Origin of the sequence: Streptomyces sp. NPDC006384 (assembly GCF_042870695.1) — a bacterium.
Lineage (GTDB): Bacteria > Actinomycetota > Actinomycetes > Streptomycetales > Streptomycetaceae > Streptomyces.
This window is the reverse complement of record NZ_JBIAHR010000002.1, coordinates 1-56,343: the sequence shown is the minus strand read 5'-3', so window position 1 is coordinate 56,343 and position 56,343 is coordinate 1. Positions and strand designations below refer to the sequence as shown.

The 56,343-nt window shown below is 72.4% G+C and carries 48 protein-coding genes (1 of these 48 only partly in view); 22 read left to right on the top strand and 26 right to left on the bottom strand.

The features are described from left to right. Positions 1-1,073, bottom strand: partial view of a histidine kinase gene (locus tag ACFYOJ_RS02290; RefSeq protein WP_356550223.1) — the 5' portion only. The gene continues 115 nt to the left of window position 1, outside the view; the window shows 1,073 of its 1,188 coding nt (coding positions 1-1,073); the start codon lies at positions 1,071-1,073; its stop codon lies beyond the left edge, outside the window. Between the two features lie 152 nt (positions 1,074-1,225). Here ACFYOJ_RS02290 and ACFYOJ_RS02285 point away from each other — a divergent pair, with 152 nt between their 5' ends. Continuing rightward, a complete protein-coding gene (locus ACFYOJ_RS02285; protein WP_356550221.1) occupies positions 1,226-1,813 on the top strand; it encodes a hypothetical protein in 588 nt (195 codons plus the stop codon). Between the two features lie 91 nt (positions 1,814-1,904). Here the strand turns inward: ACFYOJ_RS02285 and ACFYOJ_RS02280 are convergent, their stop codons facing one another. Both ACFYOJ_RS02280 and ACFYOJ_RS02275 read right to left on the bottom strand, forming a co-directional pair. Continuing rightward, positions 1,905-2,477: a cob(I)yrinic acid a,c-diamide adenosyltransferase gene (locus ACFYOJ_RS02280; RefSeq protein ID WP_356550220.1), complete on the bottom strand. Its 573-nt coding sequence runs from the start codon at positions 2,475-2,477 to the stop codon at positions 1,905-1,907. Positions 2,478-2,564: 87 nt separating this feature from the next. Continuing rightward, positions 2,565-3,299, bottom strand: coding sequence for a D-Ala-D-Ala carboxypeptidase family metallohydrolase (locus ACFYOJ_RS02275; RefSeq protein WP_356550218.1), 735 nt, complete (start codon positions 3,297-3,299; stop codon positions 2,565-2,567). A gap of 335 nt (positions 3,300-3,634) precedes the next feature. On the opposite strand from ACFYOJ_RS02275, the gene ACFYOJ_RS02270 reads away from it, so the two are divergent. From ACFYOJ_RS02270 to ACFYOJ_RS02260, 3 genes are all read left to right on the top strand, one after another. Next, complete coding sequence (locus ACFYOJ_RS02270; protein WP_356550217.1) at positions 3,635-4,483, top strand: 3-hydroxyacyl-CoA dehydrogenase family protein; 849 nt, start codon at positions 3,635-3,637, stop codon at positions 4,481-4,483. Between the two features lie 202 nt (positions 4,484-4,685). Beyond that, on the top strand, positions 4,686-5,009 hold the full coding sequence (locus ACFYOJ_RS02265; RefSeq protein ID WP_356550216.1) for an STAS domain-containing protein: 324 nt from the start codon (positions 4,686-4,688) through the stop codon (positions 5,007-5,009). 275 nt (positions 5,010-5,284) lie between these two features. Further along, a complete protein-coding gene (locus ACFYOJ_RS02260) occupies positions 5,285-8,005 on the top strand; it encodes an ATP-binding protein (protein ID WP_356550214.1) in 2,721 nt (906 codons plus the stop codon). Between the two features lie 88 nt (positions 8,006-8,093). Here ACFYOJ_RS02260 and nucS read toward each other — a convergent pair whose 3' ends face one another. Then, the gene (gene nucS / locus ACFYOJ_RS02255; protein WP_356550212.1) at positions 8,094-8,765 is read right to left on the bottom strand and encodes an endonuclease NucS; all 672 of its coding nucleotides are present in this window, start codon (positions 8,763-8,765) and stop codon (positions 8,094-8,096) included. A 280-nt stretch (positions 8,766-9,045) separates the two neighbouring features. On the opposite strand from nucS, the gene ACFYOJ_RS02250 reads away from it, so the two are divergent. Further along, positions 9,046-9,438 carry an SCO5389 family protein gene (locus ACFYOJ_RS02250; protein ID WP_188185161.1) on the top strand — a complete coding sequence of 131 codons (393 nt, stop codon included), beginning with the start codon at positions 9,046-9,048 and terminating at the stop codon, positions 9,436-9,438. A gap of 116 nt (positions 9,439-9,554) precedes the next feature. On the opposite strand, the gene ACFYOJ_RS02245 is transcribed toward ACFYOJ_RS02250, so the two are convergent. After that, positions 9,555-10,583 carry an LLM class flavin-dependent oxidoreductase gene (locus ACFYOJ_RS02245; RefSeq protein ID WP_356550210.1) on the bottom strand — a complete coding sequence of 343 codons (1,029 nt, stop codon included), beginning with the start codon at positions 10,581-10,583 and terminating at the stop codon, positions 9,555-9,557. A gap of 208 nt (positions 10,584-10,791) precedes the next feature. Here ACFYOJ_RS02245 and ACFYOJ_RS02240 point away from each other — a divergent pair, with 208 nt between their 5' ends. Further along, complete coding sequence (locus ACFYOJ_RS02240) at positions 10,792-11,124, top strand: ATP/GTP-binding protein (protein ID WP_356550209.1); 333 nt, start codon at positions 10,792-10,794, stop codon at positions 11,122-11,124. Between the two features lie 7 nt (positions 11,125-11,131). Here the strand turns inward: ACFYOJ_RS02240 and ACFYOJ_RS02235 are convergent, their stop codons facing one another. The 7 genes from ACFYOJ_RS02235 to mce all read right to left on the bottom strand — a co-directional run bounded on the left by ACFYOJ_RS02235 (position 11,132) and on the right by mce (position 20,996). Beyond that, on the bottom strand, positions 11,132-12,001 hold the full coding sequence (locus ACFYOJ_RS02235) for an ABC transporter permease subunit (protein WP_356550207.1): 870 nt from the start codon (positions 11,999-12,001) through the stop codon (positions 11,132-11,134). Further along, positions 11,998-13,185 (bottom strand): ABC transporter ATP-binding protein, encoded by a 1,188-nt coding sequence (locus ACFYOJ_RS02230; RefSeq protein WP_356550206.1) that lies wholly within the window; start codon positions 13,183-13,185, stop codon positions 11,998-12,000. The genes ACFYOJ_RS02235 and ACFYOJ_RS02230 overlap by 4 nt, the downstream gene beginning before the upstream one ends. A 148-nt stretch (positions 13,186-13,333) precedes the next feature. Beyond that, on the bottom strand, positions 13,334-14,110 hold the full coding sequence (locus ACFYOJ_RS02225) for an ABC transporter permease (RefSeq protein ID WP_356550204.1): 777 nt from the start codon (positions 14,108-14,110) through the stop codon (positions 13,334-13,336). Further along, a complete protein-coding gene (locus ACFYOJ_RS02220; protein WP_356550203.1) occupies positions 14,107-15,102 on the bottom strand; it encodes an ABC transporter ATP-binding protein in 996 nt (331 codons plus the stop codon). The genes ACFYOJ_RS02225 and ACFYOJ_RS02220 overlap by 4 nt, the downstream gene beginning before the upstream one ends. Before the next feature lie 97 nt (positions 15,103-15,199). Continuing rightward, positions 15,200-16,135 carry a cellulose-binding protein gene (locus ACFYOJ_RS02215; protein ID WP_356550201.1) on the bottom strand — a complete coding sequence of 312 codons (936 nt, stop codon included), beginning with the start codon at positions 16,133-16,135 and terminating at the stop codon, positions 15,200-15,202. 206 nt (positions 16,136-16,341) lie between these two features. Beyond that, positions 16,342-20,322 carry a polarized growth protein Scy gene (scy, locus tag ACFYOJ_RS02210; protein ID WP_356550199.1) on the bottom strand — a complete coding sequence of 1,327 codons (3,981 nt, stop codon included), beginning with the start codon at positions 20,320-20,322 and terminating at the stop codon, positions 16,342-16,344. Positions 20,323-20,555: 233 nt separating this feature from the next. Beyond that, positions 20,556-20,996 carry a methylmalonyl-CoA epimerase gene (gene mce / locus ACFYOJ_RS02205; RefSeq protein WP_356550197.1) on the bottom strand — a complete coding sequence of 147 codons (441 nt, stop codon included), beginning with the start codon at positions 20,994-20,996 and terminating at the stop codon, positions 20,556-20,558. Positions 20,997-21,145: 149 nt separating this feature from the next. Here mce and ACFYOJ_RS02200 point away from each other — a divergent pair, with 149 nt between their 5' ends. Both ACFYOJ_RS02200 and meaB read left to right on the top strand, forming a co-directional pair. Next, positions 21,146-22,360, top strand: coding sequence for an acetyl-CoA C-acetyltransferase (locus ACFYOJ_RS02200; protein ID WP_356550196.1), 1,215 nt, complete (start codon positions 21,146-21,148; stop codon positions 22,358-22,360). 44 nt (positions 22,361-22,404) lie between these two features. Next, on the top strand, positions 22,405-23,361 hold the full coding sequence (gene meaB / locus ACFYOJ_RS02195; protein ID WP_356550194.1) for a methylmalonyl Co-A mutase-associated GTPase MeaB: 957 nt from the start codon (positions 22,405-22,407) through the stop codon (positions 23,359-23,361). A 33-nt stretch (positions 23,362-23,394) separates the two neighbouring features. On the opposite strand, the gene ACFYOJ_RS02190 is transcribed toward meaB, so the two are convergent. Further along, a complete protein-coding gene (locus ACFYOJ_RS02190) occupies positions 23,395-24,063 on the bottom strand; it encodes a PepSY domain-containing protein (RefSeq protein WP_356550192.1) in 669 nt (222 codons plus the stop codon). Between the two features lie 139 nt (positions 24,064-24,202). Here ACFYOJ_RS02190 and ACFYOJ_RS02185 point away from each other — a divergent pair, with 139 nt between their 5' ends. Both ACFYOJ_RS02185 and ACFYOJ_RS02180 read left to right on the top strand, forming a co-directional pair. Continuing rightward, positions 24,203-24,871, top strand: coding sequence for a response regulator transcription factor (locus ACFYOJ_RS02185; protein ID WP_356550191.1), 669 nt, complete (start codon positions 24,203-24,205; stop codon positions 24,869-24,871). After that, the gene (locus ACFYOJ_RS02180) at positions 24,868-26,271 is read left to right on the top strand and encodes a HAMP domain-containing sensor histidine kinase (protein ID WP_356550190.1); all 1,404 of its coding nucleotides are present in this window, start codon (positions 24,868-24,870) and stop codon (positions 26,269-26,271) included. The genes ACFYOJ_RS02185 and ACFYOJ_RS02180 overlap by 4 nt, the downstream gene beginning before the upstream one ends. A gap of 24 nt (positions 26,272-26,295) precedes the next feature. Here ACFYOJ_RS02180 and ACFYOJ_RS02175 read toward each other — a convergent pair whose 3' ends face one another. From ACFYOJ_RS02175 to ACFYOJ_RS02160, 4 genes are all read right to left on the bottom strand, one after another. Next, a complete protein-coding gene (locus ACFYOJ_RS02175; protein WP_356550189.1) occupies positions 26,296-26,772 on the bottom strand; it encodes a MarR family transcriptional regulator in 477 nt (158 codons plus the stop codon). 117 nt (positions 26,773-26,889) lie between these two features. Beyond that, the gene (locus ACFYOJ_RS02170) at positions 26,890-27,666 is read right to left on the bottom strand and encodes an AIM24 family protein (RefSeq protein WP_356550188.1); all 777 of its coding nucleotides are present in this window, start codon (positions 27,664-27,666) and stop codon (positions 26,890-26,892) included. Then, a complete protein-coding gene (locus ACFYOJ_RS02165) occupies positions 27,663-28,313 on the bottom strand; it encodes an AIM24 family protein (protein ID WP_356550187.1) in 651 nt (216 codons plus the stop codon). Before ACFYOJ_RS02165 ends, ACFYOJ_RS02170 begins: the two co-directional genes overlap by 4 nt. A gap of 1 nt (position 28,314) precedes the next feature. After that, on the bottom strand, positions 28,315-28,947 hold the full coding sequence (locus ACFYOJ_RS02160) for an AIM24 family protein (protein ID WP_356550805.1): 633 nt from the start codon (positions 28,945-28,947) through the stop codon (positions 28,315-28,317). A gap of 215 nt (positions 28,948-29,162) precedes the next feature. Between ACFYOJ_RS02160 and ACFYOJ_RS02155 the strand changes: the two genes are divergently transcribed. From ACFYOJ_RS02155 to ACFYOJ_RS02135, 5 genes are all read left to right on the top strand, one after another. Beyond that, positions 29,163-29,507: a DUF3817 domain-containing protein gene (locus ACFYOJ_RS02155; protein WP_356550186.1), complete on the top strand. Its 345-nt coding sequence runs from the start codon at positions 29,163-29,165 to the stop codon at positions 29,505-29,507. After that, entirely contained in the window at positions 29,504-29,797 is a 294-nt protein-coding gene (locus ACFYOJ_RS02150) for an MTH1187 family thiamine-binding protein (RefSeq protein ID WP_143626819.1), read from the top strand. The genes ACFYOJ_RS02155 and ACFYOJ_RS02150 overlap by 4 nt, the downstream gene beginning before the upstream one ends. 79 nt (positions 29,798-29,876) lie before the next feature. Further along, positions 29,877-30,386: a MarR family transcriptional regulator gene (locus tag ACFYOJ_RS02145; RefSeq protein WP_356550184.1), complete on the top strand. Its 510-nt coding sequence runs from the start codon at positions 29,877-29,879 to the stop codon at positions 30,384-30,386. Between the two features lie 56 nt (positions 30,387-30,442). Then, positions 30,443-30,781, top strand: a complete 339-nt coding sequence (locus ACFYOJ_RS02140) for a DUF3817 domain-containing protein (RefSeq protein WP_356550183.1) — start codon at positions 30,443-30,445, stop codon at positions 30,779-30,781. 74 nt (positions 30,782-30,855) lie between these two features. Next, a complete protein-coding gene (locus tag ACFYOJ_RS02135; protein ID WP_356550182.1) occupies positions 30,856-32,556 on the top strand; it encodes a methylmalonyl-CoA mutase family protein in 1,701 nt (566 codons plus the stop codon). On the opposite strand, the gene ACFYOJ_RS02130 is transcribed toward ACFYOJ_RS02135, so the two are convergent. Then, entirely contained in the window at positions 32,553-33,191 is a 639-nt protein-coding gene (locus ACFYOJ_RS02130; RefSeq protein WP_356550181.1) for a TetR/AcrR family transcriptional regulator, read from the bottom strand. The genes ACFYOJ_RS02135 and ACFYOJ_RS02130 overlap by 4 nt on opposite strands. A 250-nt stretch (positions 33,192-33,441) precedes the next feature. On the opposite strand from ACFYOJ_RS02130, the gene ACFYOJ_RS02125 reads away from it, so the two are divergent. From ACFYOJ_RS02125 to ACFYOJ_RS02110, 4 genes are all read left to right on the top strand, one after another. Then, complete coding sequence (locus tag ACFYOJ_RS02125; protein WP_356550179.1) at positions 33,442-34,419, top strand: tetratricopeptide repeat protein; 978 nt, start codon at positions 33,442-33,444, stop codon at positions 34,417-34,419. A gap of 654 nt (positions 34,420-35,073) precedes the next feature. After that, on the top strand, positions 35,074-35,718 hold the full coding sequence (locus ACFYOJ_RS02120; RefSeq protein WP_356550178.1) for a DUF6230 family protein: 645 nt from the start codon (positions 35,074-35,076) through the stop codon (positions 35,716-35,718). Between the two features lie 118 nt (positions 35,719-35,836). Further along, positions 35,837-36,448 carry a DUF6114 domain-containing protein gene (locus ACFYOJ_RS02115; RefSeq protein ID WP_356550176.1) on the top strand — a complete coding sequence of 204 codons (612 nt, stop codon included), beginning with the start codon at positions 35,837-35,839 and terminating at the stop codon, positions 36,446-36,448. Then, a complete protein-coding gene (locus ACFYOJ_RS02110; RefSeq protein ID WP_356550175.1) occupies positions 36,438-37,850 on the top strand; it encodes a hypothetical protein in 1,413 nt (470 codons plus the stop codon). Before ACFYOJ_RS02115 ends, ACFYOJ_RS02110 begins: the two co-directional genes overlap by 11 nt. Before the next feature lie 127 nt (positions 37,851-37,977). On the opposite strand, the gene pyk is transcribed toward ACFYOJ_RS02110, so the two are convergent. From pyk to pta, 3 genes are all read right to left on the bottom strand, one after another. After that, positions 37,978-39,408, bottom strand: coding sequence for a pyruvate kinase (pyk, locus tag ACFYOJ_RS02105; RefSeq protein ID WP_356550174.1), 1,431 nt, complete (start codon positions 39,406-39,408; stop codon positions 37,978-37,980). A gap of 108 nt (positions 39,409-39,516) precedes the next feature. Then, complete coding sequence (locus ACFYOJ_RS02100) at positions 39,517-40,731, bottom strand: acetate kinase (RefSeq protein WP_356550172.1); 1,215 nt, start codon at positions 40,729-40,731, stop codon at positions 39,517-39,519. Next, positions 40,728-42,818 (bottom strand): phosphate acetyltransferase, encoded by a 2,091-nt coding sequence (gene pta / locus ACFYOJ_RS02095; RefSeq protein ID WP_356550171.1) that lies wholly within the window; start codon positions 42,816-42,818, stop codon positions 40,728-40,730. Before pta ends, ACFYOJ_RS02100 begins: the two co-directional genes overlap by 4 nt. Before the next feature lie 307 nt (positions 42,819-43,125). Between pta and ACFYOJ_RS02090 the strand changes: the two genes are divergently transcribed. After that, positions 43,126-44,151: an ATP-dependent 6-phosphofructokinase gene (locus ACFYOJ_RS02090; protein ID WP_356550169.1), complete on the top strand. Its 1,026-nt coding sequence runs from the start codon at positions 43,126-43,128 to the stop codon at positions 44,149-44,151. A 182-nt stretch (positions 44,152-44,333) separates the two neighbouring features. Here ACFYOJ_RS02090 and ACFYOJ_RS02085 read toward each other — a convergent pair whose 3' ends face one another. Both ACFYOJ_RS02085 and ACFYOJ_RS02080 read right to left on the bottom strand, forming a co-directional pair. Continuing rightward, positions 44,334-45,032 (bottom strand): response regulator, encoded by a 699-nt coding sequence (locus ACFYOJ_RS02085; protein WP_356550167.1) that lies wholly within the window; start codon positions 45,030-45,032, stop codon positions 44,334-44,336. Further along, positions 45,029-46,696 (bottom strand): sensor histidine kinase, encoded by a 1,668-nt coding sequence (locus ACFYOJ_RS02080; RefSeq protein ID WP_356550166.1) that lies wholly within the window; start codon positions 46,694-46,696, stop codon positions 45,029-45,031. Before ACFYOJ_RS02080 ends, ACFYOJ_RS02085 begins: the two co-directional genes overlap by 4 nt. A gap of 153 nt (positions 46,697-46,849) precedes the next feature. Between ACFYOJ_RS02080 and ACFYOJ_RS02075 the strand changes: the two genes are divergently transcribed. Then, positions 46,850-48,253: a cation:dicarboxylate symporter family transporter gene (locus ACFYOJ_RS02075; protein ID WP_356550165.1), complete on the top strand. Its 1,404-nt coding sequence runs from the start codon at positions 46,850-46,852 to the stop codon at positions 48,251-48,253. A 207-nt stretch (positions 48,254-48,460) separates the two neighbouring features. Further along, entirely contained in the window at positions 48,461-50,728 is a 2,268-nt protein-coding gene (locus ACFYOJ_RS02070) for an ATP-dependent DNA helicase (protein WP_356550164.1), read from the top strand. 3 nt (positions 50,729-50,731) lie between these two features. Here the strand turns inward: ACFYOJ_RS02070 and glgB are convergent, their stop codons facing one another. The 3 genes from glgB to treS form a co-directional block, all read right to left on the bottom strand. Further along, positions 50,732-53,317, bottom strand: a complete 2,586-nt coding sequence (gene glgB, locus ACFYOJ_RS02065) for a 1,4-alpha-glucan branching enzyme (protein ID WP_356550163.1) — start codon at positions 53,315-53,317, stop codon at positions 50,732-50,734. 47 nt (positions 53,318-53,364) lie between these two features. Then, on the bottom strand, positions 53,365-54,771 hold the full coding sequence (locus ACFYOJ_RS02060) for a phosphotransferase (RefSeq protein WP_356550161.1): 1,407 nt from the start codon (positions 54,769-54,771) through the stop codon (positions 53,365-53,367). Between the two features lie 88 nt (positions 54,772-54,859). Beyond that, a partial coding sequence (treS, locus tag ACFYOJ_RS02055) for a maltose alpha-D-glucosyltransferase (RefSeq protein ID WP_388596088.1) occupies positions 54,860-56,343 on the bottom strand: 1,484 nt, incomplete at its 5' end.

The window sequence follows — 56,343 nt, the reverse complement described above, 5'->3', positions numbered from 1 at the left end:
CGCATGCCGACCAGCCCGGCCCCCGAGCCCGGGGCGCGCGGGGTGTCCCGGTCACCGTACGGGCTGGTCACCCGCACGTGCAGGGTGTCCTCCCGCCGGGTGAGCGCGACGCGCACCGGCCCCGGCGCCGCGTGCTTCAGAGCGTTGGTGAGCGACTCCTGGACGATGCGGTACGCGGCCAGTTCCACCGGCGCGGGCACCGCCTCGCCGGGTGCCGACTCCAGGGTGACGTCGAGACCGTTGGCGCGGGCGCCGTCGACCAGTGCGCCGAGACCGTCGAGGGTGGGGGCGGCGGCCGGCCCGGTCTCCTCGTCGGCGTCCCGCAGGATGCCGATCAGGCGTCGCATCTCGGCCAGTCCGTCGACGCTGTTCTCGCGGATGACGCCGAGCGCCTGCCGGGTGGTCGCCGGGTCGTCGAGGGAGAGCGCGGCCGTGGAGTGGATGGCGATCGCGGAGAGATGGCCCGCGACCACGTCGTGCAACTCCCGGGCCATCCGCGAGCGTTCCGCCGTCACCGCCTGCACCCGGTCCATCTCGGCCAGCAGCGCGGTCTGTTCGGCGCGCAGCAGGGCAGCGTCGGCGGTCTCGCGGTGGTTGCGCACGATCAGCCCCGTGGAGGCGGGCGCGAACGACACGACGCCGACGGCGACCCCGATCAGCAGCGCCTCGGGCACCCGCCACACCGCGAACGGCACGACGGTCCCGGCCACCGTGAGCAGCCCGGTGATCCACGGGATCCGGCGGGCCGAGGCGGGCGGGCCGTACAGCACGGCGGCGTACATCAGGTCGGTGAACATGATCACCGTGACCAGGCTGCCCTGCGTGAGCAGGTCCCCGAGCAGCGCGGCGGTGCCGATCAGCAGGCCCGTGCGGGGCGCGGCCCGGCGCAGCAGCTCGCAGCCCGCCATGACGGTGAGCGGCAGCAGCAGCGGCCAGCGGCCGTCGAACAGGACCATCGGATCGTCGGCGGGCCGGACGCCCAGGCCGATGCCCCACAGCAGCAGCCCGCCGAGCAGACCGGCCGCCGCGGCGTACACGTCGAAGCGGCGGGGGCGGGGGAGTCGTACGGCCATGCACTCATCCAACACGGCGCGCGCCCCGCCCGCCTGATCCCCGGGAACGGTCCCGTGCTGCATCTTTCGATGTACCGCGGGTTCGTCAGCGGCGACGACGAAAGAGGCGGCGTCCGGCGGGAGCCTGGGAGGGTGAACGAGAGGAGTGCGTCGTGGTCGTCGCGTTGATCATCGCCTGCGAGGTCGGTTTCTGGGTCCTGCTGGCCCTCGGACTGGCCGCCCGCTACCTGCTGAAGTGGCGCCGTACCAGCGTGTTCCTGCTGCTGTGCGAGCCGGTGCTGGAACTGGTGCTGTTCGCCGCGACGGCATGGGACCTGAAGAACGGCGCCGAGCCGGGCTGGGAGCACGGCCTGGCCGCGCTCTACATCGGCTACACCGTCGCCTACGGCCACTACACGATCCGCTGGCTCGACGGTCACGCCGCCCACCGCCTGGGCGGCGCCCCGCCGCCGGCCAAGCCCCCGCGCCACGGCATGGCCCGTGCCCGGCACGAGGGCGGGCTGTGGCTGCGCACCCTGCTGGGCGCGGCCGTGGCGTGCGCCCTGCTCCAGGGAGCGGTCTGGTACGTCGGTGACGGGGGCGACGTCTCGTCCCTGCACGCCTTCCAGGGGACGGCGCTCAGGGCCGTCGTCATCCACGGCCTGATCGCGCTGACGTACGCGCTCTGGCCGAAGAAGGCCCCGGCCGGTGCGCCGTCGACCGAGGCCGACGACAGCGCCCCCGAAAGGGTGCGGGACTGAGCCGACATGCGGCTCCGCCGCGTGGGCGCGATCAGCCACCACGAAGCGGTAGACGCGGCCGACGGCCGCCGCGCCCCTCCCCGCGGAGCGCTCAGCGCTCCCCGCCCGGCACCCACAGCACGTCCCCGACCTCCTTGTTGGCCACGCGGGCCAGGATGAAGAGGAGGTCGGAGAGGCGGTTGAGGTAGGTCGCGGTGAGCGGGTTCATCGTCTCGCCATGGGCCTCCATCGCCGCCCACGTCGAGCGCTCGGCCCGCCGGACCACCGTGCACGCCTGGTGCAGCAGGGCCGCGCCGGGGGTGCCGCCGGGGAGGATGAAGGAGCGCAGCTTCTCCAGCTCGTCGTTGAAGCGGTCGCAGTCCGCCTCCAGCCGGTCGACGTAGAACTGCTCGACCCGCAGCGGCGGGTACTGCGGGTTCTCCACCACCGGCGTCGACAGGTCCGCGCCCACGTCGAACAGGTCGTTCTGGACGCGGACGAGGACCTTGACGACCTCCTCGGGCAGGCCGCCCAGGGCGATCGCCGTGCCGATCACCGCGTTCGCCTCGTTGGCGTCGGCGTAGGCGGAGATCCTGAGGTCGGTCTTGGGGACCCGGCTCATGTCGCCGAGGGCGGTGGTGCCCTTGTCGCCGGTCCGGGTGTAGATGCGCGTCAGGTTGACCATGGGGTCAGCGTAGTTGTCCGGCCGGGGCGGCCGGGTTCCTCGAGGAGCCCGGCCGCCGTCCGGTACTTCCAGGGCGCCGTGCGCCGGTCAGATGCCGCAGGTGGGCGCAGACCAGTAGGGCGACGGGTCGAAGGCCACGTGGGTGTGGTCGTCGTGGCCGGTGTAGCCGGGGCCGAGGATCTCGGAGAAGCCGTGGGTGCGGGACTGCCGGGCGAGGGTGCACAGGCTCGGCGAGCCGACGAGGTCGGCGGCGTCGCCGTAGAGGTGGCGGCTGGTGGACGAGCCGCCGACGGCACGGTTGCAGGCGTAGGAGCGGAAGCCGCTGGAGATCGTGATCGGCTTGTCGCCGAGGGCGCGCCGCATCGCCTCCAGTTTCCACATGGTCTTGAGGGCGTTCGCCTTGGCGGTGGCGGCGGGGACCGCGCCGCCGGACCAGTCGGAGTTGCACTTGTTGAGTTCGGCGTAGGTGAAGTGGATGGGCGTGCAGTCGTTGTCCTGGAGGGCGTAGATCTTGTCGAACGTCGCCGGGCCGGCGACGCCGTCCGCGGTCAGCCCGTACGCCGCCTGGAACTTCTTGACGGCGGCGGCGGTCCGGGCGCCGTACTGGCCGTCGTAGGAGAGCCGTTCGCCCGAGGTCACCCAGCCGGCGACGCGGATCTGCAACTGCGTCACGTCGCTGCCGGAGGAACCCTGGGACAGGGTGCGGCTCCAGGTGTAGCAGCCGTCGGCGTGCGCGGTGCCCGCGGTGGCGCCCACCCCGAGAACCGTTCCTGTCAGGATCATGACAAGCGAGAGGAGGGTGCGTGACACACGTCTGAGCATTCCGGCCTCCTGGCCGTTCGTCGCGGACGGGGAGGGTGACGCCACCCGGGCGGTACCTGCCGACCAGCGTGCGCCACCCGCCTACGCGCGTCAACAACGCGTGGGTGAACGAAGGGAGTTGACGTCGGCGGGCGCCGGGCCGCCGTCGGGCCGGCGCTCCTCGCCCGGCCCGGCCCGCACCCCCGCCGCCCTCCCGCGGGGGCGGACGTGACCGGCATCTCACTGCGTGAGACGTGACACGCGTTACTAACCCGTCCCGTGCCCGGCCGCGGACGCTAATGTCCGCGAGTGACAGTCAGGAACAGTGCGTGAGTGTCTCGAAGGGGAGTCGCACAGTGGCACGGAAGCTCGCCGTCATCGGCGCCGGACTCATGGGGTCCGGCATCGCCCAGGTCTCCGCGCAGGCGGGCTGGGACGTCGTCCTGCGCGATGTGACCGACGAGGCGCTCCGGCGCGGCACCGACGGCATCAAGGCCTCGTACGACAAGTTCGTCGCCAAGGGGAAGCTGGCCGCGGACGACGCCGAGGCCGCCCTCGCCCGCATCACCGCGACCACCGACCTGGAGGCCGCCGCCGACGCGGACGTCGTCGTCGAGGCCGTCTTCGAGAAGCTCGAGGTCAAGCACGAGATCTTCCGTGCCCTCGACAAGCTGGTGAAGGACGGGGCGATCCTCGCCTCCAACACCTCCGCCATCCCGATCACCAAGATCGCGGCCGTCACCGGACGCCCCGAACGGGTCGTCGGCACCCACTTCTTCTCGCCGGTCCCGATGATGCAGCTGTGCGAGCTGGTGCGCGGCTACAAGACCAGCGACGAAACGCTCGCCACCGCACGCGAGTTCGCCGAGTCCACCGGCAAGACCTGCATCGTCGTCAACCGCGACGTCGCCGGCTTCGTGACGACCCGTCTCATCTCCGCCCTCGTCGTCGAGGCCGCGAAGCTGTACGAGTCGGGCGTCGCCACCGCCGAGGACATCGACCTCGCCTGCAGGCTGGGCTTCGGCCACGCCATGGGGCCGCTGGCCACCGCCGACCTCACGGGCGTCGACATCCTGCTGCACGCCACGAGCAACATCTACACCGAGTCGCAGGACGAGAAGTTCGCCCCGCCGGAGCTGATGCGCCGGATGGTGGACGCCGGTGACATCGGGCGCAAGAGCGGGCAGGGCTTCTACAAGCACTGAGTCCGCACCGAGTCCACCTCCGGCCCGGAAACATCACACGGCGGGGTGAATTCGGTATCGGTTCGCTTACGGGCGGCAACCTCCGGTCGTTCCGGCCAGTCAGAGGATGCATGACCTGAAATCGCCGAAAGGCCACCCGTGGGGCGGGACACCGGCCCACGGGACACATCGCCGAGCACGAGACCCACGCCGGGGAGCGCATATGCACATCAGGGGCGACCACGTCGAGCTGGTCGTCGGGGGCCGCCTCGACGTCCGCAGCGCGGCGGACGCCCGTACGGTCCTGCACTCGGCCGTCGACGACGGAGACGGTGACCTGATCCTGGACCTGTCCGAGCTGGACTCCTGGGACGCCACCGGACTCGGGGTCATCATGGGGGCGCACCGACGGGCCGGGCGCTGCGGCCGGCGCCTGGTCCTGCGCGGCGTACCGCCGCAGATGCAGCGCCTGCTGGTGGCGACCCGGCTCCACCGGATCCTGGCCATCGAGGGTGGCACCGGCGTGGAGAGCCTGCCCGGGGTGTGACGCCCCGGGAGCACGCGCCCCGGCGCACGCGAGGACCGGACACCGCCCGGCGAAACGCCCGACGCGCCCGATCCTCACGAGACTGTGACGTCCCGGACGGGCCGGTACCCCGGACTGTCCGACATACTGAGCGAAGGTTTAGGGTCTGGCTGCCCGCCGCATCACAACCCACCGGCGGGCCCGGACCAGAAGCGACAGCGCGGTGTGCGGCGAGGCCGGGAGGGGTGGTCCCGACCCGGGGGCCGGCACACGACGCTTTTGGGGGGCTTGAACCTATGGACCCGAACGACCGGGGACCCGAGGAGCACGGCCACGACGGCCACACGCCGCGCCCGCGCGCGCCCAGGGACCCCCTCACACCCGACTTCGGACAGCACACGCCCGCGCTCGCCCGCACCGTGCAGCTCGTCTCCGGCGACTTCCTGCTCACCGTCAACCCCGTCGACGGCAGCGAGATAGAGGTCTGCCCGCCCGGGGGCACCTTCCGCTCGAGCGAATTCGGGAGTGGGGGAGAGCGGCCCGGCCGGCCCGAGAAGCTGACCGCCGCCGAACGCGCCGAGGTGGACCGCGCCGCCCGCCCGCCCGTCCCGCCGGGACCGGCCCGCTCCCCGCTCGGACTCCTCGCCCGCGACGACGAACGCGAACGGCTGGCCCGGTTGCTCGCCCGCGGCCGCTCCGTCCGCCTCACCGGCCCCGCCGGCTCCGGCCGCACCAGCCTCCTCGACGTCGTCGCCGAGGACTGCGCCGGCCTCGCCCCCGACGGCGTCGTCCGCCTCAACGGCTTCCGCCGCACGGCCGACGACCTGCTGTACGACCTCTTCCACGCCGTCCACCGTGCCCCCCTGCACCGTCCGGAACGCGACGAACTGCTCGGCCTCGTCCGCGAGATCGGCGCGGTCGTCGTCCTGGACGACGTGGAGTTCGGCGGCGCCGCCCTCGACGAACTGCTCGACGCCACCCCCGAGTGCGCCTTCCTCCTCGCCGCCACCCCGGACGTGCCCGCCCCGTCGGCCGGCTCCGCCGTCGAGGAGGTCTTCCTCACCGGCCTGGACCGCTCGGACGGCGTGGAGCTGCTGGAGCGCTCCGTCGGACGGCCCCTCACCGACGAGGAGGCCAACTGGGCTGGCGACCTCTGGTTCGAGTCCGAGGGCCTGCCCCTGCGCTTCGTACAGGCCGGCGCCCTGCTGCGGCGGCGCGACCGGCTGCGGGCCGGCGCCGACGCCGTCGACGAGTTCGGCGTCTTCGCCGACACCCGCCCCGCCGACGACACGCCCTACGACGCCGTCGAGGGCGACGAGGTGCCCCTGCCGTCCGTCGGCGAGGCGGCGGCGCCCGCACCGCTGCTCGCCTCCCGGCTGAGCGCCTCGGCCCGCGCCACCCTGGAGTTCGCCGTCGCCCTCGGCGGCGAGGTGCCGCACCAGGCGCACCTGCCCGCGCTGGTCGGCGACACCCACGCGGACGCCGCCCTCGGCGAGCTGGCCGACTGCGGACTGCTCTCGCCGGTCGGCTCCCGCTACCGGCTGGCCGCCGGGGTGCTCGCCCAGCTGGAGGCCGCCGGATACGCCGACGACGTACGGGAACGGGCGACGGCCGCCGCGGCGCACTACGCCTGGTGGGCCGGGCACCCCTCGGTCACCCCCGAGCGCGTGTGCGCCGAGGCCGACGCCGTACTCGCCGCCCTCGCCGTGCTGGTGCCGACGGCCACCCCGTCCGCGGACGGTGAGGAGAGCCCCGCCGTCCGGCTGGCCCGCGCCGCCGCGCCCGCGTTCGCCGCCGGGCTGCACTGGAGCGCCTGGCAGCGGGCGCTGCGCTCCGGCGCCGAGGCGTCCCGGCTCGCCGGCGACGTCGCGGAACAGGCCTACTTCCACCACGAACTCGGCGTTCTCGCGCTGTGCGAGGGCCGGCTCGACCGGGCCCGCGCCGAGCTGGAGGCGTCCATCGGGCTGCGCGGCGCGCTCTCCGACAAGCGCGGCGCCGTCGCCGGCCGCCGTGCCCTCGCCCTGGTCGCCGACCGCGCCGGTGACACACCCGGACCGGGGGCCGGCGTACACGCGCCCGGTGCCGCCGGGACCGGCCCCGGCGCCGCGGGACCGGGTGCCGTCGCCGGACTCGGTGTCGTCGGCGCCGGATCCGGGGCGACCGCGGGCGACGAGGTGCCCGAGGCCCGGCACGAGGAGTCGGCGTCCCCGGCGGCCGGCGTGCCCGCGCCCTTCCCGCCGCTCAGGCCGGCCCCGCAGTCCCCGACCCTCGTCGTCCGCCGGGAACAGGACCCGGGCGCGTCCCGCAAGGCGGGCGGCGGCATCAAGGGCCTCGCCCGGCGCAACCTGGTGGCCGCTGGCGCGGGCGCCCTGCTCGTCGCCGTGCTCGGCACCGTGGTGACGCTGGGCGCCACCTCCGACAACGACGCCGGCACGCCCTCCGACCAGGTCGGCGTCAACCCGTCGGCCAGCCAGGGCGTCGACGACGGCACCCTGGGCGCCGACCGGCCGAAGGACGACGGCGACGGCTCCGCGGACACCGGCGAGGCGACCTTCCGGCCGGCCGATCCCGGCCCCGACGGCACCCCCGGCACCTCCGACGACCCCACCCCGACCGAGTCGGGCCGGCCGTCGGGCGGTTCCAGCGGCAGCCCCGGGCCGACGGACCCCTCCGGCACCGGCGGCCCGAGCGGTTCGGGCGGGCCGACGAAGACGCAGCCGCCCGCGTCCTCGAAGCCGCCCGTGTCCTCCAGGCCGCCGGCGTCGTCCGAGCCGCCCACCGGTTCGCCCTCGGGCACGCCCACGACCGAGCCGCCGTCGGAGACCCCGACTTCGGAGGCACCCCCGCCGTCGACCCCGGAGACCTCCGACAGCGCGTCCGGACCGAGCGCGACCCGCCCCGGCACGACCACGCCGACCACCGCGAGCGCACCGGCCGGCGGCACCGCGAGCGCGACGCGGAGCGGCACCGCCACCGGCGGCGCGCAGACCACCGCGGCCACCGGGCAGACCGTCTGAGACGGTCCGGACATGACGGGAGGGGCCGGGTCCGCACCACGGACCCGGCCCCTCCCGCACACGTACGCCGGACAGGCCGCGGCCCGTCTCAGAACAGCCGCAGCTTGTCGTCCTCGATGCCGCGCAGCGCGTCGTAGTCCAGCACCTGGCAGCCGATGCCGCGGTCGGTGGCCAGCACCCGGGCCTGCGGCTTGATCTCCTGGGCGGCGAAGACGCCGCGCACCGGGGCGAGGTGGGGGTCGCGGTTCAGCAGCTCCAGATAGCGCGTGAGCTGCTCCACACCGTCGATCTCGCCACGGCGCTTGATCTCGACGGCGACCGTCCTCCCCTCGGCGTCCCGGCACAGGATGTCGACCGGACCGATGGCGGTCGGGTACTCGCGGCGGATCAGGGTGTAGCCCTCGCCGAGGGTCTCGATGCGGTCGGCGAGCAGCTCCTGGAGGTGCGCTTCCACGCCGTCCTTGATCAGACCCGGATCGACGCCCAGCTCGTGCGAGGAGTCGTGGAGGATCTCCTCCATCGTGATGATGAGTTTCTCCCCCGCCTTGTTGACGACGGTCCACACGCCCGCCTCGTCACCGGTGCCCTCCTTGAGGGTGCACGGCGGCGACATCCAGTTGAGGGGCTTGTAGGCCCGGTCGTCGGCATGGATCGAGACGCTGCCGTCCGCCTTGACCAGGATCAGCCGCGGGGCCGAGGGAAGGTGGGCGGTGAGCCGTCCGGCGTAGTCGACGGAGCAGCGGGCAATGACGAGACGCATGGTCGGCAACGCTACTCGACGCGCCCGTTCCGGCGCGATTCGCCTCCGTCCCGCACCTCCCGCGGAACGTCCCACTTCTCCCATAGGTCCCGTGTTGCGCACTGGCCGATTGTGTGCGTACCGGATCAGGCCCATCTGGGCATTCTCCTGGTGCGCTCCCGATCGGTTGCTTACGGTATTGAACGGGAGGTCGCGAGATGTGTACACAGCGTGTCCGGCATCGCGTGCTCCCTTTACTGTCCGGCAACCCCTGCTGGTCGGGGGTGCGAGAGGAGAACCCATGTCGCTCGACGTCTCACCGGCCCTACTCGAGAAGGCCGAGCGAGGCGAGGTCGACGAAGCAGAATTCGTCGACTGCGTCCGGACCTCCCTGCCCTACGCATGGGAGATGATCAGCTCCCTGGTGGCACAGCTGAAGGTCGACGGCGGAGCCTTCGCCGACAACCAGACGCCCCCGCCGGACGAGCAGGCGCGCGGCCAGCTGCTGCGTGCGCTCGCGAGTGACGCCATACGCGGTGCGCTGCAGCGGCACTTCGGAGTGCGGCTGGCCTTCCAGAACTGCCACCGGGTGGCGGTGTTCCCGTTGGACTCCTCCGTCGACGAGACGCTGGCCCGTTTCACCTCGGTGCGCAGCCAACTGCTGAACCAGTCGCCGGAACTGCGCGACTGCTGACGCCTCGGCCGTCGGCTTGCCGCTCCGTACGCGGGAGGTGCGGTTTCGTACCGGAGCGGCAAGCTCTCCGCCAAGACCCCTGCCGAAGAACGGCCGTTCGTCCGTCGCCGGCCCGTTCAGCGGAGCCGGGGGAGCACCTCGGCGCCGAGCCGCCGTACGTTCTCCTCGGTCGCCGCCAGATCGCCGGACCCCTCGACGAGCAGCGCGAAACGCGAGATCCCGGTCCGCTCGCCGGTCGCCGCGAGCCGGTCCGCGCACAGCCGCGGCGTGCCCACCGGGTGCAGTGCGCACAGCAGCTCGGTGTACTCCAGCGGGTCGCGCATCCGCCGGACGCGGCCGTCCACCGTGACATGGGCGTCCAGCCCCTGACGCAGCCAGCCCGGCATCGCCTTGAGCAGCGTCTCCGCCGCGTCGGCGCGCCGGTCCGCGATCTGGCAGACGCCGGCCGAGACATGGGCCGCCCCGAGGATCTCCGGCTCAGGCCGTCCGGCGGCGCGGGCGTGCCGCCGCCACAGGGCGACCATCTCGGCCTTCTCCTCGTCCCCGACGTGCATCCCGAGCAGCATCGGCAGCCCCCTCTCGGCGGCCGTGCGCACGCCGGCCGGGGAGGTGCAGGCGACCACGACCTCCGGGCCCGGCGCCTCCGACAGCGACTCGGAGGGACGCGGGACGACGGGCACCTCGCGAAACCGGAAGCGGCCTTCCGAGGCGCCGACGGCCGGCTCGCGCAGCCAGCGCATCAGCAGGTCGAGCGAGTCCGGGAAACCCGTCTCGTAGGCCTCCAGGCCCGCGCCGAACACCTCCAGGTCCACCCAGGGCCCGCCGCGGCCCACCCCCAGCGAGAACCGGCCACCGCTGGTGACGTGCAGCAGCGCGGCCTGCTCGCCGAGCGCGACGGGGTGGACGGTGGGCAGCACGCTGACCGCCGTGCCGACCCGGATGCGGCGGGTGCGGCCCAGCAGCAGCGCGGCCAGCGTCACCGCCGACGGACAGGTGCCGTACGGCACGAAGTGGTGCTCGGCCAGCCAGACCGTGTCGAGCCCCGCCTCCTCGGCGACCTCGGCCGAGCGGACCGCGCGGTGCAGCGCTTCCCCCTGGCCCTGGCCCGGGAACTGGGCGCCCAGCACGAAACTTCCAACGCGCATTGCTCTTCCTGCTTCCTCGGCTCCGACCCGGCGCTCCCCACCGGGCATAACCGGCCGACACGTGCCGAGGACACGGCCGGGCCGATGGATTGGCGGATTGTCTGCAGAATCGGCCGTCGCGGGCGGTCCGGGAGGGCCGGAAGGGCTCCGCGGCGCCGCGTAGGCTGGATGCCGCCGTGTCCCCCCGTACAGCTTCGTGAGGTGTCCTGTGTCCCCGCGCCGCAACCGCCCCAAGGGAGCCGGCACGTCCGGCCGGAGCGCCGGGGACGACGCCCCCGGCCGTTACGGCGGCTGGCAGTCGTCGGAGAGCTGGCGGGGCGAGGAGTGGAGCGTGCGGCACGTGGCGGGCTCCAGCGCGCACGGGAAGTCGTACCGCTGTCCGGGCTGCGACCAGCTGATCCCGGACGGCGTCCCGCACGTGGTGGCCTGGCCCGGGCACACCGGCGTGGACGACCGCCGGCACTGGCACAAGTCCTGCTGGAACGCGAAGGACCGCCGCACCACGAGGGTGCAGCGGTCCCGTAACGCGCCGAGGTACTGAACGCCGGTCAGACGTCCCGCTTCTGCAGCAGGGCGTAGGCGCCGGCGAACGCGGCGGCCGCCAGGCCGAGCATGATCCACAGCGGGTCCCAGCCGGACGGGCCGGACTCCGACAGCGAGTCGGAGTAGAAGACGCCGAGCTGGTTCGGCACGGAGTACTCGAGCATGACCCGCTGCACGTCCTGCAGCGACTCCGCGAACATGAACATCGCGATCACCATCGGCGCCAGCACCAGGCCGATCATGAGGGTGATGGCACCCGCCGAGTGCCGGATGACCGAGCCGGCGGCGAGCGAGAGCAGGCCGAGCAGAGCCATGTAGAGCGAGACGCCGACGGTCGCCTTCAGCCACTCCTCACCGGTGGGGTTCCGGGCGCCGTCGCCCTCCAGCATCGTCACGTGCAGGAAGGCGACGAGCGTGGTGGAGACCAGCGTCACCACGAAGGCGACCAGGAAGAAGACCAGGCCCTTGGCGACCAGCACCCGGCCCCGGCTGGGGCAGGCGGTCATGGTGGTCCGGATCATCCCGGTGCCGTACTCGGAGGCCGTGGTCAGCACGCCGAGCGTGATGACACAGGCGGTGCCCAGCAGCAGGCCGATCATCCCGAGAGTCAGCACGTTCTCGCCCGACACGTCCGAGGAGGAGGCGGCCACCAGGGCACCGGCGGCCAGACCGACGCCCACGATCAGCAGCACGTACACGCCCAGCGTCCACATCGTGGAACGCACCGACTTGATCTTCGTCCACTCGGAGGCGATCGCGTGGCCGAGGTGCGTGGGCACCACCGGGATCGGCGAGGTGTAGACCGGGTACGGCGCGGCGGGCGCCGCCTGCCACTCGGGCGCGGCCTGCGGCATCGGGGGCTGGGGCGTGCTCATCGGGCGTCCTCGGACTCGGTCGGGTCGGTGACGGGCGCGGCGGGCGCGGGCGGGGTGGCCGGGGGAGCGGACGGAGCCGGGGCGGCGGGCTGCGCGTACGGGTTGTGCGGCGCCGCACCGGCAGCCGGGGCTCCGTACGGGCCCGCGGGGGCCCCGCCGCCCTGGGGCGGCGGCGGGGCGTACCAGCCCGGCTGGCCCTGGCCGGGCACCGGCGGCGGGGGCTGCGCACCGGGCGGCAGCTGCTGCTGCAGCCCGGCCTTCTGGTCGACGGTCGACCGGTAGTCGACGGCGCCCTGCGTCATCCGCATGTACGCCTCCTCCAGCGAGGCCTGGTGCGGCGACAGCTCCCACAGCCGTACGTCCGCCTCGTGGGCGATGTCGCTGATCCGGGGCAGCGCCAGCCCGGTCACGCGCAGCGCCCCGTCCTGCTCGGGCAGCACCTGCCCGCCCGCCTCGGTCAGCGCGGAGGTCAGTTTCTCGCGCAGCTGCGGGTCGCCGTCCGGGACGCGCACGCGCGCGAAGTCGGCCGAGTTCGCCGAGATGAACGCCGTCACGCTCATGTCGGCGAGCAGCCGGCCGCGGCCGATGACGATCAGGTGGTCGGCGGTCAGCGCCATCTCGCTCATCAGGTGCGAGGAGACGAAGACGGTACGGCCCTCCGCCGCGAGCGCCTTCATCAGGTTGCGCACCCACAGGATGCCCTCGGGGTCCAGGCCGTTGACCGGCTCGTCGAAGAGCAGCACCTGGGGGTCGCCGAGCAGCGCGGCGGCGATGCCGAGCCGCTGGCCCATGCCGAGGGAGAAGCCCTTGGACCGCCGCCTGGCCACGTCCTGCAGGCCGACCACGCCGAGCACCTCGTCCACGCGCCGGGCCGGGATGCCGGACAGCTGGGCGAGGCTCAGCAGGTGGTTGCGGGCGGACCGGCCGCCGTGCACGGCCTTGGCGTCGAGCAGCGCGCCGACCTGACGGGGGGCGTTGGGCAGCCTGCGGTACGGGTGGCCGCCGATCGTCACATGGCCCGCGGTGGGGTTGTCCAGGCCGAGGATCATGCGCATCGTCGTCGACTTGCCGGAGCCGTTGGGCCCCAGGAAGCCGGTGACGGCGCCCGGCCGTACCTGGAAGGACAGGTCGTCCACAGCGGTCTTGTCGCCGTAGCGTTTGGTCAGGCCGACAGCCTCGATCATGCTCCGCACCCATCGAAAGGTTCAGGACAGCAGGGCACACGCCCCCGTAAGGGTTAGGAGGATACCGAGGCGCTGACGGTTCCGTTCAACTCCGAGTGGAAAACGGCCATCTGTGAACGTTCAGGGGTCTGCCGGGCGTCCGTCCTGCCTAGGCGTCCCGCCGCTTCAGCACGACGTAGCCGCCGACGAGTGCCGCCACCACCCACAGCGCCATGATCCCGAGGCCGCCCCAGGGGCCGTACGGGGTGTCGTCGTCGACCGGCGTCACGACCTGCATGATCTTGCTGCCGGCCTGGTCGGGCAGGAACCGGCCGACCTTCTCGGTCACGTCGACGTTGCCGAGGATGTTGGAGATCAGGAAGAAGAACGGCATCAGGATGCCGAGCGACAGCATCGGCGAGCGCAGCATCGCGGCGACGCCCATCGAGAACACCGCGATGAGGGTCATGTAGAGCCCGCCGCCGATCACCGCCCGCAGCACGCCCGGATCACCGATCGACGCCTTCAGGTCGCCGAGCATCGCCTGCCCGAGGAAGAAGGTGAGGAAGCTGGTGGCCATGGACACCACCAGGGCGAGAGCCGTGGCCACGGCGACCTTGCTGAACAGGAAGGTGCCGCGCTGCGGCACGGCCGCCAGCGAGGTGCGGATCATGCCGGAGCTGTACTCGTTGCCGACGACCAGCACACCGAACACGATCATCGCCAGCTGGCCGAGGCTGGTGCCGGCGAAGCTGATGAAGGTCGGGTCGAAGGAGAGCCTGTCCTGCCGGCTCAGGTTGTCGAACTCGCTCTTCGACAGCGCCGCGATCAGCATGCCGAGGGCGACGGTGACGACCACGGCGAGGGACAGGGTCCACACCGTGGACGCCACCGACCGGATCTTGGTCCACTCGGACCGGACGACCTGTGTCGCGGGCGTACTCATCGCTGCCTCCACTCGCTGCCCCACTGCTGTGCCCGCCCGGGCCCGCCCCGCCCGTCCGGCTGTCCGGGGGCGGCCGCGAGCGGCTGTCCGTCGTGTGCGTGGTACTCCACCGACTCCGCCGTCAGCCGCATGAACGCCTCCTCCAGCGAGGCCCGCTGGGGGCTCAGCTCGTGCAGCACGATCTGGTTCCGCGCCGCCAGCTCGCCGATGACCGCCGCCGTGTCACCGTCCACCTCCAGCGCCTCGGCGCCCGCCTCGACGACCGTGATCCCGGCGCCGTGCAGCACGTCGAGCATCCGCTCCCGCTGCGGGGTGCGGATGCGGACGTAACTGCGCGAGTTCTCCTCGATGAACTCGGCCATCGAGGTGTCGGCCAGCAGCCTGCCCTGGCCGATGACGACCAGGTGGTCGGCGGTCAGCGCCATCTCGCTCATCAGGTGGGAGGAGACGAAGACGGTACGGCCCTGACCGGCCAGAGTCTTCATCAGATTGCGGATCCAGTGGATGCCCTCGGGGTCCAGGCCGTTGACCGGCTCGTCGAACATCAGGATCTGCGGGTCGCCGAGCAGCGCGCCGGCGATGCCGAGCCGCTGGCCCATGCCGAGGGAGAACCCCTTGGCCTTCTTCCTGGCGACCGCCGACAGGCCCACGGTGTCCAGCACCTCGTGCACCCGCCGGGACGGAATGCCGTTGGCCTGCGCCAGACAGAGGAGATGGTGGTAGGCGCTGCGCCCGCCGTGCACCGCCTTGGCGTCCAGCAGCGCGCCGATGTGGGTGAGCGGGTTCTTCAGCCGGTCGTAGTGCCGGCCGTCGATGCGGACGTCCCCGGCGGTGGGCCGGTCCAGGCCCAGCACCATCCGCATGGTGGTCGACTTGCCCGCGCCGTTCGGCCCGAGGAAGCCGGTGATGATGCCGGGTCTGACGGTGAACGTGAGGTTGTTGACCGCCACCTTCTCGCCGTAACGCTTGGTCAGCCCCTCGAGCTCGATCATGCGGTTCACGCTAGAACGGGACGAAGCCCTCTGCCACCCCAGTGGCAGAGGGCTTCCCTCATGTTCTGCCGTTGTCCGGCCGCAGGATGCCCGGGCGTCAGCGGGTCTGCTGGGCCGGCACCCCGCGGGAGACCGAATCGTCCTCGGACGGCGTGCCGGCGGCGGCCACCGCGGCGCCCGTGAGGGTCGCCAGCATCTCGCGCACGTTGGTCAGCTGCGCGTTGATGGAGTCGCGGCGGTTGGTGAGGGCGGCGAGCTCGCGCTCCGATTCCGAACGGATCCGGTCCGCCTTGGCGTTGGCGTCGGCCACGATGTCCTCGGCCTGACGCTGCGCCGTCTCCACGGTCTGACGGGCGCGGCGCTCGGCGTCGGTGCGCAGCTTCTCCGCCTCCAGGCGCAGCTGCTCCGCGCGGTGCTCGATCTCCGCGAGGCGCTTCTCCGCCTTGGCCTGACGGGAGGCCAGGTCCCGCTCGGACTGCTCCCGGCGCTTGGCCAGGTTCGTCTCGAAGTCGGCGGCGGCCTGCGCGGCCTTGGCGCGGGTCTCCTCGAAGAGGGCCTCCGCCTCCTCCCGCTTGGACTGCGCGTCCTTCTGCGCCTCCGAACGCAGCTGGGCCGCGTCGCCCTTGGCCTTCTCGACGATCCGGATGCCCTCGTCCTCGGCCTTGGCCTTGCGCTCCGCGGCGTACGCCTCGGCGTCGTTGCGCACCTGCTGGGCGGCCGACTCGGCCAGCTCGCGGTGCTGCTCGGCGGCGCGCCGGGCCTCCTCCCGCAGGTCCTTCGCCTCCTCCTCGGCGAGACGCAGGATCTTCTCGACCCGGGCACCGAGACCGGCGTACGACGGCTCGGCGTCGTTGATCTGGGCCTGGGCGTTCTGGGTCTCGAGGTGGAGCTCCTCGATGCGCTTCTCCAGAGCGGTGATCCGGGTGAGGGCGCTGTCACGGTCGGAGACGAGCTTGGAGATGCGTTCGTCCACCTGAGCGCGGTCGTACCCACGCCGAACAAGCTCGAAGCCGTAGGGGGAAGTGTCGCTCATGGGGTTCCTGTCGAAAGAGACCGGTGAGGTGATAGAGGGAATCCTAGGCGCCCATGCGGTGTGTCATCGAGCGGATGCGTGTTTGATCCGGAGAATGACACCTCTTTTGAGTGGCTGACCCGCGGATGGCTTGCCAAAGTCCGGGACAAGGCCAACCAGGAGCCGTGGCAGAGCCTTCCAGGACACACGGAAACACCCCTCCGGCGCTAGCCGTCCGACGACTTGCCACCCGAACGGGGCGCCCCGATGGTCGCCCCGGCCTTGACCCCGCTGTCCTTGCCGCCCGCCGGCGCCTCGAAGGACTCCAGCGCCTCCAGCACGTCCTGCACCCGGGAGATCTCGGCGTTGATGTCCTCGCGGCGCCGCACCAGGATCTCCAGCTCGCGCTTGCCCTCCTCGACCGTGCGCCGGGCCTCCCGGACCGCCTCGGCCTTGAGCTCCTCGGCCTCCTTGACCAGCCTGGCCTTCTTCTGCTCGGCCTCCTTCAGCAGGCCCTCGGCCTTCTTGACGGCCGCGATGCGCACCTTGCCGGCCTCGGAGTTGGCCTCCGACACCAGCTCCTTGGCCTTCGCCTCGGCCTTGGCGAGCTGCTCCTCGGCGGCCTTGACGAGCGCGTCGCAGCGGTCGCCGGCCGACTTCATCGTCTCGGCGGCCTCACGGCGGGCCCGCTCGTGCAGCTCCTCGATCTCCGAGGTGAGGCGCTCGCGCAGCTCCTCCGCGCGCTCCCTTATGGCCGTCGCGTCCCGGCGGGCGCCGACCAGCAGCTCGTCCGCGTCCGTACGGGCCTTCTCCACCCGGGTGTTGCCCTCGATCGTCGCCTCGGCGACGATCCGGTCGGCCTCCGCGCGGGCCGCGCCGACCATCGTGTCGGCCTGCGACTCGGCGTCCGCCGTGGCCTTCTGCGCCTGCTGCCGGGCCTCGGCGAGCAGCTTGTCGGCCTCGGCGGTGGTCTTCGCGAGGAGCGTGTCGACCTGCTCGGCCGCCTCCGAACGCCGCTTGTTGGCCTCCTTGCGGGCCTCGTCCAGGGTGCGCTCGGCCTCCTCGCGGGCGGCCGCGGTGACCCGCTCGGCCTCCGCCGCCGCCTCGGCGCGCACGCGCTCCGCCTCGGTGCGGATCCGCTCCGCGTGCTGCTGCGCCGAGCCGACCGTCTCGGCGGCCTCGGCCCGCAGCCGCTCCGCCTCCGCGGTGGCCTCCGACAGCAACAGCTCCGCCTGGGCGCCGACCTCGGTCCGTACCCGCTCGGCCTCGGCGGCCGACTCCGTGCGCAGCCGCTCGGCCTCCTCGAGGGCGGCCGTGGTGACCCGGTCGGCCTCCGCCGCCGCCTCGGTGCGCACGCGCTCCGCCTCCGCGGCCGTCTCCGTACGGATCCGGTCGGTCTCGGCCGCGGTCTCGGTGGTGAGCCGCTCCGCCTCGGCGCGCGCCTCGGTGATCAGGGTGTCCGCCTGCGTCGCCGCGTCGGACCGGATGCGGTTGGCGTCCTCGCGGGCGTCCGCACGGGTGCGCGCCGCGCTCTGCTCCGCCTCGGCGATCGTGTCCGAGGCCTCCGTACGCACCCGCTGGGCGTGCTCGGCGACGTCCGCGCGGATCCGCTCGGCCTCCGACATCGCCTCGGACATCGTCCGCTCGGCCAGCGCCTTGGCGGCCTCCGCCTCCTCCTGCGCCTCCCGGCGCAGCCGGCCCGCGTCCTCGCTCGCCCGCTCCCGCTCCGCGTAGGCGTCGGCGCGGACCCGGTCCGCCTCCTCCTCGGCCTCGCGCCGGGTGCGCTCCGCCGCGTGCTCGGCGGCGCTGCGCAGCCCGGTGATCTCCTCCTGGGCCTGCTCGTGCAGCCCGGCGACCGACTCCCGCACCTGCTGCGCGTGCTGCTCGGCGGCCGACACCGTCTCGGTGGCGCGCCGGTCGGCCTCCTCGACCAGCCGGACCGCCTCGGCCTGCGCCTCCTCCACGCGCTTGCGCGCCGAGGCCAGCAGTTCCTCGCTCTGCTCGCGGGCCCGCTCGCGCTCCTGGCCGGCCTCCTGCCGGGCGGCGCCCAGCAGCTCCTCGGCCTCGCGGCGGCGCCGGGCGGCCTCCTCCTGCGCGGCGGCCAGCGTCTCGGACGCCTCCGCGGCGATGCGCTCGGCGGCGGCCTGCGCCTCCGCCCGCATCCGGTCCGCGCTCTCCTGCGCCTCCGACTTCAGCCGCTCCGCCTCGCTCGCGGCCTCCGACCGCAGGCGTACGGCGACGGCCTCGCCCTCCGCACGGGACGCGGAGGCGTCGGCGGCGGCCTCGGTGCGCAGCCGCTCGGCCTCCGTCTCGGCCTGCTGCCGGAGCGTACGGATCCGCTCCGCGGCCTCGGCGCGCAGCCGCTCGCTCTCCTCGGCGGCCTCGCGGCGGATCCGCTCGCCCTCCGCGCGGGCCTCGGTCAGCGCCTGCTCGGCGGCGCTTTGGCGCTCCTCCGCCTCGGCGTGCAGCCGCGACAGCTCCTCGGCGGCCTCCGCCTGCCGGGCCTCGACGGCACGCTCGGCCTCCTCGCGCAGCTCACGGGCGGCGCGCTCGGCCTCCGCCTGGAGCTCCTCGACGCGTTCGGCGGCCTCCGCGCGGTGCCGTTCGGCCTCCGCGCGGGTGCGCTCCAGCGTCTCCTCGGCCTGCCGGCGCAGCGTCGTCGCCCGCTCGATCGCCTCGGTGCGGACCTTCTCGCTGTCGGCGGTGGCACTCTGCCGCAGCTCCTCGGCGTCCGCCTTGGCCTTGGCGAGCAGTTCCTCGGCGGTCTTCGCCGCCTCCTCGATCTGCGCCACGGCCTCCTTGCGGGCCTCGGCGCGGATCTTCTCGCCCTCGGCGACCGCGTCGGCGCGCAGCTGCTCGGCCTCGCCGCGCAGCCGGCGCGCCTCCTCCTGCAGCTCGACCGTCTTGGCGCGGTACTCCTCGGTGTCGTCCTTCGCCGCGCCCTTGAGCTGCTCGGCGATGTCGTGCGCCTCGGCCCGCAGCCGGTCGGCCTCCGCCTCGGCCTCGCCGCGGATCCGCTCGGCCTCCTCGACGGCGGCCCTCGTGGTCCGCTTGGCCTCCTCGGACGCCTTGTTCAGCACCTCCTCGGCGGTCCTGGCGGCCTTGGACAGCTGGGTGGCCGACTCCTCGGCGGTGACCGTACGGGCCCTCTCGGCGGCCTCGGCGACGATCTTCTCGGCCTCGGCGCGGGCGTCCGCGACCAGCTGCTCGGCCTCGGCCCTGGTGGCCTCCGCGTCCTTGGTGGCCTCGCTGACCAGCCGGGCGACCTGCTCCTTGGCGGTGCGGGTGCGCTGCTCGTTGGCCGACTCGGCGCCGGCGAGGGCCTTGGCCGCGGCCTCCCTGGCCTCGGCGACCAGCTTCTCCGCCTCGGCCTGCGCCTTGCGCAGCGCCTCCTCGGCCTCGTTCATGCGCTGTTCGGCGGTCCGGCTCAGCTCCTGGGCCTGCCGGCGCGCGGTCTCCGCCTCGCTCGCCGTGGAGCTGCGCAGCTGCTCGGCGTGGTCGGCGGCCTCCTGGGCCTGCGTGGAGGCGGCGTTCAGCAGCCGTTCGGCGTCGGCGCGGGCGCGGCGCAGGATCTGCTCGGCCTCGGCGCGCGCGGTCTCGGCGTCGTTCCGCAGCCGCTGCCGGGCCTCGGAGGTCAGCCGTTCGGCCTCCGCGCGGGCCGCGGCCAGGGCCTGCTCGGCCTCGGCGCGGGACTCGTCGAGCAGCCGGCGGGCCTGCTGCTCGGTGCGGGCGCGCAGCTGCTCCGCCCACGCCACGTTCTCGTTGACGTGCGACTCGACGGTCTGCCGGCGCTCGGCCAGCTCCTGGTCGAGCTGCTGACGCCGGGTCACCGCCTCCTGGTGGAGCTCGGCCTGGAGCCGGGCGGCCTGCTCGGCGTGCTCCTGGAGGATGCGCTGGGTCTGCGCGCGGGCCTGGCTCAGCTCGCGTTCGGCGTCCGCGCGCAGCTGGTCGGCCTGCATCTGCGCGTTGCGCAGCAACTGCTCGGCCTGGTACCCGATGTCGCCGCCGTCGAAGGCGGGCCGGGACATGATGGTGCGCCGCGCCTCGTGCAGCTTGGCGCGCAGCACCTCGACCTGGTAGCCGAGGTCCTCGGCGTGCTGGATCGCCTTTTCCCGCTCGGTCCTCAGCCGCTTCATCTCGGCCTCGAACCGAGAGAGGTGGTCGACGTCAGCCGCCGGCTCTCGCTCCTGGCTCTCGTAGCCCCGCACTGCGCGGTCCCATCCGTCCCCTGGTCGCAAATCCCTTAGAACGGGCTCCGTCCGTCCACCGGACGGGGCCCCCGGGGGAATGGTGTCAGATCGACGGCGGAGCACGGGCTGCCGCCCCGTCGCCCGCCCCCGGAACACGGACCCCGGCGGTCCCGGCACCGACGGCGACAGGACCGGGTCACCCTGGTTGAGCGGCGACCGCACCCAACCCTACCGGCCCCTTTGTACGAGGGTCAGTGCTCAGGTGCCTCGACGGGCGCGGAAGTGACCAGTTCCGTCAGTACGCCGTGGCAGTCCTTGGGGTGCAGGAAGGTGATCCGCGACCCCATGGAACCGCGCCGCGGCTCGTCGTACAGCACGCGTACGCCCTTGCCCCGGATGTCCGCGGCGTCCGCGTCGACGTCCGCCGTGCCGAACGCGATGTGGTGCACGCCCTCCCCGTTCTTCGCCAGCCACTTGCCGACCGCGGAGTCCTCCCGGGTCGGTTCCAGCAGCTGGAGGTACGAGGCACCGCCGTCCGACGTATCGTTGATCTTGAGCATGGCCTCGCGCACGCCCTGCTCCTCGTTGACCTCGGTGTGGAACACCTCGAAGCCGTAGGTGGCACGGTAGAACTCGACGGTCGCGTCGAGATCGTGGCAGGCGATTCCGATGTGGTCGATTCGCGTCAGCATGGATTCAGTGCAGCGCTCCCCGGAGGGTTGCGCAACGTGCGGGCGATCACACCGGCAGCACGGTGACGGGCGGGATACCGCTCAGTACATTCGGGTAAACCCTCGTTCACTCCTCGGCCTGTGCGGGCCGGAAAAGGGGATCGCAGCTCATGTCTTCCGCAACTTCTGGAACGAACGGCACGACCTCCGTCATCGTCGCGGGTGCCCGCACCCCGATGGGGCGGCTGCTCGGCTCGCTGAAGTCCTTCTCCGGGGCCGACCTCGGCGGCTTCGCGATCAAGGCCGCCCTGGACCGCGCGGGGATCGGCGGGGACCAGGTCCAGTACGTGATCATGGGGCAGGTGCTCCAGGCCGGCGCCGGCCAGATCCCGGCCCGCCAGGCCGCGGTCAAGGCCGGCATCCCCATGAACGTCCCCGCGCTCACCGTCAACAAGGTGTGCCTCTCCGGCCTCGACGCCATCGCCCTCGCAGACCAGCTGATTCGCGCCGGCGAATTCGACGTGGTCGTGGCCGGCGGTCAGGAGTCCATGACCAACGCCCCGCATCTGCTGCCGAAGTCCCGCGAGGGCTACAAGTACGGCGCGGTCCAGATGCTCGACGCCATGGCCCACGACGGCCTGACCGACGCCTTCGAGAACATCGCCATGGGCGAGTCGACGGAGAAGCACAACACCCGCCTCGGCATCGGCCGCGAGGCCCAGGACGAGATCGCCGCCCTGTCCCACCAGCGCGCCGCCGCCGCCCAGAAGAACGGCGTCTTCGAGGCCGAGATCACCCCGGTCGAGATTCCGCAGCGCAAGGGCGAACCGGCGCTGTTCAGCAAGGACGAGGGCATCCGCGGCGACACCACCGCCGAGTCGCTGGGCAGGCTGCGCCCGGCCTTCGCCAAGGACGGCACGATCACCGCGGGTTCCTCCTCGCAGATCTCCGACGGGGCGGCGGCCGTGGTCGTCATGAGCAGGGCCAAGGCCGAGGAGCTCGGCCTGGAGTGGATCGCCGAGATCGGCGCCCACGGCAACGTGGCGGGACCCGACAACTCTTTGCAGTCGCAGCCGTCCAACGCCATCCGGCACGCCCTGAAGAAGGAGGGCCTGGAGGTCGGTGATCTCGACCTGATCGAGATCAACGAAGCCTTCGCGGCGGTCGCCGTGCAGTCCATGAAGGACCTCGGCGTGTCCACCGAAAAGGTGAATGTCAACGGCGGCGCCATCGCCCTGGGCCACCCCATCGGCATGTCCGGTGCCCGGATCGTCCTGCACCTGGCGCTGGAGCTGAAGCGGCGCGGCGGCGGCATCGGCGCGGCGGCGCTGTGCGGCGGCGGCGGCCAGGGCGACGCGCTGATCCTCCGGGTGCCCAGGGCCTGACACCCTCTTCCCCACACGTACGCGCTACCCGGAACGGAGTTGTGATGCAGGACGTCTCCTCGCTGGTCGCCCAGGCCAGGGAAGGCCGGCCGCGGGCCGTGGCCCGGTTGATCTCCCTGGTGGAGGGGGCGTCCCCGCAGCTCAGGGAGGTCATGGCGGCCCTCGCGCCGCTCACCGGGGGCGCGTACGTGGTGGGCCTGACGGGCTCACCGGGCGTCGGCAAGTCGACGTCCACCTCGGCGCTGGTCACGGCGTACCGCAAGCAGGGCAGGCGGGTCGGTGTCCTGGCCGTCGACCCGTCCTCCCCGTTCTCCGGCGGTGCCCTGCTCGGCGACCGGGTCCGCATGTCGGAGCACGCCTCCGACCCCGGCGTCTACATCCGCTCCATGGCCACCCGCGGCCACCTCGGCGGCCTCGCCTGGGCCGCGCCGCAGGCCATCCGGGTGCTGGACGCGGCGGGCTGCGACGTGATCCTCGTGGAGACCGTCGGCGTCGGCCAGTCCGAGGTGGAGATCGCCTCGCAGGCCGACACCTCCGTCGTCCTCCTCGCCCCCGGCATGGGCGACGGCATCCAGGCCGCCAAGGCCGGGATCCTGGAGATCGGCGACGTCTACGTCGTCAACAAGGCCGACCGCGACGGCGCGGACGCCACCGCCCGCGAGCTGAACCACATGCTGGGCCTCGGCGAGGCCCGCGGCCCCGGCGACTGGCGCCCGCCCATCGTCAAGACGGTCGCCGCGCGCGGCGAGGGCGTCGACGAGGTCGTCGAGGCGCTGGAGAAGCACCGCGCCTGGATGGAGGAGCGGGACGTGCTGGCCGAGCGCCGCCGGGCCCGCGCCGCCCGCGAGGTGGAGACGATCGCCGTCACCACCCTGCGCGAACGCATCGGCGACCTCCACGGCGACCGGCGCCTGGGCGCCCTCGCGGAGCGCATCGTGGCGGGCGAACTGGACCCGTACCGCGCCGCGGACGAGCTGGTGACGGGGCTGACGAAGGGCTGACGCCCGGCCGGCGGGGGAGGAGGGCGCGGCCGCTCAGTCGTCGTCCGAGCCGGAGCCGTTCGAGTCGTCGGCGTCGTCCGAGCCGTCGGCGTCGGCCGGTCCGTCCGGGTGATGCGGGTCGGCCGTGACCTTGCCGGTCTTCGCGTCGATCCGCCAGTCCTGCCCGTCCTCGCCGGAGGAGGAACGGGTCTCGGCCTCCCAGGCGGGCTTCCCGTCGCCGTAGTGGCCGTCCTCGTCCAGTTCCACGGAGGTCACGGTGCCGTGGCCGGCCGCGGCCTTCGCGGCCTCGGCGGCGTCCACGGAGGTGCCCTTCAGCGCGGCCCGCACCTCGGCGGTGTCGTCCTCGTCGTCCGTCTCCGAGCCGAGGACCTTGCCGGTGCCCGGGTCGATCCGGACGCTGTGCCAGGTGCCGTCGCCGGCGAGGACGTCGACCTCCCAGGCCGTGCGCTCGTCCGGGTCGTCGCCGTCGTCACCGTCGTCGCCGTCCAGTTCGGCGGAGACGGCGGTGCCCGGCGCCTCCCGCAGGGCGGAGGCGATGGCGTCGGCCGCCGACACCTTCACCGGGACCGCGCGGGCGTCGTCCGCCTGCCGGGACGTGCCCGTGTCCGGGTCGTCGTCCCCCGTGGTGGCCAGGGCCGTCGCCGTGCCGCCTCCGAGCAGTGCGGCGGCGGTGACGGCGGCGATCACGATGTTGCGCTTCATGCGGGTTCCTCCCGGGAACGTTGGTCGTTGTCGTTCCGTGTCGTTCCGTTCCGACGGTCCCCACTGTCACCGGCCGACGCTGAGGGCAGCCTGAAGCCGCCTGAAGGGATCTTCAGGATGCTTTTGCGACCCTTGCCGCATGCGTCTGTTGATCGTGGAGGACGAGAAGCGCCTCGCCCTGTCGCTCGCCAGGGGACTGACCGCCGAGGGCTACGCCGTGGACGTCGTCCACGACGGACGGGAGGGCCTGCACCGGGCGTCCGAGGGCACGTACGACCTCGTCGTCCTCGACATCATGCTGCCCGGCCTCAACGGTTACCGGGTCTGCGCCGCCCTGCGCGCCGCCGGGCACGACATGCCGATCCTCATGCTCACCGCCAAGGACGGCGAGTACGACGAGGCGGAGGGCCTGGACACGGGCGCCGACGACTACCTCACCAAACCCTTCTCCTACGTCGTCCTGGTAGCCCGCGTGAGGGCCCTGCTGCGGCGGCGGGCGCGGGGCGCCGGCGCCTCGCCGGTGCACGTCCACGGGGACCTGAAGGTCGACACCGCCGCCCGCCGGGTGTTCCTCGGCGAGAGCGAGGTCGCCCTCACCGCCAAGGAGTTCGCCGTCCTGGAGGAACTCGTGGTGCGGGCCGGGCAGGTCGTGTCCAAGGCCGAGATCCTGGAGCACGTCTGGGACTTCGCCTACGACGGCGACCCCAACATCGTCGAGGTGTACGTCAGCGCCCTGCGCCGCAAGCTGCGCCCCGGCCTCATCGGCACCGTGCGCGGCGCCGGCTACCGCCTGGAGTCCGAGCGATGAGCCGCCTCCTCGGGTCGGTCCGTGCCCGCGCCACGCTCGGCGCCACCCTCGTGGTCGCCGTCGCCCTCTTCGCGGCCGGCACCGCCGTCCTGCTGTCCCTGCGCTCCAACCTGCTCGGCGAGGCGGGCACCCAGGCGGAGCGCTCCGCACGGGAGGTCGCCGCCGAACTCGCCGTCGGGACGCCGTACCGCGACCTGTCCCTGGACGTGGACGACCGGCCGGTGCAGGTCGTCGACGAGGACGGCAGGCTGGTCGCCGCCGGCGAGGACCTGGAGCGGATCAGCGGAACGGGCGTCGACGCGGTGGAACCGGTGCCGACAGCCCCCCGGAACGGCGACGACGAGGACGACGGCTCCGGCGATTCCCTCGAACCCGGCGAGATCGGCGAGCGGATCACCATCAGCGACGGCACGGCGACGATCGACGGGGACACGGAGGACTACCGGTTCGCCGCCGTACCCGTGGAGACCCGGGACGGGGACCAGCTCACCGTCTGGGCCGGTGCCCCGCTGTCCGCCGAGCACGGCGCCGTCGACACCGCGCTGACCGTCATGCTGATCGGCTTCCCGGCGCTGCTCGCGGTCGTCGGCTGGGTGACCTGGCTGGTCACCGGGCGCGCGCTGCGCCCGGTGGAGGGCATCCGCCGGGAGATGGCCGCGATCACCGCCAGCGAGGACCTCGCCCGTCGGGTGCCCGTGCCGGACACCCACGACGAGATCGCCCGGCTCGCCTCGACCACCAACGAGACGCTGGCCGCGCTGGAGGCCTCGGTGGAGCGGCAGCGGCGTTTCGTCGCCGACGCCTCGCACGAGCTGCGCAGCCCCATCGCCTCGCTGCGCACCCAGCTGGAGGTGGCCGCCGCCCACCCCGGACTGCTGGACCTGGACGGCGCGGTGGAGGACACCGTACGGCTGCAGCGGCTCGCCGCCGACCTGCTGCTGCTGGCCAGGCTGGACGCGGGGGAGCGGCCCGCGGACGCGAGGGTCGACCTCGCGGCGCTCGCGCGGGAGGAGGCCGGGGGCCGGGACGGGGTGAGCGTGCGGGCCGAGGACGGCGTGACGGTCGCCGGTTCGCGCGGACAGCTGGGGCGGGTGCTGGCCAACCTGCTGGACAACGCCCGCCGGCACGCCCGCTCGGCGGTGGAGGTGTCCGTGCGCCGGGACGGCGGTACGGCCGTGGTCGCGGTGGCCGACGACGGGGAGGGCGTGCCGGCGGCGGACCGGGAGCGGATCTTCGAACGGTTCGTACGGCTGGACGCCGCCCGCAGCCGCGACGACGGCGGGGCCGGTCTCGGGCTCGCCATCGCCCGCGACGTCGCCGTGCGGCACGGCGGCACGCTCACGGTCCGCGACGCGCCGACGGGCGGAGCCCTGTTCGAACTCCGTCTGCCGGCCGTCTAGGAGGCGTCGGGGGACCTGCCGGGATCAGGGGCGGCCCCGCTGGGCGCGCAGGTGGTCCGCGATGGGCCTGAGCGCCTTGTCGAGCTCCGCCAGGGCCTCGGGGGCCAGCAGGTCGATGAAGTGCCGGCGCACGGACGCCACGTGGTGCGGCGCGACCCTCCGCATCGTCTTCCGGCCGTGCTCGGTGAGGACGGCGTAGAGACCGCGGCGGTCGGACTCGCAGTTCTCCCGCCGGACCAGGTTCGCCTTCTCCATCCGGGTGATCTGGTGGGAGAGGCGGCTCTTGGACTGCATGGTGGCGGAGGCGAGATCGCTCATCCGCATCCGGTCGTCCTCGGACTCGGAGAGGTTCACCAGGATCTCGTAGTCGTTGATCGTCAGGCCGAACGGCTGCAGGTCCTTCTCGAGCTGGTAGGTCAGCAGTCTGTTGACCTCCAGGTGGGTGCGCCAGGCGCCCTGTTCCGTCTCGCTCAGCCAGCGGGTGGCCGTCTCGGTCTCCATGGAAGAAGTCTACCTAAAATGTTGAAAAATGAACTAGTGAAGGGTTTCCGGTGAGGGTGCGACGGTGGCGGCGCGACGGCGCGCACGCGTTCGACGTCACCCTCCGCAGGTTACCGCTCACAGTCCGAAGCGCCGCTGGAGATCCCCCAGCTGTCCGGGAAGCCCCGGTACGCCCGGGTGTCCTCCCCGCGCTCCCGGCGTGCCGCCGCCGGGCACTCCCGCCTGCGGCGGCGGGGTCCCCGTGGCCTGCTCCGCCATCAGCGTCTCGCTCGACTGCAGCAGCACCGTCCCCGCCCCCGTGAACTCGAACTGGTGCTCCTCCCCGGAGGCGCCGCCCAGACCCGTCATCGCACGGAGACCGCCCAGCAGACCGGTCATGTACCCGTGGTCGTAGTGATGGCAGGGCGAGGGGCAGTCGGCCCAGCCGACCAGGGCCTGCGGGTCCACCCTGATCGGGGGTTCCACGAACACCACCGGACCGTTCGACGCGGCCACGAACTTCCCGGTTCCGATCAGTGTCAGAAAGCCCGGCACGATCGACTGCTTCAGAGCGAGACTTGGCTGAAAAGCGAGCAGGTTGCCCGAGCGGATGGTCAGATTGCCGTTCTCGAGGTCGTACGAGTTCACGTCGAAGGCCCGGTCGGCGAGGAGCATCTTGCCCGAGCCCTCGGCGACCACCCAGTCGCTCGCGTGCAGCGGCGAATGGAAGGACGTGCGCACCAGCCGGTCCAGCCGCCCGTGCCCGATCCCGTTGAACCCGATCGTCCCGTAGTAGGCGATCATCTTCCCCTTCTGCAGGAACCACTGGCTCCCCTTCAGCTCCACGCAGAAGGTGTACGCGTTGACGTTGTCGTCGGCCGGCAGCGTCGCCGGGTCGTGGTGGACCGCGCTCAAAGCTTCTCCTCGGACGCCTGGACGTACACCGTGCCGCTGCCGCTGAGCTCCAGCTGGAACGCCTCGCCGGAGCCGCGGCCCACCATGTCCCGCCAGCCCAGCGCCGTGGACAGCCGGTTGCGCAGGTCGCCGTGGTGGGCGACGTAGGCCTGCGGGTCGACGTGCACCGGGCGCTGCGGGGTGACGGGGAGCTCGAAGACGCCCCCGTGGGCCATCACGGCCACCGAGCCGTGGCCCCTGAGTGTCGTGGTGAACAGCCCCTGGCCGCTGACCTGCCCGCGCACCATGCCCATGACCCCGCCCTGCGCGCCCAGGAACACCGTGCCCTGCTCCAGGGTGCCCTCGAAGGCGAGGAGGCGGTCCGCCTCGACGTACAGGGTGTCGCCGGAGAGGTGGATGACCTGCACGTGATGGCCGCCGTGCCCGAAGAACACCGTGCCGCTGCCCTCCACGGTCATCAGCGGGGTGTCCTCGTTCGCCACCCGGCGGCCGATCATCGACATCACGCCGCCCTGGCCGCCGCGCAGGTTCGGGGTGAAGGACACCTCGCCCTGGTACGCGAGCATCGCGCCGCGCTGACTGAACAGCCGCTGCCCGGGGGCGACGGCCGCCCGCACCATCTTGGAGTTGACTTCCTGGAAGGCCATGTCAGACGTCCCCCGCGATCGTGTTCCGCTCGCTCGGCTGCACGTACACCAGCCCGTCGCCCTCGAAGCGGATCTGGAAGGCCTCCCCGCCGCCCTCCCCGAACAGGGTGCGGAAGGTCACGCCCGACTGGAAGGACTGCCGCAGGTTCCCCTGGTGCGCGACGTACGCCCCCGGGTCGACGGTCAGCGGGTGCTGCGCGCTGACCCGCAGCACCACCGCCGGACCGTCCGACATGATCGCCGCCTGCCCGTGCCCCTCGATCGTCGTGGTGAACAGCCCGTTGCCCTGCGAGGCGCCCCGCGCCCCCGTGAAATCGGTCCCCGTGCGCAGCCCGGCGTCGGCCGCCAGGAAGTTGCCGGCCTCGACGAACAGCTTGTCGCCGTGCAGTGCCACCAGGGTGATCTCCGAGGCCCGGTCCGCGAACCAGCAGGTCCCCTGCCCTCTCACCTCCATCACCGTCATCTGCTCGCCGGTGAGCCGCCGGGTCACCATGCCCCGGATCCCCTCACCGCCGCCGCTCAGCTTCTTGAAGGCCATCTGTCCGTCGTACGCGACCATCGAGCCGTTCTTCGCCTTCACGGCGTCCCCGGTCAGGTCGACGGCGAGCACCTTGCTGCCCTGAAGTCGGAACATCGCCACGCAAGCGAAGGTAGCCGCCGGCCGGGTCCGCCGACAGGCCCCCTGGGGTCCCGGCCCCGGCGTCCCGGGGGACCGGGCCGCCTCCCCGACCCCCCGGCCCGGGCGTGGCGCGCGTTTGCCACAATGGACGAGCGCTTGTGAGTGTGTTCACAAACCGCCTGTTCAGCGACCGATCCCTCAGCCGATCCCTCTCCCACCGAAGGTGACCCGTGGACATCAAGACCGCCACCGCCCTCCGCCGCCTCCGCCTGGTCTCGGGCCCCGAGGCGATCTCGTTCCTCCTGCTGCTGGTCTGCTCCGTCCTGAAGCGGACCACCGACTTCAACGCGGTGCCGGTGATGGGCATGATCCACGGCGTCCTCTTCGTCCTCTACGTGATCTTCTGGGCGGACGCGTGGAACCGCACCAAGTGGCCGCTGAAGACCGCCGCCGTCTACTTCGTCCTCTCGGTCCTGCCGACCGGCGGCTTCTTCGCCGAGCGCAGGCTCAAGCGCGAGGCCGAGGACGCGGTCATCGCCTCCCGTGCCCGCCAGGAAGGGGTCGTGGGCGCATGATCGTCGCCTTCTCCGTGACGCCGCTGGGCGTCGGCGAGGACGTCGGGGAGTACGTGGCCGACGCGGTCCGGGTGGTCCGCGAGTCGGGGCTGCCGAACCGCACCGACGCGATGTTCACCTCCGTGGAGGGCGAGTGGGACGAGGTCATGGACGTCGTCCGGCGCGCCGTCGCCGCCGTCGAGGCACGGGCGCCGCGCGTGTCCCTGGTCCTCAAGGCGGACATCCGCCCCGGCGTGACGGACGGCCTCACCGCCAAGGTCGAGACGGTGGAGCGCCACCTCGCCGGATGACGTGCCCGGCGGGGACCGTGGGTATCGAAGGGTGGGACGGGGCTGACCGGCATATGACCGGCCGGTAAGGTCTGGTGCCGTGCCGAAGCCCCTCAGCCTCTCCTTCGATCCCATCGCCCGCGCCGACGAGCTCTGGAAGCAGCGCTGGGGAAGCGTGCCGTCCATGGCGGCGATCACCTCGATCATGCGCGCGCACCAGATCCTGCTGGCCGAGGTCGACGCGGTGGTCAAGCCCTACGGGCTGACGTTCGCGCGCTACGAGGCGCTGGTGCTGCTCACCTTCTCCAAGTCGGGCGAGCTGCCGATGTCCAAGATCGGCGAGCGGCTGATGGTGCACCCCACCTCCGTGACGAACACCGTCGACCGCCTGGTCCGCTCCGGCCTGGTCGACAAGCGCCCCAACCCGAACGACGGCCGCGGCACCCTCGCCACCATCACCGACAAGGGCCGCGAGGTCGTCGAGTCGGCCACCCGCGACCTCATGGCCATGGACTTCGGTCTCGGCGCGTACGACGCCGAGGAGTGCGCCGAGATCTTCGCGATGCTCAGGCCCCTGCGGGTGGCGGCGGGGGACTTCCGGGAGGACTGACCCCGTCGGCGGGGCCGCCGGAAGATCGCCCGAAACGGGTGGTTACGCTCGTAGGCATGAAAAAGAGCGTGCTGACCCGCTACCGCGCCATGGCCTACATCACCGGCGTGCTGCTGGTCCTGCTGTGCCTCGGCATGATCGCCAAGTACGTGCTGGACATGGACGGTGCCGCCGACTTCACCCGTGTCGTCAGCATCGCGCACGGCTGGCTGTACGTCGTCTACCTCGTCGTCGCCTTCGACCTGGGCGCCAAGGCGAAGTGGCCCGTCAAGAAGCAGCTGTGGGTGCTGCTCGCGGGGACCGTCCCGACGGCCGCCTTCTTCGTGGAGCGGAAGATCAGCCAGGAGCTGGACGCCAAGGTCGCCGGGGCCGAGCCGGCCGCCGCCAAGGCCTGACCCCACCGCCGTACGGAACCCGTACGGCGGTTTCCCATCGACATTTACTTGGACGTCCTAGTAAATTCGGGGGTATGGACGCTGACGCCGTAGAGGAAGGCCGCCGCCGGTGGCAGGCCCGGTACGACGCCGCGCGCAAGCGCGACGCGGACTTCACCACGCTCTCCGGGGATCCGGTGGAGCCGGTGTACGGGCCCCGGGACGGGGACAGGTACGAGGGCTTCGAGCGGATCGGCTGGCCGGGGGAGTTCCCCTTCACCCGCGGCCTGTACCCGACCGGCTACCGGGGGCGGACGTGGACCATCCGGCAGTTCGCCGGCTTCGGGAACGCGGAGCAGACCAACGAGCGGTACAAGATGATCCTCCGCAACGGCGGCGGGGGGCTCTCCGTCGCCTTCGACATGCCGACGCTGATGGGCCGCGACTCCGACGACCCGCGCTCGCTGGGCGAGGTCGGGCACTGCGGGGTGGCCGTCGACTCGGCCGCCGACATGGAGGTGCTGTTCAAGGACATCCCGCTCGGGGACGTGACGACCTCCATGACGATCAGCGGGCCCGCCGTGCCCGTGTTCTGCATGTACCTCGTCGCCGCCGAACGGCAGGGCGTCGACGCGTCCGTGCTCAACGGCACGCTCCAGACGGACATCTTCAAGGAGTACATCGCCCAGAAGGAGTGGCTCTTCCAGCCCGAGCCGCACCTGCGCCTGATCGGCGACCTCATGGAGTACTGCGCGGCCGGCATCCCCGCCTACAAGCCGCTCTCCGTCTCCGGCTACCACATCCGCGAGGCCGGGGCGACGGCCGCGCAGGAGCTGGCGTACACGCTGGCGGACGGCTTCGGGTACGTGGAGCTGGGGCTCAGCCGCGGGCTGGACGTGGACGTGTTCGCGCCGGGGCTGTCCTTCTTCTTCGACGCGCACGTCGACTTCTTCGAGGAGATCGCCAAGTTCCGCGCGGCGCGCCGGATCTGGGCCCGCTGGATGCGGGACGTGTACGGAGCGCGCAGCGAGAAGGCGCAGTGGCTGCGCTTCCACACGCAGACCGCCGGCGTCTCGCTGACCGCGCAGCAGCCGTACAACAACGTGGTGCGTACGGCGGTGGAGGCGCTGGCCGCCGTGCTCGGCGGGACCAACTCGCTGCACACCAACGCCCTGGACGAGACCCTCGCCCTGCCCAGCGAGCAGGCCGCCGAGATCGCGCTGCGGACCCAGCAGGTGCTGATGGAGGAGACCGGCGTCGCCAACGTGGCCGACCCGCTGGGCGGTTCCTGGTTCGTCGAGCAGCTGACCGACCGGATCGAGGCGGACGCGGAGAAGATCTTCGAGCAGATCAAGGAGCGCGGACTGCGGGCTCACCCGGACGGGCGGCACCCGATCGGGCCGATGACGTCCGGCATCCTGCGCGGGATCGAGGACGGGTGGTTCACCGGTGAGATCGCCGAGTCCGCCTTCCGGTACCAGCAGGCGCTGGAGAAGGGCGACAAGAAGGTCGTCGGCGTCAACGCGCACACCGGGTCCGTCACCGGCGACCTGGAGATCCTGCGGGTCAGCCACGAGGTCGAGCGGGAGCAGGTGCGAGTGCTGGGCGAGCGCAGGGCCGCCCGCGACGACGCGGCGGTGCGCGGCGCCCTGGACGCCATGCTCGACGCGGCCCGCTCCGGTGCCAACATGATCGAGCCGATGCTGGACGCCGTACGCGCCGAGGCGACGCTCGGGGAGATCTGCGGGGTGCTGCGGGAGGAGTGGGGGGTGTACACGGAGCCGGCGGGTTTCTAGGCGCCGCCGGCCGGGGCGGGGGGCCGGGCGGTCAGACCCTGGAGCAGGAGCCGGGTCAGGCTCCGCACCCACTCCCCGTCGGCCGGTTCCGCGCTGACCAGGGTGCGGTGGAGCACCGCGCCCGCCACCACGTCGAAGATGAGGTCCGCCGTGCGGGCGGCCTCCTGCGGGCCGGGCTCCGCGGGCAGTTCGCCGCGTGCCTGGGCGCGGGCGCGGCCCTCCAGGACCAGGCGCTTCTGGCGCTCGACGATCGACGTGCGGATGCGCTCGCGCAGTGCCTCGTCCCGGGTGGACTCGGCGACCACCGCCATCAGGCCGCTTTTGGCCTCCGGACGGGCCAGGAGCGCCGCGAACTGGAGGACCACGCCCTCGACGTCGTCGGCGAGCGAGCCGCGGTCGGGCAGCTCCAGTTCGTCGAAGAGCTCCGCCACCGCGTCCACGACCAGTTCGTTCTTGCCCGGCCAACGGCGGTAGAGGGTCGTCTTGGCGACCCCGGCCCGTGCCGCGACGTCCCCCAGGGTGAGCTTCGCCCAGCCCAGGTCCACCAGGGCCGCCCGGGTCGCGGCCAGGATCGCGGTGTCCGCGGCGGCGCTGCGCGGGCGCCCGGCACGGCCGGCGGGGGTCCTGCTCTGCATCCTCCGACCCTAACCGGCGGGTCACGGACGGGCGTGGGTGAGGCAGATCACCGAGGTGAACCGCCCCGACGGCCCGTCATGCCATTACGCTACGACCCGTAGCGAAAGCATGGGTGCGCCCGTGCCCGAGCGACGACCACAGGCGCGGGTGGGGACCCGGCGCCGGACAAAGCAGCACCAACGGCACATACAGGGGCGGGCTTTCCTGCCGCTTTTCACACACGCGCGCAGTACAGGGGAGGATAGACCCATGCAGCCACGGAACATGTCCATGAGCGGGGTCGTCGACCTCGCCGCGGTGAAGGCGGCCCAGGAGGCCAAGGCGAAGGCGGAGCAGGCGCGCGCCGAGTCGGCCCGCAACGGCGGGGCGGGTGCCGTCTCCCCGGCCGATCTCGTCATCGACGTCGACGAGGCCCGCTTCGAGAGCGACGTCCTGCAGCGGTCCACCGAGGTCCCGGTCGTCATCGACTTCTGGGCCGAGTGGTGCCAGCCCTGCAAGCAGCTGAGCCCCGTCCTGGAGCGGCTCGCCGTCGAGTACAACGGGCGCTTCCTCCTCGCCAAGATCGACGTCGACGCCAACCAGATGCTGATGCAGCAGTTCGGCGTCCAGGGCATCCCGGCCGTGTTCGCGGTCGTGGCCGGGCAGGCGCTGCCGCTCTTCCAGGGCGCCGCCGGCGAGGCGCAGATCCGTCAGACCCTGGACCAGCTGGTGCAGGTCGCCGAGCAGCGCTTCGGTCTGACCGGCCTCGTCGTCGACCCGGAGGCGGAGCCGGGCGCGGACCGCGCCGCCGCCCCCGAGCGTCCGGCCGGGCCGCACGACGCGGCGCTGGAGGCCGCCGTGCAGGCGCTGGACGCGGGCGACCTGGCCGGCGCCGTCCGCGCCTACAAGAACGTGCTCAGCGACGACCCGGGCAACACGGAGGCCAAACTCGGCCTGGCCCAGGCGGAGTTGCTCCAGCGCGTGCAGGGCGCCGACCCGCAGCGGGTCCGCCAGGAGGCGGCCGACAAGCCGGACGACGCGCAGGCGCAGATCGCCGCCGCCGACCTGGATCTGGTGGGCGGTCATGTGGAGGACGCCTTCGGGCGGCTCATCGACACGGTGCGCCGCACGGCGGGCGACGACCGGGACGCCGTGCGGCTGCGGCTGCTGGAGCTGTTCGAGGTCGTCGGTGCCGACGACCCGCGGGTGACCGCGGCGCGCCGGGCACTGGCCCGCGCCCTGTTCTAGAGGCGGCCCCGAACCGCCCTTCCACCGGGTGTCACCCGGCCGCCCGGCCGGGTGACACCCGTGTGGTGCGACTGTCGACAAGACGCCAGTGAGGCCGCGTTTTACCAAATCTTGGTAATCGCGGTCGCTGTTACTTCCAGTAAGTCATGGGCGTCGGTCTGTCGGGATCTGTCCGGCGATCAGGGTTTTTGTTCTGCCGTCAGGGCACACCCAGCGTCGCCGCCCGGGGGCGGTGCGCCGTCCTCCGGTTGTCCGGCCGTTACCAGTGAGTAACGAACCCCCTTGTGCCGACGCCGAGAATGCACCACGATCGGCGACGCTCGGTCCGTTCCCGTACCCCGGAAGCCAGTCGGGGAACGGGGTCCCTGGGTCCCCACCGAGCAGAGCCGGCGGCAGTGGCGCCGGCTCTTGGGCAGGGGGGTCTTCGCCCACCCGGCGAAGCCTGCCCAGCAGGGTTGTGCGTGATGTGTGTCAGGCGCGACCAGTGGTTGTCGCTCGGGAGTGATCGCCGGTGATTCGGGCGCGTGCTGCGCGCCGCCGAGCGCGGGCGCTCTCCTTCCCGAGGACGTAGCACTTCTCCCATCCCTGCCAGGCCGAGCCGCCGGTCCGGGGGCGGGCCGAGGCCAGGAGATGTACGTCCGAGAAGGAGGAAATATGGAGTCCCAGGTGCGTGGCGGGACCAGATGGAAGCGGTTCGCCGTGGTCATGGTGCCCAGCGTGGCCGCCACGGCGGCGATAGGCGTCGCACTGGCGCAGGGCGCGCTGGCCGCGTCGTTCAGTGTCTCCGGCCAGTCGTTCAAGGTGACGGCGGACCGGCTCGAGGGCAAGGGCTTCTCCCAGTACGGCGCCCTCAACGAGGGATACACGCTGAAGGGCGAGCAGACCCACCGCCCGGTCGCCGTCTCCGCGTTCAAGTCCGCGGACATCACGAACATGTGCCAGTCCGTGGTCACGCCCGGCCTGCCGTTCGTCGGCTCGGTCAGCCTCATGCTGAAGGCCGGCGGCGGCAAGACCCCGGTGCACGGGGAGAACCTGTACATCGACGTCGAGGAGCTCCAGGCCGACGCCGAGTTCAGCAACATCGACATCGGTGTGGCCGCCAAGGACGCCAACAAGGGCCCGGGCATGAAGCAGTCCGAGGTCGCGCAGAAGAAGGCGAACCCGTTCGGCTTCGCCCAGCAGGCCGAGACGGTGACGCTGACCGACGTGAAGCAGACGGCATGGGCGACCACCGCCGGAACCTTCAAGCTCAGCGGACTGAAGATGTCGCTGAGCAAGGGTGTCAAGGAGTGCTACTAGGCACCCCGTGACGGGCGGGGGAGCCGGTGGCGCCCCCGCCCGTCCACTCTCCGGCCGTGCCTTCTTCGCCCGGCCCATGTCTACACCACAGCAAAGCCGTACCAGGGAGCTGTTTTCCATGAGCGCCGAGACTCCTGCCGCCGTACCCGGCCAGTTCACCCGCCGGAGGCTGCAGTTCCGTGCCTGGCGAGGCACGCGGCCGTTCTGGGCCGGCCTGTTCGTCGCGCTCGGCGGCCTCCCCATCGCCTACTTCCCGTACGCGAATCTCCAGATCGGCCACCTGACGCTGGCGATGGCCACCACCGCGGGTGCCGGATCCCTGATCATCGGCGTGCTGCTGGTCGTCCTGGGCATCAGCCTGTGGTTCCAGCAGCACGTCCGGGTCTTCGCGGGCGTGGCGGCGATCCTGCTGGCACTGGTCTCCCTCCCCGTGGCCAATTTCGGCGGTTTCCTGATCGGCTTCCTGCTCGCGCTCGTCGGCGGGGCGCTGGCCGTGTCGTGGGCGCCGGGCGAGCCGCCGCAGGCCGAGCCGCCGGCGCGGGACGAGGGGACGGGCGGCGCGCCCGAGGACGTGGTCCCCGGCGCACCGGTGCCCGACGCGACGGTGCCGCAGCCGAGGGACGGCTCGGAGGAGGGGCGTACCTCCCCGGCCGACGAGGCGCCCGGGAAGAACGATCTGTCAGGAACGAGCCCGGCCAACGGGGCGAACGGGAGGCACAGTGCCGGCTGACGAGGTGACCCGCGGGACCGACGTGGAGGCGTCCCGCGCGAGAACCGGGCCGCGTCACGCGGCGCCCAAGAAGCCGTTGTTCACCAGGTTCCACATGCCGGCCGGGAAGGCCATCGCCCTCGCGGCGATGCCCACGGCGGTCCTCATGGGGATGGGGTTCACGCCGACGCTGGCCCTCGCCGACGGCAACGACACCGCACCGCCGTCGAACAGTCTGACGGCCGACGAGTACAAGGACTGCCTGGCGGCCGTCGAGGGCGCCGCGAAGGGCTCGCCGTCACCCACGTCGTCGCCCTCGGCGACCGAGGGGGCGGACGGTGACGAGGCCGGTGACGAGGCCGGCACGAAGGAGCCGAGCCCCTCCGCCTCCGGGGACGCGGGCGAGGGTGCCGGCAAGGACACGGCCGAGGACACGGCCGGGGAAGCGGATTCCGCCTCTTCGCCGGATTCAGGTTCCGGCGGCAAGGCGGCGGACGCCCCCGCCGCACCCCCGGCCCCGCAGAGCGAGGAGAAGCCGCCCGCCGCCGGGACCACGCCCTCACCGTCCGCGGGTGAGGACCGGAACGTACTCGGGGACGGGAACGTACTGAAGGACCTCGGCGACGCCGTCGAAGGCATCTTCACCGGCGGCGAGAAGGGCGAGGAGACCCCGAGCCCCACGCCCACCCCCTCGGCACCGGAGTCCGGCGGAACCGGCACCGTGAAGGACGCGGCCGACGAGACCCCCGGCACGGCGGAGGGCACCGCACGCGACACCGCCGACGCGGCGGAGGAGACGGCCGGGGGCACCGGCGGCACGGCGGACAAGGCGGCCGGCGCGGCGGAGGAGGCCGCCAAGGAGGCGAAGGAGGAGGCGGAGGAGAAGGAGGAGGCCACCGCCTCGCCCGGTCCCACCCCCAGCGCCTCCGAGAGCGCCGGCGTGGACCCGGAGGACTGCCCGGTCGCCACGGACGCGGAGGGCGGCGTCGACAACAAGGTGCTCCTGCCCGACGACCCCTGGCAGCTCAACGCCAGTTCGCTGCTGCTGAAGGGCGCCTCGTACAAGGGCGTCGTCCAGGTGCGGACCGCCGACGGCTCCACCAAGAAGGTGCTGAAGTACGTCGTCTCCGGCGGCACCGACATCGGCGACCTGCACCAGACGGTGAAGGACGAGCAGATCGGCAGGACCTACCACGTGCAGGCGGCCGAGGGCTCGACGTCCACCATCCGCGACGGCGAGACGATCATGTACACCGAGAGCATCTCGGGCAACCTGCTCGGGCTGATCCCGGTCACCTTCGACCCGGAGCACCCGCCGCCGCTGGACATCCCGCTCATCTACTTCACGAAGGTGACGGTCGTCCAGGCCGGCCAGTTCGGCGGCACCCTGCACATCCCCGGGCTGCACCAGTACACGACCTGAGCCCGCCCGCAGGACCTTTCCTCAGGTCCTTCCTCAGGCCCTTCCACGAGCCTTTCCGGGAGCCGCGAAGAAGAGAGGGCGCCCCCTGAACCACAGGGGGCGCCCTCTCCGCGTCGTGCGGACGGTGTCAGCCGCGGCGCGTCTCGCCCAGGTGGTGGACCCGGACCATGTTGGTGGTGCCGGGCACGCCGGGGGGCGAACCGGCGGTGATCACGACGACGTCGCCGTCGTTGAAGCGGCTCAGCTTCACCATCTCCTGGTCCACCAGCTCGACCATCTCGTCCGTGCTGTTGACGAACGGCACCACGTACGGCTCCACGCCCCAGCTGAGCGCCAGCTGGTTGCGGGTGGACTCGTCGGTGGTGAAGGCGAGGATCGGCTGGGCGGCGCGGTAGCGGGACAGACGGCGCGCGGTGTCGCCGGACTGGGTGAAGGCCACCAGGCCCTTGCCGCCGAGGAAGTCGGCGATCTCGGCGGCGGCACGGGCCACCGAACCGCCCTGGGTGCGCGGCTTCTTGCCCGGCACCAGCGGCTGCAGGCCCTTGGAGAGCAGCTCCTGCTCGGCCGCCGTGACGATCTTCGACATCGTCTTGACGGTCTCGATCGGGTACGCGCCCACGCTCGACTCCGCCGACAGCATGACCGCGTCCGCGCCGTCCAGGATCGCGTTGGCGACGTCGGAGGCCTCGGCGCGGGTCGGACGGGAGTTGGTGATCATCGACTCCATCATCTGGGTCGCCACGATCACCGGCTTGGCGTTGCGCCGGCACAGCTCGATCAGGCGCTTCTGCACCATGGGGACCTTCTCGAGCGGGTACTCGACGGCCAGGTCGCCACGGGCGACCATCACGCCGTCGAACGCCATCACGACGTCCTCCATGTTCTCGACCGCCTGCGGCTTCTCCACCTTGGCGATCACGGGGACCCGGCGGCCCTCCTCGTCCATGACGCGGTGCACGTCGGCGACGTCCTTGGCGTCCCGGACGAAGGAGAGGGCGACCAGGTCGCAGCCCATCCGCAGCGCGAACCGCAGGTCCTCGATGTCCTTCTCGGACAGCGCGGGCACGTTGACCGCCGCGCCGGGCAGGTTGATGCCCTTGTGGTCGGAGATGACGCCGCCCTCGATGACGATCGTCTTCACCCGGGGGCCCTCGACCTCGGTGACCTTCAGCTCGACGTTGCCGTCGTTGATGAGGATCTGGTCGCCCTTGGCCACGTCACCGGGCAGACCCTTGTAGGTGGTGCCGCAGATCGTCCGGTCACCCGGCACGTCCTCGGTGGTGATGGTGAACTCGTCACCGCGCACCAGCTCGACGGGACCCTCGGCGAAGGTCTCCAGACGGATCTTGGGGCCCTGCAGGTCGGCGAGGACACCGATGGCCCGGCCGGTCTCCTTGGCGGCGGCCCGGACGCGGTCGTACCGCCCCTGGTGCTCTGTGTGGGAGCCGTGGCTGAAGTTGAAGCGGGCCACGTTCATGCCGGCCTCGATCAGCGCGACGAGCTGCTCGTGGGAGTCGACCGCGGGGCCGAGAGTACAGACGATTTTCGAACGGCGCATGGGGCGATCCTATCGGTTTGTTTCGCTGCGGAATATTCCGTCTGGCGGAAAGTACAAATGGGCGCCTGGGTGCTCACAAGAGAATTCGTCAGCGTCCCTCCGATGCCCTCACCTTTCCCTTTTCCCGATCAGAGCGTAGGTCTGGGCGGCGATCTCCATTTCCTCGTCGGTCGGCACCACGGCCACCGCCACCCGGGCGGACGCGGGCGAGATCAGCCGCGCCCCGCCGCCGCGCGCCGCGTTCAGCTCCCCGTCGACCGCCAGGCCCAGCCCCTCCAGGCCCGCGACGGCGGCCGCCCGCACCTCGGCCGAGTTCTCCCCGACCCCGGCGGTGAAGGCCACCGCGTCCACCCGCCCGAGAACGGCGTAATAGGCACCGATGTACTTCTTCAACCGGTGAATGTAGATGTCGAAGGCGAGGCGCGCCTCTTCGTCCCCCGCGTCGACACGGCGCCGGATCTCCCGCATGTCGTTGTCGCCGCACAGCCCGAACAGGCCGCTCCTCTTGTTGAGGAGAGTGTCGATCTCGTCCGTGGACATTCCGCCGACGCGCTCCAAATGGAAGATGACCGCAGGGTCCAGGTCTCCCGACCGCGTACCCATCACCAGCCCCTCCAAGGGCGTCATCCCCATGGACGTGTCCACGCACCGCCCGCCCTCGACCGCCGAGGCCGAGGCCCCGTTGCCGAGGTGCAGCACGATGACGTTGACCTCCGACGGGTCCTTGCCCAGCAGTCGCGCCGTCTCCCGGGAGACGTAGGCGTGCGAGGTGCCGTGGAAGCCGTAGCGGCGCACGCGGTGCCGGTCGGCGATCCTCGGGTCGATGGCGTAGCGCGCCGCGGACTGAGGCATCGTGGTGTGGAACGCCGTGTCGAAGACCGCCACCTGCGGCAGGTCGGGACGGAGCGCCTGCGCGGTGCGGATACCGGTGAGGTTGGCCGGGTTGTGCAGCGGCGCCACCGGGACCAGCCGCTCGATCTCCGTGAGCACGGAGTCGTCGATGAGGGTGGGCTCGGTGAAGAACACACCGCCGTGCACCACCCGGTGCCCGATCGCGGCCAGCTCCGGCGAGTCCAGGCCCAGCCCGTCCCGGCCCAGTTCGGCGGCGACGGCCTTCAGGGCGGCCTCGTGGTCGGCGATCGGGCCGTTCTGCTCGCGGGTGCCGCCGTCGGCCAGGTGGGTGTGCTCGATCCGGGAGGTCCGCTCGCCGATCCGCTCGACCAGCCCCGCCGCCAGCCGGCTGCGGTCGCGCATGTCGATCAGCTGGTACTTCACCGACGAGGAGCCGGAGTTGAGGACGAGGACACGGGTGGGGGAACTCACTGTTCGGCAGCCTTCTCGCTCGGGGTCTGGGCCTGGATCGCGGTGATCGCGACCGTGTTGACGATGTCCTGGACGAGCGCGCCCCGGGACAGGTCGTTGACCGGCTTGCGCAGGCCCTGCAGCACCGGCCCGACGGCGACGGCGCCGGCCGAACGCTGCACGGCCTTGTACGTGTTGTTGCCGGTGTTCAGATCGGGGAAGATCAGCACGCTCGCCTGTCCGGCGACCTCGGAGCCGGGCAGCTTGGTCGCGGCGACCGACGGCTCGACGGCGGCGTCGTACTGGATCGGTCCCTCGATCCTGAGGTCGGGACGGCGCGAGCGGACCAGCTCGGTCGCCTCGCGCACCTTGTCGACGTCCGCGCCGGAACCGGACGTGCCGGTCGAGTACGACAGCATGGCGATCCGCGGCTCCACCCCGAACTGCGCCGCCGTGGAGGCCGACTGGACGGCGATGTCGGCGAGCTGCTCGGCGTCCGGGTCCGGGTTGACCGCGCAGTCGCCGTAGACGAGGACCTTGTCGGCCAGGCACATGAAGAAGACCGAGGAGACGATCGACGCCTCCGGCTTCGTCTTGATGATCTCGAAGGCCGGCCGGATGGTCGCCGCCGTGGAGTGCACCGACCCCGACACCATGCCGTCGGCCAGCCCCTCCTGCACCATCAGCGTGCCGAAGTAGTTCACGTCGGAGACGACGTCGTACGCCAGCTCCACCGTGACGCCCTTGTGGGCGCGCAGGGCCGCGTACTTCTCCGCGAAGGAGTCCCGCAGCTCGGAGACGGCCGGGTCGATCAGCTGGGCGGCGCCGAGGTCGATGCCGAGGTCGGCGGCCTTCTTGCGGATCTGCTCCACGTCGCCGAGCAGCGTCAGCTCGCACACGCCCCGGCGCAGCAGCACCTCCGCCGCGTGCAGCACCCGCTCCTCGGTGCCCTCGGGCAGCACGACCCGGCGCAGGTCGGAGCGGGCCTGCTCCAGCAGCGTGTGCTCGAACATCATCGGCGTGACCCGGTCGCCGCTGGGCGCGGAGACCCGCTTGCTGAGGTCGGCGGTGTCGACGTACCGCTCGAACAGGCCGAGGGCGGTCTCCGCCTTGCGCGGGGAGGCCGCGCTCAGTTTGCCCTCCAGGGAGAACAGCCGCTCGGCGGTGGGGAAGCTGTTGCCGGTCACCGACAGCACCGGCGTGCCCGGGGCGAGCCGGGCGGCGAGGGTGAGGATGCCCTCGCCGGGCACCTCGTCCAGGGTCAGCAGCAGGCCCGCTATCGGCGGGGTGCCGGCGCTGTGCGCGGCGAGCGTGCCGATCACCAGGTCGGCCCGGTCGCCGGGGGTGATGACCAGGCAGCCGGGGGTCAGCGCGTCCAGCAGGTTGGGCAGCATCGCCCCGCCGAAGACGAAGTCCAGCGCGTCGCGGGCGAGCCCCGAGTCGTCCCCGAGGACCACCTCGGCGCCGAGGGCGTGCGCGATCTGGGAGACGGTCGGCGCCGACAGCGCGGGCTCGTCGGGCAGCACCCAGCAGGGCACCGGCAGCCGGTTCGCGAGCAGCCCGGCGATCTCGTCCCGGTCCTCGCGGGCGACCCGGTTGGTCACCATGGCCAGCACGTCGCAGCCCAGTCCGTCGTAGGCGCGGAAGGCGTTGACGGTCTCGGCGAGCACCGACTCGGCGGCCTGCCCGCGGCCGCCCACGACCGGGATCACCGAGGCGCCGAACTCGTTGGCGAGCCGCGCGTTCAGCGACAGCTCGTCCGGGAGCGGGGTGCCGGCGAAGTCGGTGCCGAGGACGAGGACGACGTCGTAGTCCCGCGCGACCAGGTGGAACCGGTCGACCAGCGCGGCCACCAGCTCGTCCGTGCCCTGCTCGGCCTGGAGCGCGGACGCCTCCTGGTAGTCCATGCCGTAGACCGTCGCCGGGTCCTGCGAGAGCCGGTAGCGGGAACGCAGCAGCTCGAAGAGCCGGTCGGGCCCGTCGTGGACCAGGGGGCGGAAGACACCGACCCGGTCGACCTGCCGGGTCAGCAGCTCCATGACCCCCAGCTCGACGACCTGGCGGCCGTCGCCGCGGTCGATTCCGGTCACGTACACGCTGCGGGTCACGCGAGCTCTCCGTTTCGTCTGACGGCGGCCGGGTGGCGGCCGGGAGGTGGTCGGGCGAGGTGTTCGGGCGGCGGTCGCCGGGTCGTCGGGTGACGCCGGCCCGGGCGGAAGAATCACCCACCGAGGTGAGCGGAACCTTTTCGACGGTACCCCTCAGGGGCGACGAGCCGCCCGTCAGTGCGCCCCGCCCGGCGGGAGCGGGACGGGGCCGGACCGGGGACCGTACGGGATCGGCATCCGCCGGGAGGACGTGAAAGAATCGAACCTGGCTCACCGGTTGACCACAGCGAGCAGGAGACACAGCACGATGCGTATCGGAGTCCTCACCGCAGGCGGCGACTGCCCCGGCCTGAACGCAGTGATCCGGTCGGTCGTGCACCGAGCGGTCGACAACTACGACGACGAGGTCATCGGCTTCGAGGACGGCTACGCGGGCCTGCTCGACGGCCGCTACCGCACCCTCGACCTGAACGCGGTCAGCGGCATCCTGGCCCGCGGCGGCACCATCCTCGGCTCCTCCCGCCTCGAGCGCGACCGGCTCCGCGAGGCCTGCGAGAACGCCGGCGACATGATCCAGAGCTTCGGCATCGACGCGCTGATCCCCATCGGCGGCGAGGGCACCCTCACGGCCGCCCGGATGCTGTCCGACGCCGGCCTGCCCGTGGTCGGCGTGCCGAAGACCATCGACAACGACATCTCCTCCACCGACCGCACCTTCGGCTTCGACACCGCCGTCGGCGTGGCCACGGAGGCCATGGACCGCCTCAAGACCACCGCCGAGTCCCACCAGCGCGTGATGGTCGTCGAGGTCATGGGCCGGCACGCCGGCTGGATCGCCCTGGAGTCCGGCATGGCCGCCGGCGCCCACGGCATCTGCCTGCCCGAGCGCCCCTTCGACCCCGCCGATCTGGTCGAGATGGTCGAGGCGCGCTTCGCCCGCGGCAAGAAGTTCGCCGTCATCTGCGTCGCCGAGGGCGCCCACCCCGTCGAGGGCTCCATGGACTACGGCAAGGGCGAGATCGACAAGTTCGGCCACGAGCGCTTCCAGGGCATCGGCACAGCACTGGCGTACGAGCTGGAGCGCCGCCTCGGCAAGGAGGCCAAGCCGGTCATCCTCGGCCACGTCCAGCGCGGCGGCACGCCGACCGCGTACGACCGCGTGCTCGCCACCCGCTTCGGCTGGCACGCCGTCGAGGCCGCCCACCGCGGAGAGTTCGGCCGGATGACCGCGCTGCGCGGCACGGACGTCGTCATGGTCCCGCTGGCCGAGGCGGTCACCGAACTGAAGACGGTCCCGAAGGACCGCATGGACGAGGCCGAGTCGGTCTTCTGAGCCGGGTGCGCTGAACGCCCCCGACCGCGCGAACCTCTTCCGCGGTCGGGGGCCGCTCCTTTGTCCGCGGTGTGTGGCGACTCTTCAGCGCGGCTGCGTACATCCGGAGGTACGCGGGGCGGGGAGACGTTCGGTTGACCGGCCGCCCAGACCCGCGCCGTCACCCCGGACACCCCCTCCCCTCAACGCCCCCTCTCCCCCCGCACCCACCGGTACACCAGCTCCGGCCGCCCCACCTGCCCGTACAGCGGGCTGCGCCGGGCCCGGCCCGTGTCCACCAGGTGTTCCAGGTACCGGCGGGCCGTGATCCGTGAGATGCCCACCGCCTCGGCCACGCCGGCCGCCGTGAGGCCCTCCTCCGTGCCCCGCAGGGCGCCGGTGACCCGCTCCAGCGTGGGGGCGCTCAGGCCCTTGGGCAGTGCCGTCGGGCCGGGGGCCCGCAGGGTGGCGAGCGCCCGGTCGACCTCGTCCTGGCCGCTCGCCTCGCCGACCGTGCCGCGGAACTCGGCGTACCGCACCAGCCGGTCCCGCAGCGTCGCGAAGGTGAACGGCTTCAGCACGTACTGCACGACGCCCAGCGACACCCCCTCCCGTACGACCGCCAGGTCCCGGGCCGACGTCACCGCTATCACGTCGGCCTGGTGCCCGGCCGCCCGCAGCGAACGGGCCAGCTGCAGCCCGTGCACGTCCGGCAGGTGCAGGTCGAGCAGGAGCAGGTCGACCGGCGTGCGCTCCAGCACGCGCCGGGCCTCCGCGCCCGAGTGCGCCTTGCCGACGGCCGTGAACCCCGGCACCCGGCCGACGTACATCACGTGCGCGTCGGCGGCGACGGGGTCGTCCTCGACGACGAGCACCCGGATGGGCTGCTGCTCGGCGGTCATACGGCACCCCCGGTCCCGGAGCCGCCCGCCAGGGCGTCCGGCGCCGGGCGGCCCCCGTCACCGGCCAGCGGCAGCCGCGCCTCGAAGCGGGCGCCGCCGCCCTCGGCCCCGGTCACCGTGAGACAGCCCCCGTGCCGGTGCACCGCCTGCCGCACCAGGGCCAGTCCCAGGCCCCGCCCGCCCTCGCCGGACGGCTTGGTCGTGAAACCGCGCTGGAAGAGCAGGCCGGCGTGGGCGGGGTCGACGCCCGCGCCGGTGTCCGACACCCGCAGCACCAGCTCGGAGCCGCCCCCGCCCGTGTCCGTGTACGCCGCCACCGTCACCCGTGAAGGCACGGCGCCCTGGGCCGCGTCGACCGCGTTGTCGATCAGGTTGCCGAGGATCGTCACCAGGTCCCGCGCGGGCAGGGACGGCGGCAGCAGTCCGTCGTCCAGCCGGCTGTCCTGTGACACCACCAGCTCCACCCCCCGCTCGTTGGCCTGCGCCGTCTTGCCCAGCAGCAGCGCGGCCAGCACCGGTTCGCTCACCGCCGCCACCACCTGGTCGGTGAGCGCCTGCGCCAGCTCCAGCTCGGCCGTGGCGAACTCCACCGCCTCCTCCGCCCGCCCCAGCTCGATCAGCGAGACGACCGTGTGCAGCCGGTTGGCGGCCTCGTGCGCCTGCGAGCGCAGCGCCTGCGTGAAGCCGCGCTCGGTGTCCAGCTCGCCCATCAGCGACTGGAGTTCGGTGACGTCCCGCAGGGTCACCACCGTGCCCCGGCGCTCACCGCCGGAGACCGGCGAGGTGTTCACCACCAGCACCCGCTCCGCCGTCAGGTGCACCTCGTCCACCCGCGGCTCCGACGCCAGCAGCGCCCCCGTCAGCGGCGCCGGCAGGCCCAGGTCCGCGACCGAGGCGCCCACCGCGTCGCCGTCCACGCCGAGCAGCTCCCGTCCGCCGTCGTTGATCAACGCGATCCGGTGCCGCCAGTCCAGCATCAGCAGCCCCTCCCGTACCGCGTGCAGCGCCGCCTGATGGTAGTCGTGCATGCGGCTCAGCTCGGCCGCGTTCATGCCGTGGGTGTGCCGGCGCAGCCGCGCGTTGATCACGTACGTGCCGACCGCGCCGAGCAGCAGCGCGCCGGCCGCGACCGCGAGCAGGGCGGTCAGCTGCTCCTGGGCCCGCTTGCTGATCTCCTCCACCTTTATGCCGGCGCTGACCAGGCCCACGATCCGTCCGCCGTCGTCCCGCACGGGGGTGACGGCCCGGACCGAGGGGCCCAGCGTGCCCGTGTAGGTCTCGGTGAAGGTCTCACCGCGCCGCGCCCGCTCGATGTGGCCCTGGAAGGGGTGGCCGATCTGCTTCGGGTCGGGGTGGGTCCAGCGGATGCCCCGCGGATCCATGATCGTCACGAAGTCGACGTCGGTGTCCCGCATGACGCGCACCGCGTACGGCTGGAGCCGCGCCGTCGGGTCGGCGGTGCGGGCGGCCTCGAGCACGGACGGCGAGTCGGCGATCGACACCGCCACCGACCTGGCCTGACGGCCGGCGGCGTCTTCGGCCTGCCCCCGGTCGCCGAGGTAGGTGAACAGCGCGTACCCGGCGACGACGACCGCGATGAGCACGGCCTGCATCGCGAAGAGCTGGCCGGCCAGGCTGCGGGGTCTCGGGACGCTGAGGGGCATGCCGCCAGTCTCTCCCCTGTCCGAATGTGAACTAAATGAACGCAAGGGTGACCGCGCTCACAGGAAGGGGGATAGTCGCCGCATCCCCGAACCGAACCCCCGGACGTGAGCCGCACGCCGGTGATGCCGACGACGTCGTCAAGGAGGGCCGCCGTGACCAGCGCTGCCGATACGGCACCTGCCGCACCCAGAGCCAAGCGGGACCGCACGCACTATCTCTACATCGCGGTGATCGCCGCGGTCGCCCTCGGTGTCGCCGTCGGTCTGATCGCCCCCGACTTCGCGGTGGAGCTGAAGCCGATCGGCACGGGCTTCGTGAACCTGATCAAGATGATGATCTCGCCGATCATCTTCTGCACGATCGTGCTGGGCATCGGTTCGGTGCGCAAGGCCGCGAAGGTCGGCGCGGTGGGCGGCATCGCGCTCGCCTACTTCATGGTCATGTCGTTGGTGGCCCTCGCCATCGGCCTGCTGGTCGGCAACATCCTCGACCCGGGCACGGGCCTGGCGGTCACCGACGCCGTCAAGGAGACCGGTCACGCGCAGGTCGACGCGGAGGCCAAGGACACCACCGAGTTCCTGCTCGGCATCATCCCGACCACGATCGTCTCCGCGTTCACCGAGGGCGAGGTCCTGCAGACCCTGCTGATCGCCCTGCTGTGCGGCTTCGCCCTGCAGGCCATGGGAGACTCCGGCCGGCCGGTGCTGCGCGGCATCGAGCACATCCAGCGCCTGGTCTTCCGCGTCCTCGCCATGATCATGTGGGCCGCTCCGGTCGGTGCCTTCGGCGCCATGGCCGCGGTCACCGGCTCGGCCGGCGTCGACGCGCTCAAGAGCCTGGCCGTGCTGATGCTGGGCTTCTACGTCACCTGTGTGCTGTTCGTGTTCCTGGTGCTGGGCGCGCTGCTGCGCGTGGTCTCCGGCGTCAACGTCTTCTCGCTCTTCAAGTACCTGGGCCGCGAGTTCCTGCTGATCCTGTCCACGTCCTCCTCCGAGTCCGCGCTGCCGCGGCTCATCGCGAAGATGGAGCACCTGGGCGTCAGCAAGCCGGTGGTCGGCATCACCGTCCCGACCGGCTACTCCTTCAACCTCGACGGCACCATGATCTACATGACCATGGCCTCGCTGTTCATCGCCGACGCCATGGGCACGCCGATGTCGATCGGTGAGCAGATCCCGCTGCTGCTCTTCCTGTTCGTCGCCTCCAAGGGCGCCGCCGGCGTCACCGGCGCGGGACTCGCGACCCTGGCCGGCGGCCTGCAGTCGCACAAGCCCGCCCTGGTGGACGGCATCGGCCTGATCGTCGGCATCGACCGCTTCATGAGCGAGGCCCGCGCCCTGACCAACTTCGCGGGCAACGCCGTCGCCACGGTGCTGGTCGGCACCTGGACGAAGGAGATCGACCGGGCCCGCGTGGACGAGGTGCTCGCCGGCCGGGTGCCGTTCGACGAGGCGACTCTCCTGGACGACGGCCACGGCGGCCACGGCGACGACGACGGCTCCGCCGGGCTGCCGGAGCGGGGCCAGGGCGGCGAGAAGGAGCTGGCGAAGGCCTGACCCGCGCGCCCGCGCACAGACCCCGGGCGGCTGAGGTGCTCCCCCCGTCGCTCAGCCGCCCGGACCCTCCACGGCCGACGCCCCCCGAGTGTGGCCGGCACAAAGAAATCCCCCGGGCAATTGCGCCCGGGGGATTTCTTTGCGTATATTCGATGATTCGTGACTTCAGAAAAAAGGCGTCACGAAGAAGTTCAGTGAGCACAGTATATGCGGGCGGGAGTGGCATTGTCAAACACCGAATTTCCGGACGATGAATTGCGGCACGAACAGGAATTCGTCGACGGGCTGTACGCACGCGTGGACGCGCTGCGCGGCGACACCGAGGTCTCGGTCACCCACGCGCTCGCGCAGGGCAACACCCCCATGCAGGCCAGGCTGGAGCGGGACATCCTCGTCGCCGAGCGCTCCGGGCTGCTCGCCGCGCTCAACGCGGTGGACGGTTCCCTGTGCTTCGGCCGCATCGACCTCGCCTCCGGCCGGTCGCACCACATCGGCCGCATCGGCCTGCGCGCCGACGACGCGGAGCGCACGCCGGTCCTGATCGACTGGCGGGCCGACGTCGCCCGCCCCTTCTACCTGGCCACCGGCCACACCCCGATGGGCCTGCGCCGCCGCCGGCACATCGCGAGCGAGGGCCGGAAGGTCACCGCCCTGCACGACGAGATCCTCGACCTCGGCGACGAGACGCGCACCGGCCACGAGGACCCGTCCGGCGACGCCGTGCTGCTGGCCGCGCTGAACTCCGCGCGCACCGGCCGCATGGGCGACATCGTGCAGACCATCCAGGCCGACCAGGACCGCATCATCCGCGCCCCGCACCGCGGCGTGCTGGTCGTCGAGGGCGGCCCCGGCACCGGCAAGACCGCCGTCGCCCTGCACCGCGCCGCCTACCTCCTCTACGAGCACCGCGAACTGCTCGCCAAGCGCGCCGTCCTGATCGTCGGCCCCAACCCGGCCTTCCTCGGCTACATCGGCGAGGTCCTGCCCTCCCTGGGCGAGACCGGCGTGCTCCTCGCCACCGTCGGCGAGCTGTTCCCCGGCGTGAAGGCCACCGCGACCGACACCCCGGAGGCCGCGGCGGTCAAGGGCCGGGCCGACATGGCCGACGTCCTCGCCGCGGTGGTCCGCGACCGGCAGGCGCTGCCCGACCCGGTCATCGCCATCGAGCACGACCGCGAGGTCCTCATGCTCGACGACGGCCTGGTCGGCGTCGCCCGCGAACGCACCCGCGCCGCGAAGCTGCCGCACAACGTGGCCCGCGAGCACTTCGAGGGCCACATCCTCAACGCCCTCACCGACATGGTCGCCGAACGCATCGGCACCGACCCCTACGACGGCACCAACCTCCTCGACCCCAGCGACATCACCCAGATCCGCGACGAACTCGCCGAGAACCCCGAGGTCTGGGCGGCTGTCGACCGGCTCTGGCCCCGGCTCACCCCGCAGCGCCTGGTCGCCGACTTCCTCGCCGACCCGGAGCCCTTCCTGGACGCCGAGGACGCCGCCGCCGTACGCCGCCCGGTCACCCGGCACTGGACCGTCGCCGACGTGCCCCTGCTGGACGAGGCGGCCGAACTCCTGGGCGTGGACGACCGGATCGCCCGCACCCGCGCCGAACGCGAGCGGGCGGAGCAGATCGCCTACGCGCAGGGCGTCCTCGACGTGTCCTACGCCTCCCGGACGTACGAGTTCGAGGACAAGGACGAGGAGGAGGCCGAGGTCCTGCTCGCGCACGACATCATCGACGCCGAGCGCTTCGCCGAACGCCAGGAGGAGGAGGACCACCGCAGCGCCGCCGAGCGCGCCGCCGCCGACCGCACCTGGGCCTTCGGGCACATCATCGTCGACGAGGCGCAGGAGCTGTCCCCGATGGCGTGGCGGCTGCTGATGCGCCGCTGCCCGACCCGCTCCATGACCCTGGTCGGCGACCCGGCGCAGACCGCGGAGGCGGCCGGCGTCGGCTCCTGGTCGAAGATCCTCGCCCCCTACGTCGAGGACCGCTTCGAGCACACCCGCCTCGGTGTCAACTACCGCACCCCGGCCGAGATCATGGACCTGGCGGCGGCCGTCGTCCGCGCCGAGGACCCCGCCTTCGAGCCGCCCGGCTCGGTGCGCTCCACGGGCGTACGGCCCTGGATCCGCGCCACCGGCGACCTCCCGGCCGCCGTCGCCGAGGCCGTCCGGGAGCTGACCCCGGAGGAGGGCCGCCTCGCCGTCATCGCCCCGCGCGACCTGCACGAGCGGATCGCCGCCCGGCTGGACGGCGTCACGGCGGGCGCCGCCCCCGACCTGACGCAGACGGTCGTCCTCCTCGACCCGCGCCAGTCCAAGGGCCTGGAGTTCGACTCCGTCCTGGTCGTCGAACCCGGCCGCTACGGCACCAGCGACCTCTACGTCGCCCTCACCCGCGCCACCCAGCGGCTCGGCGTCCTGCACACCGAGCCGCTGCCGAAGGGCCTGGCGGACGCGGCCTGACCGTCAGGCCGGGCGCAGCCACACCGTGGCCAGGGGTGGCAGGGTCAGCCGGATGCTCGCCGGCCGGCCGTGCCATCCCTGGGGCTCGGGCTTGACCGGACCGGGGTTGGCCACGTCGCTGCCGCCGTAGCGGGCGGCGTCGGTGTTGAGGACCTCGTGCCAGGCGGGGACGTCGTCGGGGACGCCGAGGCGGTAGTCGGCGCGGACGACCGGCGCGAAGTTCGACACCGCCAGCAGCGGGGAGCCGTCCGCGTCGTAACGCAGGAACGCGAGGACGTTGTCCTCGGCGGCGTCCCCGGTCACCCACGAGAAACCCTCGGGACGGGTGTCGTACCGCCACAGCGCCGGTGTGTCCCGGTACACGGTGTTCAGGTCGCGGACCAGGTCCAGCACGCCCCGGTGGTCGGCCGCCGCCCCGTACCGCGGGTCGAGCAGCCACCAGTCGGGCCCGTGCTCCTCGGACCACTCCGCGCCCTGCGCGAACTCCTGCCCCATGAAGAGGAGCTGCTTGCCGGGGTGGGCCCACATGAAGCCCAGGTAGGCCCGCTCGTTCGCGCGCTGCTGCCACCAGTCGCCCGGCATCTTCGACACCAGCGACCTCTTGCCGTGCACCACCTCGTCGTGGGAGATCGGCAGCACGTAGTTCTCGCTGTAGGCGTACACCATCGAGAAGGTCATCTCGTGGTGGTGGTACTTGCGGTGCACCGGGTCGTGGCTCATGTACTGGAGCGAGTCGTGCATCCAGCCCATGTTCCACTTCAGCCCGAAGCCGAGACCGCCGAAGCCGCTCGGCCCCTTGTGGTGCGTGGCCCGCGTGACCCCGTCCCAGGCCGTGGACTCCTCGGCGATCGTCACCACGCCCGGCACCCGCCGGTACACCGTCGCGTTCATCTCCTGCAGGAACGCCACCGCGTCCAGGTTCTCCCGGCCGCCGTGCTCGTTGGGCGACCACTGGCCCGGCTCGCGCGAGTAGTCCAGGTAGAGCATCGAGGCGACCGCGTCCACGCGCAGCCCGTCGATGTGGAACTCCTCGCACCAGTACACGGCGTTGGCGACCAGGAAGTTGCGCACCTCGCGCCGCCCGAAGTCGAACTCCAGCGTCCCCCAGTCCGGGTGCGCCGCCCGCAGCGGGTCGGAGTGCTCGTACAGCGGCCGCCCGTCGAACTCGGCCAGCGCCCAGTCGTCGCGCGGGAAGTGCGCAGGCACCCAGTCCATCAGGACGCCGATCCCGGCCCGGTGCAGCCGGTCCACCAGGTACTTGAAGTCGTCGGGATCGCCGAGCCGGGCGGTGGGCGCGTAGAAACCGGTGACCTGGTAGCCCCAGGAGCCGCCGAAGGGGTGCTCGGCGACCGGCATCAGCTCGACGTGCGTGAAGCCGAGGTCCTTGACGTACGCGGGGAGCTGCTCGGCCAGTTCACGGTAGGTCAGCCCCGGCCGCCAGGACGGCAGGTGCACCTCGTACACCGACATCGGCGCCTCGTGCGCGGGCGCCTCGGCGCGCCGGGCCAGCCACGCGTCGTCGCCCCACGTGTAGTCGGAGGCGTGCACGACGGAGGAGGTGGCCGGCGGGACCTCCGTACGGCGGGCCAGCGGATCGGCGCGGAGGGTGCGCGAACCGTCCGGCCGGGTGATCTCGAACTTGTACAGCTCGCCCGCGCCGACGCCGGGCAGGAACACCTCCCACACCCCGGTCCCGCCGAGCGACCGCATGGGGTGGCCGGTGCCGTCCCAGAAGTTGAAGCCGCCGGCCACCCGCACGCCGCGCGCGTTCGGCGCCCACACCGCGAAGCGGGTGCCGGTCACCCCCTGGTGGACCGTCGGGTGCGCGCCGAGCGCCTGCCACAGCTGCTCGTGCCGGCCCTCGCCGATCAGGTGCAGGTCCAGGTCGCCCAGCGTGGGCAGGAAGCGGTAGGGGTCCTCGACCTCGTGGACCGACTCCCCGTAGGCCACCAGGAGCCGGTACTCCGGGACCTCGTCGAGCGGCAGCAGGCCCGAGAAGAAACCGTCCCCGTCGTCGTGCAGCTCGGCGCGCAGCTCGCCGGCCCGCACGGTCACCGCCAGCGCGTACGGCCGCAGCACCCGGACGGCGATCCCGCCGGGCACCGGGTGGGCGCCGAGCACGGAGTGCGGATCGTGGTGCGTGCCGGCCAGCAGCCGCTCCCGGTCACCGGGGCCGAGCGCGACGGAGGCGGGGGCGGGGGCCGGGGCGGCGGGTGCTTTCCGGGCGGGAGCCCGACGGGCCGCGGGAACCTTCTTGGCGGGGGCCTTCCCCGCGACGGCCTTCCCGGCGACGGCCTTCCCGGCCGCCGGGGACGCCTTCGCCGCCGCCGCTGTCTTCTTCCCCGTGGCCTTCTTCGCGGCCGTCTTCTTCGCGGTCGCCTTCGCCGCCGTCCGCGTGGCCTTCTTCGCCGTGGTCTTCGCGGCCCTCTTCGTCGTCTTCTTCGCCGGTGCGCCCTGGGACGCGGTTCCTTCCGCGTCCGCCGCCTTCCCGGTCACCGCCTTCCGCGGCGGCGCCGCCTTCTGCGCGGCGCTCTTCTCCTCGGCCGTGTTCTTCGGGTCCGGACCGCTGGACGGGGAACGGGGGGTCACGGGTGGAGCCTCCTAGGCGATGGCGAGAGAAGGGAGCGGGACGGGGATCAGAAGGTGACGCCGGTCCGGGCCGGTGCCGCCAGGCGGCGTACGGCCGACAGCGGGACCGGGAGCCAGTCGGGGCGGTGCCGGGCCTCGTACACGACCTCGTAGACGGCCTTGTCCGTCTCGTAGGCGCGCAGCAGCACCGGGTCGGTGCGCGGGTCGGTGCCGCCGGCCTCCGCGTACCCGGTGCAGTACGCGGCCCGGCAGGTCTCGGCCCAGCCGGGCACCGGGGGGTCGGCGGAGTGGGCGGCGTAGTCGAAGGAGCGCAGCATCCCCGCGACGTCCCGCGCCACCGGCTGCGGCAGGCGCCGCTCGGCCAGCGGTTTCGACGGCTCGCCCTCGAAGTCGATCAGCGACCACTGACCGGACGCCGAGCGCAGGCACTGTCCGAGGTGCAGGTCGCCGTGGATGCGCTGCGCGGTCCAGGTACGGCCCTCACCGGCCAGGTCGGCCAGGGCCGTGAATGCCGTCCGCAGCCCGGGGGCGTACGGCAGCAGGGCCGGCACGGCGTGGACGGCCTCCTCCAGGCGCGCGGTCATGCCGTCGATCAGCGGCCGCAGGTGTCCGTGACCCAGCGTGACGGTCGGCAGGGCGCGGGCCAGGGCGGTGTGGACCTCGGCCGTGGCCCGTCCGAGCGCCCGCGCCTCGGCGGCGAAGTCCTCGCCCTTGGCCAGTTCCCGCAGGGCCAGCTCCCAGCCGTCGGTGGCGCCCTGCACATACGGCTGGAGCACGCCCAGCACCCAGGTCTGCCCGCTCAGGTCGGCCGTCATCCAGCCCGCGGGCGCCGGCACCCGCGGGCAGCCGGCGCGGGCCAGCGCCAGCGGCAGCTCCAGGTCGGGGTTGATCCCGGGCACGATCCGGCGCAGCAGCTTGAGAATGAACGTATCTCCGTACACGAGGGACGAGTTCGACTGCTCGGCGGTCAGCAGGCGCGGCACGAGCCCGGCGCGGATCTCCTGGTCCTCGGCGTGGTCGAAGCGGAGGCCGCCGACACGGGCCCGGGAGCGCAGCGCCTCCAGGAGCACCTCGGCGGGCCGGGGGTCGTACAGGGCGTCGTAGACGGTGCGTCCGGCGAGCGGGCCCTCGGTGACGCGGCCGATCAGGGCGGGCGCCAGCCGGGGCGGCAGCGCCTCGCGCACGCCGATCAGGAGCTGGTAGCAGTCGCCCGGCCGCTCGGGGGAGCCGCCGCCCGGACCGAGCGGCTGGCGGGCGCGCACCAGTACGTGGAGCAGGCCGAGGCGGGCGTCGGCGGGCAGCAGCTCGGTGGCCGCGACCAGCGAGAACCCGGTGACCGGGCGCCCCTTGCCGGCGAACCAGCGCTGGCGCGGCAGCCACTCCCGCAGCAGCGGGTCCAGGGACGCAAGGAGTCCGGGCGGGCTCGTGACGGTGCGTATGACGGCTTCCGACATGACGTCGCGTCCTTTCCCCGGGTCGACGGGGTGTGAGTGATGCGTGCCCAGGGCGGGACGGTGGAAACCGCCCCGCCCCGGGTGCGGGCTAGGCGGCGTCCTTGCGGAGCCGGAACCAGTAGAAGCCGTGCCCGCCGAGGGTCAGCAGGTACGGCAGCTCGCCGACCGCCGGGAAACGGACCCCGCCGAACAGCTCGACGGGATGGCGTCCCTCGAAGGCGCTCAGATCGAGCTCGGTGGGCTGCGCGAACCGGGAGAAGTTGTGCACGCACAGCACCAGGTCGTCCTCGTACTCGCGCAGGAAGGCCAGCACGGCGGGGTTGGACGAGGGCAGCTCGGTGTACGAGCCCAGACCGAAGGCCACGTTCTGCTTGCGGATCTCGATCATGCGGCGGGTCCAGTGCAGCAGGGACGAGGGCGAGGCCATGGACGCCTCGACGTTCGTCACCTGGTAGCCGTAGACCGGGTCCATGATCGTCGGCAGGAACAGCCGGCCCGGGTCCGAGGACGAGAAGCCCGCGTTGCGGTCCGGGGTCCACTGCATCGGCGTGCGCACCGCGTCGCGGTCGCCGAGCCAGATGTTGTCGCCCATGCCGATCTCGTCGCCGTAGTAGAGGATCGGCGAGCCGGGCAGGGAGAGCAGCAGGGCCGTGAACAGCTCGATCTGGTTGCGGTCGTTGTCGAGGAGCGGGGCCAGGCGCCGCCGGATGCCGATGTTGGCGCGCATGCGGGGGTCCTTGGCGTACTCGGCCCACATGTAGTCGCGCTCCTCGTCGGTGACCATCTCCAGGGTCAGCTCGTCGTGGTTGCGCAGGAAGATGCCCCACTGGCAGCCCGACGGGATCGCCGGGGTCTTGGCCAGGATCTCCGAGACCGGGTAGCGGGACTCGCGGCGCACGGCCATGAAGATCCGCGGCATCACCGGGAAGTGGAACGCCATGTGGCACTCGTCGCCGCCGCTCGGATAGTCGCCGAAGTAGTCGACGACGTCCTCCGGCCACTGGTTGGCCTCCGCCAGCAGCACCGTGTCCGGGTACTGCGCGTCGATCTCCTTGCGCACCCGCTTCAGGAAGGCGTGCGTCGCCGGAAGGTTCTCGCAGTTGGTGCCCTCCTGCTGGTACAGGTACGGCACGGCGTCCAGCCGGAACCCGTCGATGCCGAGGTCCAGCCAGAACTTCAGGGCGGAGATCATCTCCTCCTGCACGGCCGGGTTCTCGTAGTTCAGGTCCGGCTGGTGGGAGAAGAAGCGGTGCCAGAAGTACTGCTTGCGGACCGGGTCGTACGTCCAGTTGGACGCCTCCGTGTCCACGAAGATGATCCGCGCGTCCTGGAACTGCTTGTCGTCGTCGGCCCAGACGTAGTAGTCGCCGTAGGGGCCGTCGGGGTTCCTGCGCGACTCCTGGAACCACGGGTGCTGGTCGCTGGTGTGGTTCATGACGAAGTCGATGATCACGCGCATGCCGCGCTGGTGCGCGGCGTCCACGAACTCGACGAAGTCCGCCAGGTCACCGAACTCGGGCAGTACGGCGGTGTAGTCGGAGACGTCGTAACCGCCGTCCCTGAGCGGGGACT

Bases quoted from the DNA above. Each gene is read 5' to 3' on its own strand.
- ACFYOJ_RS02165 (WP_356550187.1), bottom strand. From the start codon at position 28,313: ATGGCCTTCCAGGAAGTCAACTCCAAGATGGTGCGGGCGGCCGTCGCC.
- ACFYOJ_RS02200 (WP_356550196.1), top strand. From the start codon at position 21,146: ATGTCTTCCGCAACTTCTGGAACGAACGGCACGACCTCCGTCATCGTC.
- ACFYOJ_RS02120 (WP_356550178.1), top strand. From the start codon at position 35,074: ATGGAGTCCCAGGTGCGTGGCGGGACCAGATGGAAGCGGTTCGCCGTG.
- ACFYOJ_RS02225 (WP_356550204.1), bottom strand. From the start codon at position 14,110: ATGAGTACGCCCGCGACACAGGTCGTCCGGTCCGAGTGGACCAAGATC.
- ACFYOJ_RS02130 (WP_356550181.1), bottom strand. From the start codon at position 33,191: ATGCAGAGCAGGACCCCCGCCGGCCGTGCCGGGCGCCCGCGCAGCGCC.
- ACFYOJ_RS02215 (WP_356550201.1), bottom strand. From the start codon at position 16,135: ATGAGCGACACTTCCCCCTACGGCTTCGAGCTTGTTCGGCGTGGGTAC.
- ACFYOJ_RS02185 (WP_356550191.1), top strand. From the start codon at position 24,203: ATGCGTCTGTTGATCGTGGAGGACGAGAAGCGCCTCGCCCTGTCGCTC.
- ACFYOJ_RS02220 (WP_356550203.1), bottom strand. From the start codon at position 15,102: ATGATCGAGCTCGAGGGGCTGACCAAGCGTTACGGCGAGAAGGTGGCG.
- nucS (WP_356550212.1), bottom strand. From the start codon at position 8,765: ATGCGTCTCGTCATTGCCCGCTGCTCCGTCGACTACGCCGGACGGCTC.
- pyk (WP_356550174.1), bottom strand. From the start codon at position 39,408: ATGCGCCGTTCGAAAATCGTCTGTACTCTCGGCCCCGCGGTCGACTCC.
- ACFYOJ_RS02245 (WP_356550210.1), bottom strand. From the start codon at position 10,583: ATGCGCGTTGGAAGTTTCGTGCTGGGCGCCCAGTTCCCGGGCCAGGGC.
- ACFYOJ_RS02230 (WP_356550206.1), bottom strand. From the start codon at position 13,185: ATGATCGAGGCTGTCGGCCTGACCAAACGCTACGGCGACAAGACCGCT.
- ACFYOJ_RS02250 (WP_188185161.1), top strand. From the start codon at position 9,046: ATGTCGCTCGACGTCTCACCGGCCCTACTCGAGAAGGCCGAGCGAGGC.
- ACFYOJ_RS02085 (WP_356550167.1), bottom strand. From the start codon at position 45,032: ATGACCGCCGAGCAGCAGCCCATCCGGGTGCTCGTCGTCGAGGACGAC.
- ACFYOJ_RS02175 (WP_356550189.1), bottom strand. From the start codon at position 26,772: ATGGAGACCGAGACGGCCACCCGCTGGCTGAGCGAGACGGAACAGGGC.
- ACFYOJ_RS02190 (WP_356550192.1), bottom strand. From the start codon at position 24,063: ATGAAGCGCAACATCGTGATCGCCGCCGTCACCGCCGCCGCACTGCTC.
- ACFYOJ_RS02115 (WP_356550176.1), top strand. From the start codon at position 35,837: ATGAGCGCCGAGACTCCTGCCGCCGTACCCGGCCAGTTCACCCGCCGG.
- ACFYOJ_RS02160 (WP_356550805.1), bottom strand. From the start codon at position 28,947: ATGTTCCGACTTCAGGGCAGCAAGGTGCTCGCCGTCGACCTGACCGGG.
- ACFYOJ_RS02275 (WP_356550218.1), bottom strand. From the start codon at position 3,299: ATGCTCAGACGTGTGTCACGCACCCTCCTCTCGCTTGTCATGATCCTG.
- ACFYOJ_RS02150 (WP_143626819.1), top strand. From the start codon at position 29,504: ATGATCGTCGCCTTCTCCGTGACGCCGCTGGGCGTCGGCGAGGACGTC.
- ACFYOJ_RS02060 (WP_356550161.1), bottom strand. From the start codon at position 54,771: ATGTCGGAAGCCGTCATACGCACCGTCACGAGCCCGCCCGGACTCCTT.
- ACFYOJ_RS02265 (WP_356550216.1), top strand. From the start codon at position 4,686: ATGCACATCAGGGGCGACCACGTCGAGCTGGTCGTCGGGGGCCGCCTC.
- ACFYOJ_RS02080 (WP_356550166.1), bottom strand. From the start codon at position 46,696: ATGCCCCTCAGCGTCCCGAGACCCCGCAGCCTGGCCGGCCAGCTCTTC.
- meaB (WP_356550194.1), top strand. From the start codon at position 22,405: ATGCAGGACGTCTCCTCGCTGGTCGCCCAGGCCAGGGAAGGCCGGCCG.
- ACFYOJ_RS02235 (WP_356550207.1), bottom strand. From the start codon at position 12,001: ATGAGCACGCCCCAGCCCCCGATGCCGCAGGCCGCGCCCGAGTGGCAG.
- mce (WP_356550197.1), bottom strand. From the start codon at position 20,996: ATGCTGACGCGAATCGACCACATCGGAATCGCCTGCCACGATCTCGAC.
- ACFYOJ_RS02125 (WP_356550179.1), top strand. From the start codon at position 33,442: ATGCAGCCACGGAACATGTCCATGAGCGGGGTCGTCGACCTCGCCGCG.
- ACFYOJ_RS02260 (WP_356550214.1), top strand. From the start codon at position 5,285: ATGGACCCGAACGACCGGGGACCCGAGGAGCACGGCCACGACGGCCAC.
- ACFYOJ_RS02280 (WP_356550220.1), bottom strand. From the start codon at position 2,477: ATGGTCAACCTGACGCGCATCTACACCCGGACCGGCGACAAGGGCACC.
- ACFYOJ_RS02090 (WP_356550169.1), top strand. From the start codon at position 43,126: ATGCGTATCGGAGTCCTCACCGCAGGCGGCGACTGCCCCGGCCTGAAC.
- ACFYOJ_RS02180 (WP_356550190.1), top strand. From the start codon at position 24,868: ATGAGCCGCCTCCTCGGGTCGGTCCGTGCCCGCGCCACGCTCGGCGCC.
- ACFYOJ_RS02140 (WP_356550183.1), top strand. From the start codon at position 30,443: ATGAAAAAGAGCGTGCTGACCCGCTACCGCGCCATGGCCTACATCACC.
- ACFYOJ_RS02070 (WP_356550164.1), top strand. From the start codon at position 48,461: ATGCGGGCGGGAGTGGCATTGTCAAACACCGAATTTCCGGACGATGAA.
- ACFYOJ_RS02135 (WP_356550182.1), top strand. From the start codon at position 30,856: ATGGACGCTGACGCCGTAGAGGAAGGCCGCCGCCGGTGGCAGGCCCGG.